The organism is Marasmitruncus massiliensis (assembly GCF_900186535.1).
Taxonomy (GTDB): Bacteria; Bacillota; Clostridia; order Oscillospirales; family Ruminococcaceae; genus Anaerotruncus; species Anaerotruncus massiliensis_A.
The window spans coordinates 57,672-115,342 of sequence record NZ_FYDE01000002.1 but is presented as its reverse complement, the minus strand read 5'-3'; the positions used below and the strand labels follow the sequence as shown (position 1 = coordinate 115,342).

At 50.4% G+C, this 57,671-nt stretch carries 40 protein-coding genes, 1 tRNA gene and 1 riboswitch; of the genes, 19 read left to right on the top strand and 22 right to left on the bottom strand.

Going from position 1 to position 57,671, the window contains the following annotated elements:
- The first annotated feature begins 59 nt into the window (after positions 1-59).
- The 6 genes from C1A10_RS00875 (at position 60) to C1A10_RS00850 (ending at position 9,379) form a co-directional block, all read left to right on the top strand.
- Entirely contained in the window at positions 60-431 is a 372-nt protein-coding gene (locus tag C1A10_RS00875; RefSeq protein WP_101908429.1) for a BlaI/MecI/CopY family transcriptional regulator, read from the top strand.
- Positions 428-2,041 carry a hypothetical protein gene (locus C1A10_RS18670; protein ID WP_242968796.1) on the top strand — a complete coding sequence of 538 codons (1,614 nt, stop codon included), beginning with the start codon at positions 428-430 and terminating at the stop codon, positions 2,039-2,041. The genes C1A10_RS00875 and C1A10_RS18670 overlap by 4 nt, the downstream gene beginning before the upstream one ends.
- 16 nt (positions 2,042-2,057) lie before the next feature.
- Positions 2,058-4,796 carry a M56 family metallopeptidase gene (locus C1A10_RS00865; protein WP_101908428.1) on the top strand — a complete coding sequence of 913 codons (2,739 nt, stop codon included), beginning with the start codon at positions 2,058-2,060 and terminating at the stop codon, positions 4,794-4,796.
- Between the two features lie 27 nt (positions 4,797-4,823).
- Positions 4,824-5,630: a hypothetical protein gene (locus C1A10_RS00860; RefSeq protein ID WP_101908427.1), complete on the top strand. Its 807-nt coding sequence runs from the start codon at positions 4,824-4,826 to the stop codon at positions 5,628-5,630.
- 29 nt (positions 5,631-5,659) lie between these two features.
- Positions 5,660-7,249 (top strand): hypothetical protein, encoded by a 1,590-nt coding sequence (locus tag C1A10_RS00855; protein ID WP_101908426.1) that lies wholly within the window; start codon positions 5,660-5,662, stop codon positions 7,247-7,249.
- Between the two features lie 534 nt (positions 7,250-7,783).
- Positions 7,784-9,379 (top strand): MBL fold metallo-hydrolase RNA specificity domain-containing protein, encoded by a 1,596-nt coding sequence (locus tag C1A10_RS00850; RefSeq protein ID WP_101908425.1) that lies wholly within the window; start codon positions 7,784-7,786, stop codon positions 9,377-9,379.
- 517 nt (positions 9,380-9,896) lie between these two features.
- Here the strand turns inward: C1A10_RS00850 and C1A10_RS00845 are convergent.
- The 7 genes from C1A10_RS00845 to C1A10_RS00815 form a co-directional block, all read right to left on the bottom strand.
- Positions 9,897-11,855: an alpha-amylase family protein gene (locus C1A10_RS00845; RefSeq protein ID WP_101908424.1), complete on the bottom strand. Its 1,959-nt coding sequence runs from the start codon at positions 11,853-11,855 to the stop codon at positions 9,897-9,899.
- Positions 11,856-11,875: 20 nt separating this feature from the next.
- Positions 11,876-13,921 (bottom strand): family 10 glycosylhydrolase, encoded by a 2,046-nt coding sequence (locus C1A10_RS00840; RefSeq protein ID WP_180950927.1) that lies wholly within the window; start codon positions 13,919-13,921, stop codon positions 11,876-11,878.
- Positions 13,922-13,946: 25 nt separating this feature from the next.
- Positions 13,947-14,843: an ABC transporter ATP-binding protein gene (locus C1A10_RS00835; RefSeq protein ID WP_207654706.1), complete on the bottom strand. Its 897-nt coding sequence runs from the start codon at positions 14,841-14,843 to the stop codon at positions 13,947-13,949.
- Positions 14,844-14,902: 59 nt separating this feature from the next.
- On the bottom strand, positions 14,903-15,883 hold the full coding sequence (locus C1A10_RS00830; RefSeq protein ID WP_101908421.1) for an ABC transporter ATP-binding protein: 981 nt from the start codon (positions 15,881-15,883) through the stop codon (positions 14,903-14,905).
- 12 nt (positions 15,884-15,895) lie between these two features.
- Positions 15,896-16,771, bottom strand: a complete 876-nt coding sequence (locus C1A10_RS00825; protein ID WP_101908420.1) for an ABC transporter permease — start codon at positions 16,769-16,771, stop codon at positions 15,896-15,898.
- Positions 16,772-16,779: 8 nt separating this feature from the next.
- Positions 16,780-17,703 carry an ABC transporter permease gene (locus C1A10_RS00820; RefSeq protein ID WP_101908419.1) on the bottom strand — a complete coding sequence of 308 codons (924 nt, stop codon included), beginning with the start codon at positions 17,701-17,703 and terminating at the stop codon, positions 16,780-16,782.
- 148 nt (positions 17,704-17,851) lie between these two features.
- Positions 17,852-19,432 carry an ABC transporter substrate-binding protein gene (locus tag C1A10_RS00815; RefSeq protein ID WP_101908418.1) on the bottom strand — a complete coding sequence of 527 codons (1,581 nt, stop codon included), beginning with the start codon at positions 19,430-19,432 and terminating at the stop codon, positions 17,852-17,854.
- 268 nt (positions 19,433-19,700) lie between these two features.
- Between C1A10_RS00815 and C1A10_RS00810 the strand changes: the two genes are divergently transcribed.
- From C1A10_RS00810 to C1A10_RS00805, 3 genes are all read left to right on the top strand, one after another.
- A complete protein-coding gene (locus C1A10_RS00810; protein WP_101908417.1) occupies positions 19,701-20,378 on the top strand; it encodes a GntR family transcriptional regulator in 678 nt (225 codons plus the stop codon).
- 649 nt (positions 20,379-21,027) lie between these two features.
- A complete protein-coding gene (locus tag C1A10_RS18170) occupies positions 21,028-21,234 on the top strand; it encodes a hypothetical protein (protein ID WP_145997675.1) in 207 nt (68 codons plus the stop codon).
- Between the two features lie 539 nt (positions 21,235-21,773).
- A complete protein-coding gene (locus C1A10_RS00805) occupies positions 21,774-22,442 on the top strand; it encodes a hypothetical protein (RefSeq protein ID WP_101908416.1) in 669 nt (222 codons plus the stop codon).
- 40 nt (positions 22,443-22,482) lie between these two features.
- Here C1A10_RS00805 and C1A10_RS00800 read toward each other — a convergent pair whose 3' ends face one another.
- Positions 22,483-23,832, bottom strand: coding sequence for an MATE family efflux transporter (locus tag C1A10_RS00800; protein ID WP_101908415.1), 1,350 nt, complete (start codon positions 23,830-23,832; stop codon positions 22,483-22,485).
- A gap of 277 nt (positions 23,833-24,109) precedes the next feature.
- On the opposite strand from C1A10_RS00800, the gene C1A10_RS00795 reads away from it, so the two are divergent.
- Both C1A10_RS00795 and ilvD read left to right on the top strand, forming a co-directional pair.
- Positions 24,110-24,811: a FadR/GntR family transcriptional regulator gene (locus tag C1A10_RS00795; protein ID WP_101908414.1), complete on the top strand. Its 702-nt coding sequence runs from the start codon at positions 24,110-24,112 to the stop codon at positions 24,809-24,811.
- Positions 24,812-25,057: 246 nt separating this feature from the next.
- On the top strand, positions 25,058-26,773 hold the full coding sequence (ilvD, locus tag C1A10_RS00790) for a dihydroxy-acid dehydratase (protein ID WP_101908413.1): 1,716 nt from the start codon (positions 25,058-25,060) through the stop codon (positions 26,771-26,773).
- Positions 26,774-26,831: 58 nt separating this feature from the next.
- On the opposite strand, the gene C1A10_RS00785 is transcribed toward ilvD, so the two are convergent.
- Together C1A10_RS00785 and C1A10_RS00780 are read right to left on the bottom strand one after the other, a co-directional pair.
- Positions 26,832-27,644 carry a YdcF family protein gene (locus C1A10_RS00785; RefSeq protein ID WP_101908412.1) on the bottom strand — a complete coding sequence of 271 codons (813 nt, stop codon included), beginning with the start codon at positions 27,642-27,644 and terminating at the stop codon, positions 26,832-26,834.
- Positions 27,645-27,652: 8 nt separating this feature from the next.
- Positions 27,653-28,642: an aldo/keto reductase gene (locus tag C1A10_RS00780; RefSeq protein WP_101908411.1), complete on the bottom strand. Its 990-nt coding sequence runs from the start codon at positions 28,640-28,642 to the stop codon at positions 27,653-27,655.
- A 203-nt stretch (positions 28,643-28,845) separates the two neighbouring features.
- On the opposite strand from C1A10_RS00780, the gene C1A10_RS00775 reads away from it, so the two are divergent.
- Positions 28,846-30,102, top strand: a complete 1,257-nt coding sequence (locus C1A10_RS00775; protein WP_101908410.1) for a hypothetical protein — start codon at positions 28,846-28,848, stop codon at positions 30,100-30,102.
- 52 nt (positions 30,103-30,154) lie between these two features.
- Here C1A10_RS00775 and C1A10_RS00770 read toward each other — a convergent pair whose 3' ends face one another.
- Positions 30,155-31,219, bottom strand: coding sequence for a hypothetical protein (locus C1A10_RS00770; protein ID WP_101908409.1), 1,065 nt, complete (start codon positions 31,217-31,219; stop codon positions 30,155-30,157).
- Positions 31,220-31,414: 195 nt separating this feature from the next.
- Between C1A10_RS00770 and C1A10_RS00765 the strand changes: the two genes are divergently transcribed.
- Positions 31,415-33,946: an AMP-binding protein gene (locus tag C1A10_RS00765; protein ID WP_101908408.1), complete on the top strand. Its 2,532-nt coding sequence runs from the start codon at positions 31,415-31,417 to the stop codon at positions 33,944-33,946.
- Between the two features lie 104 nt (positions 33,947-34,050).
- Complete coding sequence (locus C1A10_RS00760; RefSeq protein ID WP_101908407.1) at positions 34,051-34,818, top strand: GntR family transcriptional regulator; 768 nt, start codon at positions 34,051-34,053, stop codon at positions 34,816-34,818.
- A 50-nt stretch (positions 34,819-34,868) separates the two neighbouring features.
- Here the strand turns inward: C1A10_RS00760 and C1A10_RS18290 are convergent, their stop codons facing one another.
- Together C1A10_RS18290 and C1A10_RS00750 are read right to left on the bottom strand one after the other, a co-directional pair.
- Complete coding sequence (locus tag C1A10_RS18290; protein ID WP_180950926.1) at positions 34,869-35,171, bottom strand: hypothetical protein; 303 nt, start codon at positions 35,169-35,171, stop codon at positions 34,869-34,871.
- Positions 35,172-35,218: 47 nt separating this feature from the next.
- Positions 35,219-40,303, bottom strand: a complete 5,085-nt coding sequence (locus tag C1A10_RS00750) for an Ig-like domain-containing protein (RefSeq protein WP_101908405.1) — start codon at positions 40,301-40,303, stop codon at positions 35,219-35,221.
- 302 nt (positions 40,304-40,605) lie between these two features.
- Between C1A10_RS00750 and C1A10_RS00745 the strand changes: the two genes are divergently transcribed.
- Positions 40,606-41,208 carry a hypothetical protein gene (locus C1A10_RS00745; protein ID WP_101908404.1) on the top strand — a complete coding sequence of 201 codons (603 nt, stop codon included), beginning with the start codon at positions 40,606-40,608 and terminating at the stop codon, positions 41,206-41,208.
- 214 nt (positions 41,209-41,422) lie between these two features.
- Complete coding sequence (locus C1A10_RS00740) at positions 41,423-41,884, top strand: MarR family winged helix-turn-helix transcriptional regulator (protein ID WP_101908403.1); 462 nt, start codon at positions 41,423-41,425, stop codon at positions 41,882-41,884.
- Positions 41,885-41,956: 72 nt separating this feature from the next.
- Here C1A10_RS00740 and C1A10_RS00735 read toward each other — a convergent pair whose 3' ends face one another.
- Positions 41,957-42,694 carry a helix-turn-helix transcriptional regulator gene (locus C1A10_RS00735; RefSeq protein ID WP_101908402.1) on the bottom strand — a complete coding sequence of 246 codons (738 nt, stop codon included), beginning with the start codon at positions 42,692-42,694 and terminating at the stop codon, positions 41,957-41,959.
- 412 nt (positions 42,695-43,106) lie between these two features.
- On the opposite strand from C1A10_RS00735, the gene C1A10_RS00730 reads away from it, so the two are divergent.
- Complete coding sequence (locus C1A10_RS00730) at positions 43,107-44,504, top strand: tryptophanase (RefSeq protein ID WP_101908401.1); 1,398 nt, start codon at positions 43,107-43,109, stop codon at positions 44,502-44,504.
- A 122-nt stretch (positions 44,505-44,626) separates the two neighbouring features.
- Positions 44,627-45,973, top strand: coding sequence for a sodium-dependent transporter (locus C1A10_RS00725; RefSeq protein ID WP_101908400.1), 1,347 nt, complete (start codon positions 44,627-44,629; stop codon positions 45,971-45,973).
- A 56-nt stretch (positions 45,974-46,029) separates the two neighbouring features.
- Here C1A10_RS00725 and C1A10_RS00720 read toward each other — a convergent pair whose 3' ends face one another.
- Complete coding sequence (locus C1A10_RS00720) at positions 46,030-47,205, bottom strand: GGDEF domain-containing protein (RefSeq protein ID WP_101908399.1); 1,176 nt, start codon at positions 47,203-47,205, stop codon at positions 46,030-46,032.
- Between the two features lie 86 nt (positions 47,206-47,291).
- The gene (locus tag C1A10_RS00715; protein WP_101908398.1) at positions 47,292-49,940 is read right to left on the bottom strand and encodes a sensor domain-containing diguanylate cyclase; all 2,649 of its coding nucleotides are present in this window, start codon (positions 49,938-49,940) and stop codon (positions 47,292-47,294) included.
- Between the two features lie 68 nt (positions 49,941-50,008).
- Positions 50,009-50,099, bottom strand: a riboswitch (cyclic di-GMP riboswitch).
- Positions 50,100-50,403: 304 nt separating this feature from the next.
- On the opposite strand from C1A10_RS00715, the gene C1A10_RS00710 reads away from it, so the two are divergent.
- On the top strand, positions 50,404-50,622 hold the full coding sequence (locus C1A10_RS00710) for a helix-turn-helix domain-containing protein (RefSeq protein ID WP_101908397.1): 219 nt from the start codon (positions 50,404-50,406) through the stop codon (positions 50,620-50,622).
- Between the two features lie 207 nt (positions 50,623-50,829).
- Here the strand turns inward: C1A10_RS00710 and C1A10_RS00705 are convergent.
- From C1A10_RS00705 to C1A10_RS00680, 6 genes are all read right to left on the bottom strand, one after another.
- Positions 50,830-50,903 (bottom strand) — tRNA-Gly (locus tag C1A10_RS00705).
- A 121-nt stretch (positions 50,904-51,024) separates the two neighbouring features.
- On the bottom strand, positions 51,025-51,831 hold the full coding sequence (locus tag C1A10_RS00700) for an MBL fold metallo-hydrolase (protein WP_101908396.1): 807 nt from the start codon (positions 51,829-51,831) through the stop codon (positions 51,025-51,027).
- Between the two features lie 65 nt (positions 51,832-51,896).
- The gene (locus C1A10_RS00695) at positions 51,897-53,405 is read right to left on the bottom strand and encodes a 4Fe-4S dicluster domain-containing protein (protein ID WP_101908395.1); all 1,509 of its coding nucleotides are present in this window, start codon (positions 53,403-53,405) and stop codon (positions 51,897-51,899) included.
- 231 nt (positions 53,406-53,636) lie between these two features.
- Complete coding sequence (locus C1A10_RS00690) at positions 53,637-54,530, bottom strand: aldo/keto reductase (RefSeq protein ID WP_101908394.1); 894 nt, start codon at positions 54,528-54,530, stop codon at positions 53,637-53,639.
- Between the two features lie 18 nt (positions 54,531-54,548).
- A complete protein-coding gene (ade, locus tag C1A10_RS00685; RefSeq protein WP_101908393.1) occupies positions 54,549-56,237 on the bottom strand; it encodes an adenine deaminase in 1,689 nt (562 codons plus the stop codon).
- 39 nt (positions 56,238-56,276) lie between these two features.
- Complete coding sequence (locus C1A10_RS00680; RefSeq protein ID WP_101908392.1) at positions 56,277-57,521, bottom strand: DUF1015 domain-containing protein; 1,245 nt, start codon at positions 57,519-57,521, stop codon at positions 56,277-56,279.
- Between the last annotated feature and the right edge of the window lie 150 nt (positions 57,522-57,671).

Here is a 57,671-nt window from a genome sequence, read left to right as displayed (position 1 = left end):
CTATTATTGGGTTATAATGGAAATATAGACTATAGTCATCGTCTGACGGAGGGAAAATTATGAAACCAGATATCCGCCTAAACAATTCCGAACTAAAAATCATGAATATCCTATGGGAGCGCGGGGTGCTTAGCGCGAAGGAGGTGTCCTTAGAGGCCGCCGCGCGTCACAGCTGGAATAAGAACACGACCTATACCATCCTGAAAGGGTTGGTGGAGAAGGAGTATATCCGCCGCGATGAACCGAATTTTACCTGCTCGCCGCTGCTCTCGATTGACAATGTGCGCCAATGGGAAACGCGCGGTTTGATTGACCGGCTGTTCGGCGGTTCTCCGGGCACTTTTATCAGCACCTTTTTTGAGCAGGAAAACCTGACCGATGAAGAGCTTTCGGAAATCCGCAAAATGATTGACGAGGGGGAGCAGAAATGAAAAGGCTGTTTGCTGTTTTTCTGCTTTTCTCACTTTTGTGTGCCTGTGCGCAGGCCGTACACGAAGCTCCGTTTCCGGAAAGCGCACCGGATCTGTCTGTGAGTAAGGAAGAGCCCTCGGCCGTTTCTGAAACGGTGTCTTCTGCCGTGCCGAAAGAAGAAATCCCATCCGAATCTTCTTTTGTATCGCAGACGTCTTCCGCAGCGAATACCGTATCCACGCCGCTGCCCCAGGCGACTGCCCAATACGGGCTTTCATGGTGGGAAGAGGCATTTGCACTTGACAGCTTGGGAAATACGATGAAAATTGTTGAATCCGCGAGACTTTATCGCTATTCCGATCAGGTAAGTGTTACTGTAACAAGCGCGTTGAGCCCCGAGGCGGACCCGGATTCCATATCCTATTTCCCGGGCCAGAAGTTTTATAATTTTTCTTATCTGAGCGCGCTTGCGCCGGAGGAGTCGGAGGACATCGGGGAACCGCTTTCCGACCTGTCCGTACTGGAAATTGTGCTCGATTCGGACATCAAATACACCTATAAACTGTATGAGCGCGGTTTGGAGGCATCCAAACTGCCGCCCGGGCCTGGAATGGACGCGGTTGCCGGAGAGTACGGAGAAAACAAACGGCTTGCCGTCGATTCACAGGCTTATCAGACGCTTCTGTCCTCCCTGCGGGCGCGTTTAAAGGAGGGAAGGTGGTCATCTTCCTGGCTGGCGGTCATGAGAAAGTCAAACACAGAGAGGGTAACGGTCGCCTCTTCAGATGGCCGGTATTCGGCGGAATATGACCGGGAAAGCAATTGGTTTGATCTGGTCGTTTCCTCCATGCGGAGGATTTCTGTAAAACCGGAAACATGCAGGCGCGTCGCGGCGGATAAAACCCTAAAAGACGCGGCGCATGTGCAGATCGACTTTTTTAACGGCATTCAATATGACATTTGGCATGATGGGAAAACGGTTCTTGTGGTGTCGAGCGATATGGATTATGCGCTGAAATATGAAGCGGATAGCAAGTATGAACTGGAAGAACTGGACGGCATGGCGCAGGAGCGGATCAATCCGCCGACAGCCAAACCGGTCATCTACCTATATCCGCCAAAACCAGTCGATGTTTCCGTTAAAGTGCATTATAAGGGAAATTTTACTTATACCTATCCTGCCTATCGGGACGGCTGGAACGTGACAGCCTATCCGGATGGCCGCCTTGTCAACAAGGCAGACGGTAGTGAACATTACTATCTCTTCTGGGAAGGGGACGCCTTTGTAGACTGGAAGTTTGACGAAGGATTTGTCGTCCGCGGAAGCGACACGGAACAGTTTCTCGTTGAAAAGCTTTCCTATATGGGACTTTCACCGCGCGAATACAATGACTTTATTGTTTATTGGCTTCCTGAATTGCAGCAAAACGCGTACAATTTCATCACTTTCTCAACAGAACAATATGAGGCGCTTGCGCCGCTCGAAATTTCCCCTCGTCCGGACAGCATCCTCCGGGTGCATATGGTTTATAAAAAGTTGGGTCAGCCAGCGCGGATAAAACCGCAGGTGTTGGAACCATTCGAACGCAGAGGGTTCACGGTGGTAGAATGGGGCGGCAGTCGCGCGTGACATCAGGGAGGAAGCAATGAACGAATTATTTTTGCGGGTCGTCAATATGTCTTTGACCGCTTCGGTGATCGGGCTGGCAGTATTTTTGTTCCGCGCCGTTGGGAAACGTAGATTGTCTCGCTGGGTATTTTACGCGGCTTGGGGATTGGTGTTGGCACGGCTGCTACTGCCCGTTTCGGTTCCCTCGCCGATAAGTGCGTTCAACGCGATTCCCGCCGCCCACCCGCGGACAGCACAGCAAAGTGGAGAAATGGTGTTTGTTAAGGACAACGGGGCGGAGATCAACTTTCCAACGCTGCAAACGCGCCCTGCTGAGGTGTCTTCTCCCGCCTTGGAAGCAGACGAACCGGCCGTTCAGGTACCTGCCGGACAACCGGCAGCGGTCGTCGCGCCCGCCAGAATTCCTATGGTCACCATCCTGTCTACCATCTGGCTGTGTGGAATGGTGCTGCTGCTTGCTTACAGCGCGGGATGTTACTGTTATACGCTGCACAGGCTCAAAGCGGCCGAGCATATGGCTCATACGCCTGGACTGGACGCAGTATTTACAAAAGCTGGCATCATCCCTGCATGCGTTGCCCTTTACCGCAGTGGGCTATTTGACAGCCCGGTCGTCTGTGGATTGCTGCGCCCCAGGCTGGTGCTCTCCGGGCTGGTGGGAGAAGCGGATATGGCGCATGTGCTGGCGCATGAGCTGACCCACATTCGCCGCCGCGACAATCTCTGGAAAGCGCTGGCGACGCTGGCGCTTTACGTGCACTGGTTCAATCCGCTGATATGGCTTTTTTATCATTTTTATGTAATCGATATGGAGGCTTCCTGCGATGAGGCAGTCATCCGCGGGGGCTTCGACCGCAGAGAATACGCCTACTCGCTGGTTGGCATGGCTTCGAAAAACCGGAGCGCTTTTGCGGGCGGATTTCTCGCATTTGGAGAGAGCGCGCTCAAGGAGAGGGTGAAATCGATTATGCAGATCAAAAAGAATACGGTGGTCGTCTCGATTATCTGCATCGCGGTGCTTGCGGGACTGGCGATCGTGTTCCTTACCAATCCGCAGAATCCCCCGGGGGTGCTTAAATTGCTGGATTCGCTCGATTCCGGCAAGCTGACACAGGTGAAGGCGGAACTTTCGGACGGCGAAGAAACGTATCTGCCGGAGGAGCTTTTCCGGCAGGCGGTGGACGCTATTCAAATGCTTGAGCCTTTTGAGGAATCGCCGGGGGATACTGATTATGATAAAAACTGTGCGCTCCGCTTTGAAAAGGCCGACGGGAACTTGCTTACGCTGGAATATTACCGCGCCGCCCATGATACAAATGACAGGATATGGATTTGGGAAAATAACGGTGCACAGGAGAGCTTCGCTGTAAGGCCGGAGAAGGCCTCGCTTTTGATCAGCCTGATATCTGAAGCGTCTAAGTGGGCACCGGAGCAGTCAGTCAGTTCCCAGGCTACTGCTCCGGAATCCTCTTCTCAAGTCGCATCCTCTGCCCCCGCACAGCCGCCTTCCGTACCGGCCGCGCAAGCCCCCGCCGCATCGGCTTCCGAGCTGGAGATTGCCCGCACGGCGCTCAAAGGGCTGCGTCTGCAGGATGTGACGGATGTTTTTGTCGGACGGGACGCGCCGAACAGCCAACTGGGAACCGATACGCCGAAAGAGGACTGGGAAGCGATGGTATACGCCGTTCAAAACGCAAAGTTTTTACAGACCGAGGGGTACGATGTTTCTTATGAACCGGAATACGACATCGTTTTCCGCAGGGCCGGCAAACATGACCTAATCGTGACCTTCAATACGAGGAGCATCACTGTTTCGGAAGAAAGCGGCGAGCCTGTCCAGCAGCACTACCGCTATACATTTGAGCCGGATATCGACTCTTTTAAACCTCTGGCGGATTTGTGCGAACATGCCCTCGGTAATTCCGACCGTTACCTGTGGACGCAGGGCACGGTTCTGCGCCAGAACAACCCCGATTATCTGCGCATCCCCTATACGAATGTCGACTGCGTCAACCTGATCGACCGCGAAAGCCGCACGAGTATCCGGCTTGACCCGGCGACTGCCGAACGCGTGGTGCTGGCGATCAACATGGTGGACCCGCTGGAAACCAAGGTACAGCCGGAAATGAAAAATCTGCGGATGCTTCAAGTTCGTTATAAAGATGGTAAAAAAGCAGAATACTGGATGCATTCCAATGTATTCATGTATCAGGATGTCCAGCTGGGTACCGTTGACCGGGACTGGCACACAGGAATCGCCGCTCTTTATTTTAATAGTGGGTTACCGGATTCCAGAGAGATGCAGGGCGGGGAAGCAGGGCTCGTTTCAGCCGAATGGCTTGGAATGATGAATCCCTACCGCATTACCGCAATGGAGATCGGCGGGGAAGCGCAAATGCGGAAATATAGCGCGGCGGCAGGCGAAGAACAGCGTGACGTGATTTTGCAGGCGGCGCGGAAATTGCAGAAGCTTTCGGTAGATCCGCATTCGGTTTCCAGCGGCGGCAAGCAAAAAATCCTGTCGGCGACGGAGAGCCCCTCGCTGCGTATCTCGCTAGAGTTTGAAAACGGGAAGGAACAGTATACGGTCTACTTTTTTGAAGATGCCTACCTAAGAATTTCAGTGGGTTCCATTGATTATTATCTCGGATACCGGGCAGAGCCGGTGAGCGCTTATCAAGAGCTTTTGAATGAATTGCAGTTCTATTCCGTTGAGCCGAAATATAATCCCATGACCGCACCGGACCGGCCATAATCATTATCATAAAAAAGGAGAGTCATCATGAAACAGTTCAGAAAATCAGTTATGACAGCAACTGCGGCTCTTTTTACTATTGCATTGTCTCTGGGCGTATCCGCCGCCAACATCGGCAGGCCTGCCTGCCTGTATATTGATACCGCCCAGGTTGACACTGTAACCGTGATCGATCGAGAACTATATGCGGGGTACATGGTTGCGGGAGAGAACGACCGCAAAGCGGTGATTCAAGCGCTCAACGGTATCGACTATCGTCCGTCTACCAACGTTACACCCGATATGGATGGCCTGCGCCTGCTGCAAATCCGCTTTCAAAACGGCGAAAAATATGAATACTGGTGCCATAGGAATGTTCTGATGAACGGTGACACACAGCTTACCGACGGTCTGGCCTGCGCTGATCTTTATAAGGTACTCGACCGCTGCATCAAAAATAATCCCGCCAGCATAGAATGGCTAAGCTATATGAACCCCTATCGCGTAACCTCAATGGAAATCGGAGGAAGGGGCCAGGCGGCCTATCAGACAACTGCGTCGGAAGCCAGCCGCAAAACGATTCTGGATGTCTGCGGCAAGCTTCAAACGCTCGTTCCGTCCAAGGTGCGTAAAATCGGCGTGGAAGGAAAAGAAAGCTTCACCGGAAAAGGTGAGCTGTTTTACACGGTTGCCCTTGAGATGGAAAACGGCAAAAGCGACTATCTGGTAAAGCTTTTCGATAATGGCGAAATCAATATTTCCGTGGACAATATCAGTTATTCGCTGGCGTATACCAGCACGGATCAAAAGCAATTTGACATGCTGATTACAACATTGCGCGGGTATACCACATAAAGTGCGAAAGAGCCGAAGGAGGTATCGGTATGAATTATTTTTTTCGGATGGTCTGTCCACTTCTGATGGCAGTCGTTCTGTGTACCGCCTGTGTGCCAACAAGTAGGCATCCGACGCAGGAAGCGTCGGATGCCCAGCTTTCCTCTTCCGCTTTTGCTTTATCGGTACCGGAAACGGAGCCTTCGGAAGGCAATGATCTGGCAGATGCGATACAGGCATTGCGCAGCTATAATCCGAAATATACGGAAATTCACTGGGATCATCTCGAACGGGGGCAATCGCTCGCTGTAACTTATAAGCTTCTGGAAGACATTGCGGCTGTGCTCACGCAGAATCCCTGCACAGTGAGTTCTGCTCTGCCCGACGTCATTTCCTCCGAGGACTTTGTACTACTTACCCTACATACGGCGCAGGGGAGAAAGGTCAAATGGGTGCAAGCACAGTTCAGCCTGTTATCAAATGAACAGCAAAATGGAGAGTACGCCGGTAAAATGCTGGCGGAATTCCATGCCAGCACAGGCGATTTTGCCATATTTGTCTTTGAAAGATCCGCTTTTTGGCAGATCACCGATCTGCTTTCTGCCATGACCTCCCAAGTTCCGCTTTCTGTAAGTGAAAATGCGATGAAAATGCAAACGGCTGTTACGGCACAAGCAAAATACCCTGTGCTGTCCGATTGCCTGCAATTTGGGGATACGCTTTTGTGCCGATGGCATTTAGGGAATGACGGCATAGCGGAATGCCCGTTTGAAGCAATAGACGCCAAAACGGGGGAAATCCTGTATACGTATGTTTTGCAGGAATACCCAGCGCGGGTCGAAAAGATGCCCACGCAAGGTTATGATTACCGCCTCGTGCTGTCCGACCGGATTTTATATAAAGACAGTACAGACGCTTCCAAGGAGCAAATCTGGAAGCTTCCCGAGGCAGTAAAAACAAAGCTTTGGAAAGGAACTGCCGACGACCAGAGCGCGTTTGACGCCGGCCCACAGGCGGATTTGCTGGCTTACGCGGCGAGGAACGGCGTCTGGCTGGCAAAGTCCGACGGCAACGGGGAAGTGCTTGTTCTGGAGGAGATTGATATCCCTGCAGAATTGAATCCGCAGGTCGGATATCTGCATCCGGTACTGATGAACGGCGGGAAGCAGGTAGCAGCCACAATCGTCTATTGGAGCGACGGGAACGGGGACGCTGCAAGCTACGGAGTCAGTATCTATAATGTTGCGAGCAAAAAGACAACAGTGATTCCAGATATTTTCGCGTGGCTTTCCAATCCGGCCAAACCACTGAATGAGAAAACCCTGTACGCAATTGGGGGGAGCGGAATGCGCCTGATTGATGTCGAATCAGGAGAATACCGAACTGTCGATTTCGATTTTCATGAGGAAAATTCCTTTGATTACCGGACCTTTGCACGTACTCAGGACGGACGAAACGAGCAGGGGAATCGAGTCTGGAAGCTCCTGTTACGGGAAGGACAGCAAGAGGGCCGGGAACTTATAACGGCGTTCTGTGATTATTTATACGTCAGGGCAATGACACAGGACTATATCGTATGCGATTATGGACGTTCGGGCGAGGAAGGGGAAAAACACTTCTGCATTGTGCCGCAGAAGTAAAATCCGGTAATTAGAATTAAAAAAGAATGATTTGATATGTTGTATGTATTGAAGGTAAATGGCTTTTAATTTAAGCTTTTTTGTCTTTTTACTAAAATAACAATCGGTAGGAGCTATTGAAATTTCGCAGGTAAAGATTTTATTTTTTACTACAAGAGATTGCGAATGTTTATGTAATTATAGTCCCAATTGAATGAAATTATTAAATTAAAATTTGTAAAACAGAAAATATAACATAATATAAAAGCAGGGAATGACCTTGCTTTTTCCTTTTAACGACCCCCTATCAACTAAAATAATAATTACAATAAATAAAAGTTTAGCGCAATTCCGGGTAGCACAACCCGTTGCGCGGCGCGCCTGCTTGACAGAACCGCACGTACTTTATTAAAAAAATTAATGGACGAACTATTCAATTTTCTATTACACTTTTTATTTATCCACATGTACTTTTACAATGCAATTGGTTTTTTCTTGTAAGTTTTTGTATAATATGATAAAGTATAAAGAAAACGACGTTAGGAGACTCAGTGTATGGAGCTGTCTTTTTTGGGCGCTGCCCGCGAAGTAACCGGAAGCTGTCACTATTTGGAAGCCTGCGGTAAGAAAATACTGATAGACTGCGGTATGGAGCAGGGGCCCGACGAATACGAGCATCAGGACCTTCCTATGGCGCCCGGTGTGATTGATTACGTATTTCTCACCCATGCGCATATTGACCATTCGGGCAGACTGCCGCTGCTCGCAAAGCTGGGTTTCCGTGGACAGGTATTTGCCACTGATGCAACCTGCGACCTTTGTTCCATCATGCTGCGTGACAGCGCACATATTCAGGAATTTGAAGCGGAGTGGCGCAACCGCAAGGGAAAACGCGCAGGCCGTGAAGAAATTGAACCGCTTTATACAATGGCAGACGCAGAACAGGTAATTGAGCAGCTGGTTTCCTGCCGTTACAATGAGATCATCGAAATCTGCGAAGGCATTCGGATCCGGTTTGTAGACGTGGGACATCTTCTTGGGTCGGCCAGTATTGAGGTCTGGCTTGAAGAAAACGGTACTTCCCGTAAAATTGCATTTTCCGGCGATATCGGAAATATTAATCAACCTCTCATCAAAGACCCTTCATACATCAGCGAGGCCGATTATGTTGTGATGGAGTCCACCTACAGCGGAAGATTCCATCAGCGTCCGCCTGATTATTCTGCGGCTCTGGCCGAGATCATTCAAAGGACTTTCGACCGCGGCGGCAATGTGGTGATTCCATCCTTTGCTGTCGGCCGCACACAGGAAATGCTGTATTTCCTGCGGGAAGTCAAAGCATGCGGCCTTGTGAAAGGACACGATCATTTCCCGGTCTATGTCGACAGTCCACTGGCCAACGAAGCCACCACAATCTTTAACGATAACCGCATGGACTGCTTTGATGAGGAAGCAATGGAACTTGTCCGGAAGGGAATCAATCCTATCACGTTTCCCGATCTCCACATCTCCATTACCAGTGACGATTCCAAGGCGATCAACTTCACCGATACGCCAAAGGTAATTATTTCTGCGTCGGGCATGTGCGAAGCAGGACGCATTAAACACCACCTCAAGCACAATTTGTGGCGGAAAGAATCCACTGTGGTATTCGTCGGGTATCAGGCGGTGGGCACCACCGGACGCGCGCTGCTGGACGGTGCCCAGACGGTAAAGCTGTTCGGCGAAGTAATCGATGTGGAAGCTGAAATTGTTTCCTTACAGGGTGTAAGCGGACATGCCGACCAGGACGGATTGCTGCGCTGGCTTAACGCTTTCACCACCAAGCCAAAACGTGTTTTCGTTGTGCACGGCGAATCCACCGCTGCCGACACTTTTGCGAAATTGGTTCAGGAAACTTACGGCATCCCGGCCGTTGCACCCGATTTCCAGGAGCGTTATGATCTCATTTCCAACACTCTGCTGGAAAAGGGAGTCCAGCGCGAGCTGAAAAAAGCGCCTGCCGCCAAGGTATCCGGTGTTTTTGCACGTTTGCTTGCTGCGGGCCAGCGTCTGCTTAATGTCATTGAGCATAACCAGCACGGCGCTAATAAGGACCTTGCCCGATTTGCTGATCAGATCAATTCCCTGTGCGACAAATGGGACCGCTGACTTTTGAACCGATCCGGTGAAAACAAACAATGACAAATAGAGACCTCCTTGGAAGAATATGTTGTTATACGCTCATCAACTTAGTTGATGAGCTGTTTTTTTCCTATTATCGAATTACTCAAAATAGCGCTTTAAATTGCATCATCGCACACACGGTTCACTTCAACGACTTTATACAAACATTGACTATAGTACCCTCGATATACGTAAAAACAGGCTGGCACTTACTTTCGAAGTCTGCCTGTTAATATAATAATCTACCTAGCAAAGGCGATTTTAAGAGTAGCACCGCACAGAACCAGCCAATTGGGCAGCGTCTGCAAACTGGAATAAATATCCTTGGGCATATGAACTGAACACTTCAAAATAGACATGGCCGAAAAAGACCTCCTGATGCAGGATAATTACAAAAGGAGGTCTTTTGATGGGAAAACTATGGAGCAAAGATCATAAAGAAAGCACTGGCACTATGGAAAAAGGTGAAACATTTCCTGGTTCACTCCATTTTGCAAACAGGCTATATTTTAATCAGAAATGACTTATAAAGCTCCCTATTGGATGTGGAAACCATTAATCGGTCTGTATATACTGCCGGTTTTATTTTCTGTAATGTCAACTCCTCAACCGATTTGGGTTGAATTTGGGTAAATCTCACCTGAAAATTCAAAGGAATAGGAGCAAAATAGGTAATTCCGTTATAACCGGTCATATTGATAATTTGCAGCATATAGGTCGATGCATCTATTTTTGCAAAAAACATCTCTACCATTTCTGGTGCATCGGTTTCGAAGGCACGAGGAATTGGCTTTACCTTGCGCATCAAATCCAGATAAATGCGTTTAAACTCATCATATCCATGGTGATAGTAGAGTGAACCAATTTCCCATGGAAGATATATGTTGCCATTTTTATAAGCGGCCAGACTCTGGTCAGTATCCCTGTGGCCAAAGCAACGCTCCGGCGGGCCGAACCGGGCCTTTTCCACCATGGGTAAAAGCCCCTGAGAACCATTCAGCTTCATCTTGTAATAAGGCTTATCCAGATACACCCATTTCCGCTCATGAAAATCCAGAAAATCCGTTCTTGGCTCTGGCTTCAAATAAGTTCCTCTTACATCTGTGACACACTCCTCAAGCTGCGTACCAAAAAGCTCCATAAGCAGCTCCGAATCTTCAGAAAGGGAATATCGGGAGGCGATAATACTGGCAGTGGTTGTTTTAAAGGCTTCGGCTACGCATTTCTCCACTTGAGCGACACCGGGAAGCAGAATAAAATCATAATTATCAAACTCACAAATCTTACTGGCAAGCACTCCATTTTCCACAATTGTAAAAAGAATATGCTCTTCCTTAAGCATGCGGAACACGCCCCGATATTCCGCATTCCAGGTACGGCGTTCCCCGCTGCTGACCAGCATAATTTTGGTTTTCGGGTCAAAGTGCCCATAGTATTCCTCATACTTTTCGTGAAAAGCAAAGATTTCCCGCACACCCTGGAAATTTTCATAATCGGGATAATCCTCAAAATTGCCAATGATGCACCAATCCAGGCTTCCGCCCATAGCCATATTGCCATACAGCCGGATGCGGTTGAGATAATCGGATACGCCCATAAAGCGATAAGGCAAATCCACCGCATTGATGGCCACATTGGAGGATACCTTATCCTCGTAGCTGCCCTCAATAATGCCTACATTGTCGGTGCTGTTGTATATCCAGAAGGGCAAGGGGCGGTCTACCGCCGAATTGGATTCGTTGCGCACAATATCTACCCCATGGGAGATGTAGTTGCTCACAGCAATTTCCGGATTGACCGAACGGGCCAAATCACGGATTTTCTCCAAAATATCATAGACAGTTGCCTTTTTAAACTCGCAGTATTTCTGAAAAACCGGATCGGCGGGGTCTTCCTTTGTGGGTAAGGTCTCCCCGTACATTTCGGCAAACCGTTTTTTGCAGTTTTCACACTGGCAAATGCCTATATAGTTTCCGCTGTAATCTTGGGTCACATAGCCGAACATATTAAAGAATATGCCGTCCACCGGATATTTTCGGATCACCTCTTCAATAGCCTTAAGGGATAATTTCTGCTGGTATTCGCCGTTGATGCAGGTGGCTACCGTATCGTGATAGCGGATAGGCGAGCCATCCAGAGCGCGGGAATACCAGTCGTAGTGGTTGACATAGAAGCTTTCGTGGGTTTTGCTAAAATCAAAGCGAACAATAACCCGAATGCCGTTTGCATGGGCTTTTTCCACCACATTTCCAATAAAATCGCCCTTCATATAAGGATTGAGCCATTGGAACTCTTTCTGCTGGGTAGGATAAAAGGAAGTAATTCCTCCGCACCCAATTTGCAGGACATTGGCGTGAAGGCTCTTGATCCATTGAATGTGCTTATCAATATCTATTAAAGCGTCCACATCACGGATATTGTTCTGAATCATTCGAATATTGTTTTTAAGCCACCATGGCATATGTTTTCCTCCTAAGATTGTTATTGCGTTTGGATGACCACCATATTCCAGATGCTGAGCTGGTCCAGTGTCACCGTTACGCAATCCTCTACCTGTGTAAAAGATACCGCCTCCTTTTCAATTGCCGCTGTAACTGAGCTAACCTTTTTCCCATAAGGCAGGCGAATTGTAAAGGATGCATCGTGGTAAGAAACCGTGCCCACCAGTGGACGCTGGCCGATTCCATTGACAAGGTGAACCAAAAGCTTCTCACCGCTCTGATATACCGTTGCAAAAAGCCCGGCGATGTTGCGGGTCATCTCAAACTGCCTCTCCTCAATGAGATAATCCAGGCAGTTGCGCAGCAGCCAGTAATGATCCTCCATATGGTATTCTTCAATCAGCCTGCTCAGGGGAAACGCGATGGAAAGCACCTGCCCCTTACCCAGCCGATGGGTGAGCACCATGGGGATATCGGTATGCTCCACCGGCATGCTGGCCCGTTCCGGCGGGGCCCCCACCGCATCCGGCGGCGCGAAGGGCGGAACCAGGGTCAACAGAGCCTCGGCACCGAGAGGCTTCATATACAAAACCTTTTTGCGAAGCGGGATGAAGGTGACCTGTTCAAAACCCCGGCGAATGGCCGGATTATCCGTCTCAATCCGCAGATAGCTGGCCGCCAGCTTCGGGCTTTGCATTGCCCGCTCTTCCACTCCAATTAGTCCACTTAATTGGGAAAATCCAGAAACTGCGCTTTTTTCAATAATCAGCCGGCCACCATCCTGAACGTAAACCTCCAAAATTGAGATGGCATTTTCGCTCAGCGCAATTCCGTCAGGCACCACCACCACGCGGTATTCATTCATCCGGGTCCCATCAATATGGTGGATATCCATCAGATCAAACTGATACTGCATGGCCGCCATGCCATCCACCCAGCCGGCCGCTGGCCAGGAGCTGTTCCAGAGCAGAAGCACCTGTGAAAGCGGCTTGGCGTGAGCCATTTCATCTTCGCAAGCCGCAACCATTTGGTTTATTTCCCGCACGCTGGAAAGAATGCGCTTATCGGTAACTGTATCGTTAAAGCCTGTTATGGAATGCCACAGGTGAGCGTTGTTGGCAACAACCTGCGCCATCCAGAACATATACTCCGATTTGGACATACCGGTATGCCGCCAATCCATACCCGGACTGGAATGAATAATGCCGAAGGGCCGCGGCAATCCAGGAACAGCGTTGCCGATTTTCATGTTGAGCATCGGCTTATAGACTGGAGGCAGATTACCCACACCCTGGGAAAGAATATTCTGAGCCTCGGTGCAAATCAGGTCGGCGGTGGCATAGCGCTCATCCAGATTATCCACGACACCTTCCGGGTTGCGTTTGTGATCGTAGCCATAATAATATAAAATAACAGGCACATCCTGGCGGATGCTTTTGGCTGTATCGTAAATCAGCTTAACATTATCCTTCATGCAGCGGGAATGCCAGTCGGGGTTAAAATCGGCGGGATGATCCGGCAAAGCCTCACCATAAAGACTGTGGTATTTTTCCCGACAGATTTCACAATAGCAGTCGGAAGGGTGTGGCGCATTGAAAAAGATACCGTCGATGTCGTAGCCCTGCAGCACCTCTTCAATAACCGGCACAGCCAGATCCCGATTGCGATAGCCGCTGTTGATGCAGGTGGAAATGAGCAGCGACCAATCCCCCATACGGTCTTTGCCGTAGATCAGAGGCGAATCGTCTCGCTGCTTTACAAACCATTCCGGTCGGTTAAGGTAAACAACATCATCCGTTTTACTAAAATCAAAGCGGGCAATCACCTTTATATTTTTCCGGTGGCAGGCTTCCAGAATTTCCTGAAGCAGATCCCGGCCCTCAGGCAGAAATTCATTGATATGATGATATTTCACCTTACTTGGATACCAGGCATAAATGCCGCCCACATTGACGACTACAGCATTGGCGCAGTCATCCTCCAACTCCTGAGCTATTTTTTGCGGATCCATTTTTTGAGTATCCGCCACCTGCAAATTATACTGAATAATGCGCATTGGTTTTTCCCACCACAAGATATTGGGCATTGAGATTCTCCTTTGTATAAAAATATTACAGATTTCCAGCCCGCATGCACCGCACAAAATGCCCGGAGCGAATCTCCTGTAGCTCCTGGGGCTGTTGGCATTCTTCTGTAGCATAGACGCACCGAGAGGCAAAGCGGCAACCGGGCCCCGGGTCAATGGGGTTGCCCACCTCGCCGCGAAGCAGATGGCGCTCCCGGTTGCGGCGGCTGAGATCCGGCGTTGGGATGGCGGAGAGCAGCGCCATAGTATAGGGATGGAACTGCTGTTCAAAAAGATCATCGCGGGAGGCGTATTCCACCACCTGCCCCAGATACATGACGGCGATATAATTGCTGATATGCCGCACGACGCACAGATCGTGGGTAATGAACATATAGGCCAACCCCTGCTGATCCTGCAAATCCATCAGCAGGTTGATGATCTGCGCCTGAATGGATACATCCAGCGCCGAAACTGGCTCATCACACACGATGAATCTGGGGTTGACCGCCAATGTCCGGGCAAGCCCTACACGCTGCCGGCGTCCGCCGTCCAGCTCATGGGGATATGTATTATAATAGCGCTCCGGCAAGCCACACATATCCATCAGTTCTTTGATACGCAGCCGCATGGCCTCCTGCCCCTTTACAGTATGCAGCACCTTCATGGGCTCAGCAATGATATCCCCTACGGAAAGGCGGGGGTTCAGGGAGGTGAAAGGATCCTGGAAAATCATCTGCATCTCGGAGCGCATTTTCAGCATCTGGGATTTATTGTATTTTAAAATATCCTTGCCCTCAAACAGGATTTCACCGTTTGTTGCTTCCAAAAGGCGCATTATGGTGCGCCCCAGGGTGGATTTTCCGCAGCCGGATTCACCCACCACCCCCAAGGTTTCGCCTGCATTGATCTTCAGGCTCACATCATCCACAGCGTGAAGCATTCCTTTGTTCACTTTAAAATATTTTTTTAAATTTTTTGTTTCAATCAGCGGTGCTGCCACTATGCATTTCCCCCCCGGTCTTCATATAAAAAGCACTTAATTTTGTGCCCTGCTCCAAACATAGGAGGCAGCTGGACTTTGCATTTTTCCATACAGTTCGGGCATCGCTCGACGAATTTACATCCCACAGGAAGGTTGGTAGGATCCGTCATAAAGCCTGGAATGGGAATCAGCCGTTTGGCTTCTGTGGTCAGATCTGGAATGCTATTAAACAGCCCCACTGTATAAGGATGATTTCTCTTGCGGGCAAAAACCTCCTCGACAGAACCAGTTTCAATGATTTCGCCAGCGTAGACGACAGACACATTCTCGCAGAACTCGGCCACAACCCCCAAATCGTGGGTAATAAAGATCATGGAGGTATTGAATTTTTTTTGCAGTTCCTGCATCAGTTGAAGAATCTGCGCTTGAATGGTTACATCCAGAGCGGTGGTGGGCTCATCGGCCAGCAACAACTCCGGCTCGGCTACCAGAGCCATGGCTATGCCGATGCGCTGCTTCATGCCACCAGAAAACTGATGGGGATATTCGTTTTTGCGGCTTTTCTGGATTCCCACCAGTCCCAGAATGTCATCCACCCGCTGGTCCTTTTCCTCCCTACTCATTTCCGGGAAATGAAGCTCCAGCACCTCGTGAATCTGATCCCCCACTGTCAGAATGGGGTTGAGGCTGCTCATAGGGTCCTGAAAGATCATGGCGATTTTGGCACCGCGGATTTTCCGCATGTTGTGGTTATCCGCCGCCAGAATATCGGTATTATCATAATGAATATTGCCTTTGGTGATTTCTCCCACCTTGGCGGGAAGCAGTTGGAGAATGCTCAGAGCCATGGTTGTCTTGCCGGCACCCGTCTCCCCTACCAGGCCTAGGGCTTCGCCCTTTTTTAAAGTAAGATTTATGCCGTTTAAGGCGTGAACCACGGCTTCATCTGTGTTATACTGGACATGCAGATCTTTTATGGTCAACAGGCTTTCGCTCATGTCCGTACCCTCCTAATTCTTGGTCCTGGGGTCCAATGCATCCCGCAGGCCGTCCCCCACAAAATTCAGGCACATAACGGAAATGGCAATAAAAATGCCCGGAACCAATCCAAGATGCGGAAAATGGCGGATATTGGTTCTGTTTTCCGATAAAATGGTTCCCCATTCCGGTGTGGGCGAGGCAACGCCGATACCCAGAAAACCCAAGGAGGCGATTGCCAGAATGGTGGTTCCAAGCCCTAGGGTAGCGGAAACAATAACAGGTCCCATACCGTTGGGGATCAGATGCTTGAAGATAATGCGGGCGGAGCTGGTTCCGCAGCATTTCGCCGCTTCCACATACTCCTGGTTGCGCAGGGTCATAATCGAGGCGCGGACCGTACGGGCATAGTTGGGAAATTCGGCCACAGCCAGAGCGATCAGCATCTTGAAGGTGCCCTGCCCCAGAGCAGATACCACCGCCATGGAGAGCAACATACGGGGCACCGCCATAAAAATATCGCAGAACCGCATGATGATGTTATCGACCTTACCACCGAAATAGCCGGCAGCGCCACCCAGGGTAAGCCCCACCACCATAGCCGAAGCCACCACAACCAAGCCGGAAAGCAGGGAGATTCGTCCGCCATAGAGGACACGGGCAAACAGATCGCGCCCATACTGATCCGTGCCGAAGGGATGCTCGGCACACGGGGTAATAAAGCGGTTGGCCATACTCTGCTTATAAACCTGATCGTAACTGATAAACAGCGGTGCGGTCAGGCACATCAGAATCAGCAGGAGAATGGCGGCCAGGCCAACCATAGCCAGCTTATTTTTGCTGAACCGGAAGGCAATGAGCCCCAATTGACTTTTATTGGTCAGATTGCTCTTGTTTTTATATTTCATTTTTTCACCTAACCTTCTAGCTTAACGCGGGGGTCGATCAGTGCATAGGTAAGGTCCACCAAAAGGTTGACCACACCCACAAACACGGCGATTACCACAATAACGCCCATGACAACCGGTACATCGCGGATTTTCACCGCGTTGATCAGCAGGCTTGCCACCCCTGGGATGGAAAATACGCTTTCAGTGACAATGGCGCCGCTGATTATATTCGCCAGACTGGTGCCGATCCGGGTGGCCACCGGCAGCATACCGTTGCGCAGCACATGCTTGCCGATGATGCGCTGCTCGGAGGCCCCCTTGGAACGGGCGGTGCGGACATAATCCAGCTTGATAACTTCCAGCATGCTGGTACGTGTCAGCCGGACCTGGGCCGCCAGCGAACCGGTGCATAGAGTCAAAGCAGGCAATACAAAATGCTTAAGGGATTCAGCGCCGGTTGCCGGGAACCAGCCCAAGGTCAGGCAGAATATCACTTGGGCCATCAGGCCGAACCAGAAGGCGGGAATGGAGGCAAACAGCATGGCAAGAACTAGCGTTGTGTAATCAAGCATGCTGTTTTGCCGCACAGCCGCCAGTATCCCCAGCGGGATGCCCACCACCACCGAAATGGCCATGGACATCAGGCCCAAGGTGAGAGTATTTGGGAGTCGCGAGGCAAATTCGGTCAAAACATTAAAACCGTTATACCAGGAGCTGCCAAAATCCCCCTGCAAGACACCCGCCATATACTTCACATAGCGCATAAGAACAGGATCGTTCAATCCCAACTCGGCCCGCTTGGCTAAAACAGCTTCATAGGGGGCATCGGGGCCCAGAATCAAGGTGGCGGGATCACCCGGAGCAAGGCTCATAATCACATAGATAAACAGAGTGATACCGATGACAACCGGAATCAGCATCAATCCTCTTTTTGCAACATATTTCAGCATGAGACACCTCATTTCAACCCGAAGATGTATAGAAAATGTCGGCAGCGCTCCCCCAAGAAGTTCATCCCAGCACGTACCACCGGCATTTCCTATTTTTTATGAATGCTTACAAGTTTCTTCCCTGGGGCCAGTGACTTGGGGCCGGCTTTTACCAGCTCCAGTCATTGAAGAAATAGAGCCCAGTCAAGGCGCGGGGTACAACCCCTTTGAGACCACTGTTATAGGCGCAGGCATTTACTTCATAGTAAAGGCATACGGTATAGGCATTATCTGTGATCATATCGCAGGCCTGTGCATAAATCTGCTTTCTTTTCGCAGAGTCCACCTCAACGCGGCCGGCTGCAAAGAGTTCGTCTAGCTCCGGACTTGAAACACCAAGATCGTATTTTCCAGGTGCTAGAGCTTGGGAGGAGTGGAACTGATAGTAGATACCGTCGGCATCCATAACGGAAATACCGGATGCGCGGAGCTTGGCTCCAAAATTTCCTTCCTGTTCGGTGTTGGTGTATGAGGGTGCATCAACTGCGTTGACGGTGCAGTTGATTCCCAGCTCGATAAGTTGGCCCTGCAATACCTGGGCCGCATTTTCATTGCGGGTGCCGCTGACAGTCAGAATTGAAAATTCTTCCCCATTGTAACTGGACTTGGCTAGAAGCTCCTTGGCCTTTTCCAAATCATATTCAATGGTTTTATAAGTACCCGGGTCCGGGCGGCCTGAGAAGGAGGGTGCCATCTGAATATCGCCTACCGTGGCATACCCTTCATAAACGCCGATGTTGATCTCTTCCTTGTTAATGCCATATTGCAAAGCCTGTCGGAATGCTAGATCCTGGCCGGGTCCCTTGGTGCAGTTGATAAACATATAGCAGATCGAGGAAGCATCGGTTGTATCCCATTTTACTTTCTCGGTATTCAATTTGGTGAGCGCGCTGATATTAGCCTGCAGCAGCACATCAATATCGCCGTTTTCCAGAGAAATCATCTGTGTGTTGCTATCGGTCATAACGCGGTAAGTAATATTTTTTATTGGAGGCGCACCATTCCAGTATTCCTCGTTGGATTCCAGAATAATACGATCTCCGGAGGTACGGGAAATCCATTTGTATGGGCCGGTTCCCACAGGATTCTCATTGTAGGCCTCCTCACCGATCTCATCAAAAAGCTTTTTATCGGCAATGAGGGCAAAGCGTCCACACAAGGCGTTGAGGAAAGGCGCATAGGGTGCGGAAAGCTTGATGACAACGGTATTTTCGTCGATGACTTCGCAGGTTTTAAAATTGGCAAGCTGCTGCTTGCCCTGCGTGGAGGGAGCCGATGTATTCAGGGTCCAGGCAACATCCTCGGCAGTCATTTTGTTGCCGCTGTGGAAATACACATCGTCCCGCAAATACATTGTGTATTCCTTGCCATCCGCAGAAATCTCCCATTTGGTTGCCAGCAGAGGCATATGAGAACCATCCGGCGCCATTTTAATCAGGGTTTCATAAATATTATGCAGGATAGGCGCTTCATCCATGTTGGTATTCAGTGTGGAATGAAAAGGGAAGAAGCAATCCGGCTCTGAAGCGGAAGCAATGATTATAGAATCCTTTCCGGCAGCGCCGCTGCCATCTGTGTTTGTTGCAGTGCCATCTCCCGAGGTTGCATCAGAGCTGGTGCCGCCGCAGGCAGTGGTCATCACCAGCAAGCAGCATACCAATAGAATTGCTAAACAACGTCTTAGGGTCATAAGAAAGCCTCCCAGTTAATTTTGTATACATTTTATCAATTTATATAAAATGTGTAAAGCGGTAATACATCCAAATAAATTGTTTAATTTTATTCATGATTTACATAAAAATCTTTCAACGGAATAACTATTGCGTATAAATTGTAGATATGATACACTATTTACAGCCATTTTTCAAAACACAACAAATATTTTCGAAAAGTCATATTGAATACAATATGACATAATTTGCTGTTTTAAACCATTTTAAATATAAGGAGAGATTTACATGCCGTCAACTGCTGATATGGCCGCGCAGACCATTCGTGCCCGCATTATGTCCGGCGAGCTCAGGCCGGGAGAAAAACTCCGTGAGGTGGAGTTGTGCAAACAGTTGGAGATCAGTCGCACCCCCCTGCGGGAAGCTTTTCGTATTCTGCAGTCTGAGGGGTTTTTGACCTATCAATCCAACAGCGGCGTTGTGGTAGCAACCCTAAGCATGGGGTATGTGATCAAGCTGCAGGAAATCCGCTATGCATTAGAGCCGATTTCTGCCCGATACGCTGCATTGCATATTACACCCGATCAAATCCGTGAACTACGCACAATCAATGAAAAGCTGTATACGCAGGGGCAAATCGATCCTAAGGTGACTCCCGAACTGGATATCGAATTTCATACTTTAATTGCGCAATCCACCAACAATCCTGCAATATTGGAATATTTGCTGGAGCTGTATAGAAAAACCAGCATGCAAAGGCGCCTTTTACCCATCCGCCCCGACCGGCTGTCTCATACCTATAAGGAACACAACGATATTATCTACGCCCTAGAGCTTGGGGATCCCGAGCTAGCTGTCCGGTATGTATCTATTCATTTCTATGTTGGACAGCATTCTTTCAATAAAAAAGTGGATGAGTACCTCAATCAAAAGGGTGTCGACAGCGAGCATAAAACGAATGCATAAAAAGGGGATCCCCCAGCACTGTAAAAGCACTGGGAGATTCCCTTTTTTGCGTATAAAACATCCGGCAACAGGCAACTTGCTGCCTTTATAAATGCATAACCCTCGGCGGCATCTCCCACAACCACAAAGCTTCCCGCCACAACCATTCGTTCTTTTCAAAGAGGCATCCAAGATGGTCGCAGGTAATCAGAGTAACCCTGGGATCGGCATGGCACCGGATAGAGTCCCATCTGGAGGTATACTGATATTTTGACATCCTGCCGCTGTATTCAAGATTGTGCGAATTTCCAAGGTTCTGCCGAATGGAGTAAATATCCACAAATATCTTATAGAAAAATACTCAAGTTTACCAATAATAGCATTTTGTATTTCACAGATACTCATAGCTTGCCCGGGAGTTTTTGAGGAAAACCCCAGCCAGCGGCTGATTTCAGTGTCGGAAAAGTTCCTTGTTAGGGGGCAGCCCCTTCCCCTCACAAGATGCGAGTAGCCAAGGCGGAAAGCAGGTGCGTAGATGTACAGGCTTTCGTACAAAGTGTCCTCATAATCGAAAATCAGATTTTCCATATCAGTCTACTTTCATTTACTTCGGCAAATGCTCACCGAAGCCTATCCTGCGATTACAGTCACTCCGCTGGAAAGTACATACATGTGCTGGATTGACTTAGGAGCGTATGTTCCTGCGCGAGATTTACAACTAGCAGTACAAGCCAAAGCACGTCTGGCAGTAGATTACGGCAACTGGTTCTGGCCTGACAGACAAACTGACACACATATCCGCATAAACATCGCAGCTGCCCGTTCTATTATTAGCAATCAGGAAGTCAACTGGTTAATGCAATTACGCAATATCTAAAATAACTCTGTAACCGATCACGGCAAACTGTTAAAACTTACAACGACAAAGAGGCTTAAAGCGAGGAATAGCCTGTCAATAAAGAATTAAAAGGGCAGGCACCAGTAGTTCTTTGCAGTTGCAAGCCATGTCGAGGGAAGTTCGCAATTTCGGGGCACCGAAATATGGATTAAGCTGCATTCAGCAGCAGTATCTGTACGGATTGAAAAACTAGATACGTTCTGGAGACAGACAAGTCCCCGGCATACTCTGAGAGGTAGGTGGTCACCAGCTACAGATAGGAACCCGGAGTCAGGAACATATCGACGATAACTTTTATCTGTGCATAGCTAAACCTCCTATCGTAGTTTCTACTCAACGATAGGAGATCTTTTCTGTCATTTCCCACTTTCTCTGGTTTAATACATTTTACATGATTACATGACAGCCTCTGTTTTAGTTTTTGCTTATTATTTTCCATAATTTATAAAATTTTTCACTTAGCCGACACAACGGGATCGTATACTCTCTTCAGATTGATGAAATCGGAGATGAATAATATGATAAAAAAACTATTTGCCATCCTTTTGGCTGTCGCAATGCTCGGCGGATGTGCGGAAGCTGTCGCTGTTGACGCTTCTTCCTCAGAGAGTTCGTCCGCAAGTGTTGAGGAAAGTTCCAAACCCGGTAAAGAGAATGCCGAAGGCAGGAAAACTGCTAATATGGTTTTCGGAAAAGTTACCGGGATAGACGGGAATACGATCACCCTGCTGACTGTGAAAGGTGGCCCGGGTCAGAGGCCGGATAGAGAAGCCGGTCCACGGAATAGACAGCGCGGCCCATCAGATGCGTCGGAACCGGTAGACAGCCAGAGTTCGGAAGCTGATGGCTCTGCGGCTGATCAGCCGGATGAAAAGTCAAACGGCAGACCGAGCAGAGGCCAGCCGCCCGTGAGGGATACTCAGAAAGAGTTCTCAGGCGAAGAAAAAACCATCACCGTCGCCGACGGATGCAGCATTCTGATTGAAAAAGACGGTGAATCTTCTGAAGGCAGTTTATCCGATATCAAGGCGGATGATACCATCAGCGTGGAATTTGCGGAAGACGGAGAAACACCCGTAACAATCACTGTGAGAACCGGCGGCTTGCGGAAACAGGGTAATCGTCCAAACGATACAGACAATGCAACAAGCCAATCAGCAGACAGCTCCTCTAATAATTTATCATAAGAAAAACCTCCGCAGGGTGAAACCTGCGGAGGTTTTTCTGTCAGGCTTCCGGAAGCTTATCAGCCGCCCGTTTTCTCCTGTCGATAAGAAACATGGGAATTTCGTAAGCAAGCATCAGACCCCAGCCGATCAGGCAGGCGGACGCGATCCCCGCAATACCGCTCATAGGCGCAAGAATATGGGAAAATATCACCCTTGTGCCGATCTGCAGAAGCGAACTGATCAGCGTAACCGTCATCATGCCCATCCCACGGAAGTATCCTTGCAGGGCATTTGTCCAGCCGGGCATGACATAGTAAAACGCCATGCTGCGCAGATACAGCGCGCCAAGCCGGACTGCTTCTTCCCCGCCGTGCGGCAGAAACAGGTTCATGACAGCCTCCGCCCCGAAAAATACCGGCGCACAAAGCAGAGCCCAATAAAAAGTTGACATCCCATTGCCACAAAGGAACCCTTTCCAAATACGTTTTGTGTTGTTAGCGCCTTTGTTCTGTGCGAAATAGGTGGTCAATGCGCTTCCGATGCTCTGCATCGGCGTAATGGCAAGATCATCCACACGGGAAACCGCATTAAACGCGGCAATGCTGTCGACTCCGAGCGGGTTTACTGCGCCCTGTACAAATACCCGTCCCAAATAAACACAGGTCTGCTGCATAGCCGTTACCCAGCTATACTCTATGGTCGTTTTCAGCAGCCCTTTATCCAGCACAAGCTCTTCCCTCGAAATATGAAGCAGCGGAATCGAGCGGTTGATATAAATAAGGCATAAGATACTTGAAACAGCCTGAGAGAGTACCGTAGCGATGGCGGCCCCCGGTACACCCACCCCGAGAACAACCACAAACAGAATATCGAGCGCAATGTTCAGCAGACTGGACACAATTAAGAAGAGCAGCGGAGTTCTGCTGTCGCCAATGCTGCGCAGAGTATTGGAGAAAAAGTTATATAGATACGTAAAAATCATGCCCAGAAATACAATTTTAAGGTAGGAAGCCGACGTGCCGAGAATTTCTTCAGGCGTATCAATCAGTTTCAGAATCGGCTTTGCGAGCAAAAACGAAAGAACCGTCATAAAAACCGTAAACAGGATCCCCGCAAACAGAGTCGTGCTGATCTCCCGCTTTAATTTTTCCAGTTCCTGCGCACCGAAATATTGACTCATCAGCACCGATGCACCCATGCAAATACCGCCGATGAAAAAAATAGCGACATTCATGATTGGATTCGCCGCACCAACGGCCGCAATTGCATCAGTTCCCAGATAACGCCCCACAATAATACTGTCTACCGTATTATAGGTTAGCTGAAAAAGATTTCCCAAGATCATCGGAATAGAAAAACCAATTAAATGTTTTGCAATACTTCCCTCTGTCATATTATGTGCCGCCATTTTATCCGCCCCTTACCAGTCTAAAAGCCGCTTAAATCGAACAGGCGGTCCGCAGCTTTTTCTGTTTACTTAATTTTTACAATATAACCCATTATAGTGCGCAAAAAGACAATTTGCAATTCCACACTCAAAATTCTGCTAATTTAATGATATGCTTTTTGTGCAGTCTGTCTTCCCTATGATTGCATCGCAGAATCTTTTAAAAAGCCGGAATTCCTTGTAATACATTTCACAGTTCGGTATAATAAAAAAAACGCAGCCTGCGGAGGAACCATCAATGAATATTGAAGAATATCAAAAAAAGCCCCTGACCGAAAAAATCAGCGATGAAATCATCCAATACATCTCCGACCATAATTTAGAAGTAGGCGACCGGATTCCGAGCGAATACGAACTGGCCTCCATGCTTCAGGTTGGGCGCGGAACCGTGCGGGAGGCAATCCGTATGCTGATTTCCCGCAATATTCTGGTCATTCGCCGCGGCGCGGGCACTTACATTGCCAATAAATATGGCACAGCGGACGATCCTCTTGGCTTGGCTTTTATGAAGGACAAGCACAAGCTCGCGCTCGATCTGCTGGCAATCCGCTTCATGATTGAGCCCGAGATTGCCGCGCTTGCCGCTCAGAACGCAACTCCGGAAGAGACTGCCGAGCTGGAAACATTGGCCGCCGTGATGGAGTCTTTGATTCTCGAACACAAAAACCATGTCTTTAAGGATATCGAATTTCACACAAAGTTAGCACTTTGCAGCAAAAACTCCGTTGTTTCGAGTCTGATTCCAATTATTTCCGCCTCTGTGGAATTATTTGTGGACCTTACTCACCGGAAGCTTCTCGAAGAAACCATTGCCACTCACCGTGAAGTGGTGCAGGCTGTCAAAACACACAACAGCATTGCCGCTCACGACGCGATGCTGTTGCACCTGGTCTATAACCGCAGAGATATTCAGGAAATGAATTTTGATCAGCAGCCATAACCGGCGCTACCCTCCCCGCCCGCATCGCGCGGGCTTTTTTATAGATTGACAACACATCCGATGTGTATTAAGGCAATTCTATCCAATCTCAGCAAATTTGATCTTTATTTCAAATCTATCTTGCTAAATTAATAGAATTATGATACTATTTTAATCAAAGACATCATACGTGTCAAGCAAATCGCTTTTAGCCGATATCAAAGCTATCGATATTGCTGCCATTTTAAAACAATTGGAGGAACCCATATGATCAGTCAGGAAATCCGGAAAATCGCGCCGGAAATGGACCCCCTGCGCCTTGGCATGGGCTGGACGGTCGAGGATCTTGAAAAGCCCCAGATCCTCGTCGAGAGTACCTTTGGTGACAGCCACCCAGGCAGCGCCCATCTTCTGCGTTTCTGCAACAGCGCCGCTGAAGCCGTCGCGCAGGCGGGCGGAAAAGCCGCGCGCTACTTTGCCACCGATATCTGCGACGGTATGTCACAGGGGCACGACGGCATCAACTATTCCCTCGCCTCCCGCGACACGCTCTGCAATCTCATTGAGATTCACGCGAACGCGACCCCCTTTGACGCGGGCGTATTCATCGCAAGCTGCGATAAGGCAGTGCCCGCTCACCTGATGGCGATTGGACGCGTCAACATTCCCTCCATCATTGTGACGGGCGGGGTCATGCAGGCGGGGCCCGACCTGCTGACACTGGAACAGATCGGCATGTACAGTGCCATGCAGCAGCGCGGCGAAATCACCGACGAAAAGCTCACCTATTATAAGCAGCACGCCTGTCCTTCCTGCGGAGCCTGTTCCTTTATGGGCACCGCCTCGACCATGCAGGTCATGGCGGAATCGCTGGGCCTGATGCTGCCCGGAAGCGCCCTCATGCCCGCCACCTGCGAAGACCTGAACGAATTCGCGAAGCGCGCCGGCAAACAGGCGGTCACTCTGGCACGTACCGGGCTCAAACCGCGCGACATGGTAACGATGAAATCGTTTGAAAACGCCATTATGGTACACGCGGCAATCTCCGGCTCCAGCAATTCTCTGCTTCATTTGCCGGCTGCGGCACATGAATTTGGTCTGGAGATTGACGGCGATACGTTCGACCGCCTGCACCGCGGCGCGCATTATCTGCTCGACATCCGCCCGGCCGGGCGCTGGCCGGCGGAATACTTCTACTATGCGGGCGGCGTACCGCGCATCATGGAAGAAATCAAATCGATGCTCCATCTGGATGTCATGACCGTAACCGGCAAAACGCTCGGGGAAAATCTGGAAGACCTCAAACAGAACGGTTTTTATGACCGCTGCGACGAGCTGCTCGCAAAAACAGGGCTCAAGCGCACCAATATTATCCGCACCTTTGACAACCCGATTGGCACAAACGGCAGTATTGCCATCCTGCGCGGCAATCTCGCGCCCGAAGGCGCAGAGGTCAAGCATACCGCCGTCCCAAAGGAAATGTTTAAGGCGATCCTGAAAGCACGCCCGTTTGACTGCGAGGAAGACGCAATTGCCGCCGTCCTTTCCCACAACATCCAGCCCGGTGACGCAGTGTTCATCCGGTACGAAGGCCCAAAAGGCTCCGGCATGCCGGAAATGTTCTACACTACCGAAGCCATTTCTTCCGACCCGGAGCTTGGCAAATCCATCGCGCTGATCACCGACGGCCGCTTCTCCGGAGCGTCCAAAGGCCCTGCTATCGGGCACGTATCTCCCGAAGCCGCTGACGGCGGCCCCATCGCGCTGGTAGAAGAGGGCGATCTGATTGAAATTGACATCGAGAACCGGGTTCTGGCAATCGTCGGAATTGACGGAAAACGCATGAGCGAGGAAGAAGTTGCGGAAGTCCTTTCCAAGCGCAAAGCAAACTGGAAACCACACGCTCCCAAATATCCGTCCGGTGTTCTCAAAATCTTTTCCGAGCACGCCGTTTCCCCAATGAAGGGCGGCTACATGAAATAGCCTGTCATCAAATAAAACAGTCTCTCTGCTCCGTTACGGAACAGGGAGACTGTTTTTGTCAGGAAAAAAGTACGGTCTTTGCCAGTGCAAAAAATTCCCGTACCCAGTAGGACGGCAGCAGCCCCCACGGGGTTCTTGCGCTCAGCGGCGCGGGCGACAGCCCGGCACGTTTTGCATAGACTGCCGCGCGCAGCTGGTGGAAGCTGTCGGTTGCGATTGCCGCCTGTTCAGGCAGTTTGTTTTGAGAAATCACCTGTTCGGAAAACCGGATGTTTTCCTCTGTGTTGGCCGACCGGTCTTCCGTATAGATTCTGGCCGCATCAATTCCCCGGTTAACCAGTTCATTTTTCATGATCTCCGCTTCGGAATACGTTTCCGACGGACTGCGCCCTCCGGAAACGACGGCGAGCGCATCGGGATGCGCTTTCAGATATCGCTCGGCGGCATCCAGCCGATAGCCTAGCATCCGCGACGGCTTGTCTTCGACGACCTGGCACCCCAGCACGATAACTGTCCGCGTTTCCTGCCCGGCCGTCTGGAAAGCCGCCGACAGCATCAGTACCGAAATGACGGCGGCACCAAGCATGCAGGCGGAAACGCCGGCAACACCTATTACCCTTAAAGTTTTCCACCAGCGCGGTACAGGTGGGCGGCGCCTGTCCGAGACCAGTCGAAGACGTCTGCGAATGTGTGTCCCGACTTCTCGCTTCGGCGGGTCCCAAAAGAGGCAGAGCGCCGCAAGCAGCAGGCCGAACAGCAGCAGGGCGGCTACTCCTGTATGAAAGATTCCGTAAAGCAGCAAAGGCAGCAGGCCGAAAAACAAACTAACTGCCGCAACGGCAAAGCCTGCCGATTGTAAGAGTTTGCGCATGTTTCTAATCAATCTCCCAGTATCTGATCAATTGCCGACAGTTCCTCGGCAGTGAATTCCAGATTATTAAGCGCGCCGAGGTTTTCCGCAATCTGCTGGACGCGGGACGCACCGATGATTACCGATGTGGTCTGTTCTTTTTCCAGTACCCACGCAAGCGCCATTTGTGCCAGCGATTGGCCTCTTGCCTGCGCGACTTTGTCCAGTTTTTTCGCTTTTTCCACTTTTTCAGGGGTCACGCGGTGTGCGTCAAGCGAGACACTGTCCCCTCCAGCGCGGGAATCAGCGGGAATCCCATTAAAATATCTGCCGGTCAGCATCCCCTGCGCCAGCGGTGAAAATGCGATTGCACCGACGCCTTCCTCCTTTAAAACATCATAAAGCCCATTTTCCACCCAACGGTCAAACATGGAATAGCGCGGCTGATGGATGAGGCAGTGCACTCCCATTTCCCGAAGGATTCCGACCGCCCGTTTGGTCTGCTCCGCGTTATAATTGGAAAGCCCTACATACAGGCATTTCCCCTGCCGCAAGGCGGTTACGAGCGCATCCATGCTCTCCTCCATCGGCGTCTCGGGGTCGGGGCGGTGATGATAAAAGATGTCCACATATTCAAGCCCCATACGCTTCAGGCTCTGGTCCAGGCTGGAAATCATGTATTTTTTGCTTCCCCAGTCTCCGTATGGCCCCTGCCACATCGTGTATCCTGCCTTGGTGGAAATGACCATCTCATCGCGGTAAGGGTGAAGGTCCTGTTTGAGCAGCTTTCCGAAGGTCTCCTCCGCGGAACCCGCGGGCGGTCCATAGTTATTTGCAAGATCAAAATGAGTGATGCCCGCGCCGAACGCCGCACAGACCATCTCCCTGCTGATTTCATAAGGAACCTTCCCACCGAAATTCTGCCAAAGGCCTAAGGAAATCCGCGGCAGCAGCAGGCCGCTCTTTCCACAGCGCTTATACTGCATGGCCTGATATCTATCTGTTTTCGCCAAATACATCCGAATTCCTCCCAGTTTGCTGTTTTATAACTATCATACCATATTTTCCCCGAAAGGAACAGCCTTCACGCGTATCGTGCATGGCTGCGGAAATTGGCCGCATTTAGGGAAAGCCTGCCGAAAGAGGATGACAAACCGCATAAAATTGTGTATAATATGGGGAAATGAAACCGGCGGTATTCCGCTGCATGAGGTGAAGCTTTATGCCGACAATTCCAGCCGCTCCAGTCGATTATACCGGCGCCCTTTCCGATCTTTTGCCGCAGCTCATCAAAAAATATACGCTTTCCGTCGTCAGCAACTATATGGATGAGTGCAGCAGCCGGCTCGCTCCGGTGCAGGAATGCAACAGCCTCCTGCTGAATCCGGACAGCCAGGAGGGCAGTGTTGATGAAGCGCTGCAATCCGTAGTTGCCGCTACGCGCAGCTATTATGAATTCCTTTCCGGCCTTCCGGAGGATATGCGCCGTTTCCTCATTCTGATGGGCGGCATCACCAAGGAGGAAATCGACGACCTGCTGAAGGCGGAGCCGGACGTGAGCGATGAAATCAGCCGGCTTGCATCCGTTGCGCCCGCCATTCAGGCCATCCGTCCCAAGAATTACGTGATGCCGATCGACCCGATTACCAACAAGCTGGCACAGCTCAAGGAGTTTAACGAGGTGACGGTTTCGCGCCGCAAAAACCTGACCATTCAGACCGCTGTCACTATCGACTGCCCCGAACATATGAAGATCGACGGGAACTTCCACCTGACGAACTATGATAAAAGCATTATCAACGGCGTCGTCTCCATCCTCGAAAGCGGCAACTCCAGCTTCACGGTGCCGATGCTTTATCATGCAATGACCGGTAAGGAAAACCCTACGGTTGACGACGGCCTTGTGGAGGATATCAAAGCCAAGCTGGATACCATGCGCCGCCTGTCGATCAATATCGACCTGACCGAAGAAATCAAGGCACATATGATTCAAAAAAATATGGTGGGCGAAAACGAAGTGGAGTCCTTCACCATTGACGGATACCTTCTGCCGCTCAATAAATATACCGGCGTGGTCAACGGCAAGCGCAGCGAGATGTATCAGATCATCGATACCCCTCCCCTGCACAGCTACGCCAAAATGAAAAATCAGATTTCCACCGTCTCCATCGACCTGCTGAAAGCGCCGCTGAACAACAACGCAACCACCATCCCGCTGAAAACCTATCTGCTGGGCCGCATTGAGGCAATGAAAAACCAGAACAATAAGATTATGCGCGATAAAATTCTCTATGAATCAGTCTATCGGGAATTAGGCGACATCGACTCGGACAAAAAACGAAAAAAACGTATCCGCGACTATACCGAAATCATTCTGACGCATTTCGTCAATATGAAATACATCACCAGATATGAGGTCATCAAGGAGGGGCGCACCATCAACGGCGTGCGCATCTACTGGGAAGGCAAAAAGATCTGAACATAAAAACGGCGTCCGGAATACTCCGGACGCCGTTTTGCATACTTATGCGTCAGATTCTTACTCTTACGTCAGAAATAATATAGGTGGTAAGGGTGCGCGTTTTGATCTCAAAAGTGTCATCGTCTTCATTATAGGTGAAACTGCTTGTAGCATTCACAAGTGCGCCCTTGGAATTGAGCGCGTAAATATAAACATCCTCGGGATCGACATCCTCATCAAACGGATTGTTCAGCGCGAGCGTCGCGCGGCTGGATGAGTCGATCGTTGCAGGAGAGAATGCGCGGATGACAGCGTCGGTGTTTCTGAATTTGGCAAGCAGCGCAGAGGTCCATTTGGTGGACAGCTTCGCATAGAATTTGTCGGGGTCGTCGTTCGCCTTGAAGGTCAGCGTCGCAAAGGTATCGCTGCCCTCAAACACAATTTCATTATTGGAATTGGCGTCCGGCTTCACGACAACGCCCTTTTCCCCTACGGTAACGGTGGCGTCTCCGCTGTCGCTGTCATTCGCCATATAAAAGCTGACCTTCAGGTTTAGCTTATCATTCGGATTGATCTTATTTGAATCTGCTTTATTTCCAAAGAATACCGTTTGAGTATCTGCGTATTTGATTCCATTCATTGCTTTTCTCGCGGTAAACGAAGCGGTTAGTTCCACTTTAAACTCATCTATAGAGGTGGTATCCTTGAGCGCAATTTCCAGATAGGTGTTGCGGGCATTCGCCGCATAGGTTTTAAAGGTGTTTGCATCCGCTTTATTAATAGCCGCCGCGCCCGCCGGGACGTAGTAGTTGGTGCCGGTACCGGAAAGCAGTTTCTTTTCCACCAGCTTGACCGAGCTGACATATTTGCCGTTCGTCGTTTTGCGCACAGACAGCTTGAACGCTTTAGAATCATTCAGCAGTTTGGCGGCCTCGGGGGGAATCAGATAATAAATTTTCTGGTTAGGCGCGATAGTGTCCCCGGCTGCGGCAACCTGTTTGCCGTTTTCATTGATCGGCAGACCGGTCAGCGCGGTAATGTTGCTGGTCTGGGTGTTGACCGAGGCGGCAAACGCGGTCACCTGAACGCCAAGTGCCAGAACGGCCGCCATCGCCGCGGCAATTAGTTTTTTCATAGTTTTGTTCTCCCTTTCCTGAAATCTTCATTTTATAAGTGTCTAGAATTTGGAAGTTTATTTCACCTTCATTATACATTTTTTATAATTAAAATAAAACCGTATTTCTCAGATACCTGACAAAAAAATTGACTGCGGCTTTCTTTTTCAGTATACTATTCCATATATGTGTATTTTGGAATGGGAGAGACTGTCATGAAAATCGCTTTTTCCACACTCGGTTGCCCGGATTTTGCTTGGAAAGATATCTACGCCATGGCAAAGGACCTCGGTTTCAACGGGATTGAAGTCCGCGGCATCGGAAGCTGGCTCCATGCCTATGATGCGCCGCCCTTTTCCCCCGCCCATCTTCCTGAAACGATGGAGAAGCTTGCTTCGCTGCGACTGGAAATCCCCTGCCTGTCCACCGGCTGCTGCCTGAACGATACCGCACACACAGAAGAAACCCACCGGGAAATCATCCGGCATATCCAGCTTGCCGCACAGCTGGGAACCCCGTTTGTCCGCATTCTGGCAGACTGCCGCCCCGAGCCAAGCGGCGAAGTTGACACCGAAGCGGTTGTCCGCGAACTGCGCCGGTGCATCCCGCTGGCGGAAGAAAAAGGCGTCACGCTGCTGGTGGAAACCAACGGCATCTACTCGGATACAGCACGCCTGCGCGACCTGCTCAATGAAATCGCCAGCGATTCGGTCGCGGCATTGTGGGACCTGCACCATCCCTACCGCTTCGCACACGAGACGCCGGGACAGACCATCCAGAATCTGGGCGCTTATATTAAGTACGTCCACATTAAGGATTCGGTGGAAACCAAAAACGGCATTGAATACCGGATGCTCGGAGAAGGCGACCTGCCGATTGACGAGATGATGCAGGCGCTGCGTTCCATCGATTACAGCGGCTATGTTTCGCTGGAATGGGTGAAACGCTGGGCCAAAGACCTTCTCGACGCCGGGATCGTATTCCCCCATTTTGTCAACTATATGGAGCGTTTCGCGGAAGCGGGAACGCTCAGCCGGAAGCTGTTCTCCAACGCAACGAATACCGGGAGCTATATCTGGGAAAAGGACAGCCTGATTGATCTGACCTTCAGCCAGCTCCTTGACCGGGTAGTGGAGGAGTTCCCTCACCAGTATGCATTCCGTTACACACAGCTTGATTATACCAGAACCTATTTTGAGTTTCGAAACGATGTCGATACCTTTGCCCGCGCGCTGATTGCGATGGGAGTAAAGCAGGGCGACCATGTGGCTGTTTGGGCGACTAACGTTCCTCAATGGTACATCGCGTTCTGGGCCGCTACGAAAATCGGCGCGGTGCTTGTCACCGTCAACACCGCCTATAAAATTCACGAGGCGGAATACCTGCTGCGCCAGTCGGATACCCATACACTGGTGATGGTGGACGGATTCAAGGATTCCGACTATGTGGGAATCATACGGGAGCTCTGCCCGGAACTGGAAACCTCCGAAACCGGCAAGCCTCTGCACCTGAAACGGCTGCCGTTCCTGCGTAATATCATCACCGTGGAATCCCGCCAGAAGGGCTGCCTCACCTGGGACGACGCCTTGGCGTTGGCCGAAAAAGTACCGGTCGAGGCGGTCTATATGCGTGCTGCGTTGGTGAGCCGTCACGACGTCTGCAACATGCAGTACACCTCCGGAACCACCGGCTTCCCGAAGGGTGTCATGCTCACCCACTACAACATCATCAACAACGGTAAGAACATCGGCGACTGCATGGATCTGTCGACTGCCGACCGCATGATGATTCATGTGCCGATGTTCCATTGCTTCGGCATGGTGCTCGCGATGACCGCATCGGTAACGCACGGCGTTACAATGTGCCCGATGCCTTATTTCTCCCCCCGTAAATCGCTCGACTGCATTAACCGTGAAAAAATCACCTGCTTCCATGGCGTACCGACCATGTTTATTGCCATGCTGGAGCACGAGGACTTCGCCAAAACGGATTTCTCCCATATGCGTACCGGAATCATGGCCGGAAGCCCCTGCCCGGTCAAGGTGATGCAGGATGTTGTCGACAACATGCATATGACCCAGATTTCCATTGTATACGGGCAGACCGAGGCTTCCCCCGGCTGCACACAAAGCCGCGTGGACGACCCGCTGGATGTGCGTGTGAACACCGTGGGCCGTGCGTTGCCGGGCGTCCAGTGTAAAATTGTCGACCCGGCCACCGGCGAAGACCTGCCGGACAACGTGGACGGGGAGTTTGTCGCCCGCGGGTACAATATCATGAAGGGCTACTATAAAATGCCGGAGGCAACAGCCGCCGCCATTGATGAACAGGGCTGGCTGCATACCGGCGACCTTGCCCGCCGCACACCGGATGGCAACTACAAAATTACCGGACGCATCAAGGATATGATCATCCGCGGCGGCGAAAACATCTATCCCAAGGAGATTGAGGACTTCATCTACACCCATCCCAAGGTGAAGGATGTGCAGGTCATCGGCGTCCCTGACCAGCAATACGGGGAAGAAATCATGGCTTGCGTGATTCCAAAGGAAAATGCGGACCTGACTGAGCGGGAACTGCACGACTATATTGTCACTCACATCGCCAAACATAAGACGCCGCGTTATATCACCTTTGTTGACAGTTTCCCGATGAATGCGGCGGGTAAAATTCTGAAATATAAGATGCGTGAACAGGCAGTCGAGCAGCTGAATCTGCAGGCGGCGGACAGTGTCATCACTGCCTGACGGCATCCGCTTGACAAATCCGTCCAACCTGCTATAGTTGTGACAGTTCCGCAGCATAGATACCGTGCCTTTTGTGCACGGATTCAGAAAGTGGGGTGCGTTTTTTGGATGATTTCCGCCTGAATGAAATGCCGCTTTCAGAAAAGGCAAAAGTCCAAATCCGCAAATATATCAATACTATGGATTTGGAGCACAGCAACAAGCTTCCAAGCGAGGAAATTCTCGCCGATATCATCGGGGTGAGCCGCATCACAATCCGCAGCGCGCTCAACGACCTGGCCTCCGAAGGAGTCATCTTCCGCAGGCAGGGCAAGGGGACGTTTGTCAATGTGGATTCGCTGAGCATCAAGGTGAAGTTTAACCCCATTTCCGAGTTCACCACGATGATCCGGGACAGTGGGTATACCCCAAGCGTCCGCCTGCTGGACATGAAGATCATTCCGCAGGATAAGGAAATCGCGGAAAGCCTGCTGCTTGAAGAGGGCGACGAGCTTGTGGTTGCGGAGAAAATGTTTCTTGCCGACCATAAGATGTGTGCGTACTGCGCGGATTATTTTTCCCTCGCTTCTGTCGGCGGAAAGCAGAATCTTTCCGAAATGGCACGTTTTGAAAATTCGATTTTCGCCTACATGTTTTATCAGTCCGCACGTAAAATCGTCTGGGACAAGGTGGAAATCAGCGCGGAAATCGGTAAACGCATCCCGAACCTCAGCAAATATGCAGATATACAGGAGCTTGGCGACAAGGCGTTTCTCTATCTAAAGGGCGTCAATTACGACACCAACGACAAGCCCGCCATGTACGCGCAGGAGTACATCGACCCAGATATCATCAAATTCAGCATGATCCGGCAGCGGGATATTCACTACTGAATTGTAAAATACAGCGACCCGGTATTCATTTTAGAATACCGGGTCGCTGCTCATTTGTAATTGATTAGTCTCCAGCTGATAAATAAGAAAACCGTAATATCCAAACAAATAAACAGGATTCGAGTTGTGAGCGGTTTTGCTTTCCAATCAATCTTATAATTGATAAGAACACCCGCAACCGCTCCAAAAAATCCGGAGGACAAAAAAGTCTGATAAAGAAATTGATTGTAAAAGAAGATCGTATTCACAAACATAGCGCCTACATAGAGCCATCCTAAAGTACGGACAACGCTCACAAAAGACTGATTGTTTATCAATCTTTTCATCTTTACACCTTCAACACGTTTGGTCAAGCGGCGCCCGCCGAAAACACAGTGGGCGCCGCTTGAAGTTGTCAAATTTATTCAGCGCCCTGAATGCTCAGCGTTGTGCGTTCCGATTTCGCAGAGATTCCCGCTTCGTTGGGTGTCACATAAGCGCTTTCGGCGACAAATTCACCGGGGAGCACGCAGCTTACATAGTACGTCAGGGTATAGACATTGGGGTCTTCCGCTTCTCCCCCGGTCATCACACGGGGGTTCTTCATCGCATAAGCGTCCCTGTCCCCGGAGTCCGCCGCAGACCCCGGCAGCTTGGAGTTATCACGATAGACATAACCGCGCACCGTCTGTCCGTCGTTTTCCACCATGCCCCAGCACCAGTCATACCACACATTGCTTCTGCCGGAGGCGGGCATATACCGCATGCCGGACGGGATAAAGTCCGTGATCTGGTAACAGCCGGACGGGGCGTCGTCCGAGAAGGTCACCTTCAAATCCACGCGGACCTTGCCGCTGGTTTTGAACTTTCCGTCCGCGGGCGTATAGGTCTTGGAAATGGTCAGCTTGCTGGTGGACGGGACATCCAGGTCGCCCGCGTAAACGGTATGGCGTACCGCGGCGGAAAGGCCGCCCGAAAGAATCTTGAATTGGGCATTTCTGAATGTCTCGGCGCTCAGGCTGAGCACTTTGACACCATTTCCATCCAGTGTTTCCTCTTTTGTTTCACCATTGACAACATAGCTGAACTTTCCGGGTTTTTCTCCCTCCGGCAGCGTGAACTTTTCCAGATAGGTCAGCATTTCGAGGTTGGTAAGCGTCGTATAGCTGGCGGAGCGGTCATTATCCTGTGCATTCAGATAGTTCATCAACGCATCGGCATCCGGGTTGCTGGTGATGGAAGTCAGCATCAGCGCTGCCGCGGTATTCTCCAGCCGCTCGTCATTGGTCGCGCCGGTCACATATTTGAGGTCGGTTTCCGTTACAACCGCGCTCGACTCCTTGAGCGCGCTGTAAACCGCCTCCGCGCTGGTAAAGTCGCCCAGCTGCGCCAAACCGCTGCCCAGATAAAGCTTCTGCGCCGTTGTAAGATCCGCATTTTCTTTGAGCATTCTGGTGATGTCCAGCAGTACAGGAGATTTTGCGGCGGCAAGGCCGGTATAAGCCATCACACGGTCATTTGGAGTAGAGGCCGCGTCGGCCAGCACCTTTTGCAGGAACGTAACCGCCTGCCCCTTGTTGATCAGTTCCGGTGCGGCAATGAGCATCTTTGCGGTCACCGAAGCGTCGCTCTCGCCAACCGGCAGCAGCTTCACGCCGCTTTCCCCGTCCATCTGCTGGATGTTATCCAAACGGGCGTCCTTGCGGACGGTGATCTGCTCGTTTTCCGGCAGCAGCTCGTTATAAAGCACCTGCGCGCGGTACGCGGCGGCAAGCACTTCCGTGCGGGCGCCGCTCTGGTTGCTCAGACGGTGAAGGCCATCCATAAACGCGGCCATCCGCTTGTCATAGATGCTCAGTTTGACAGGGTAAGTAACGCTGGAAATCGTCTGCAATTGGTCAAGCGGGACTGTATCAATCTGGGAAACGGTCATTTCCTGTTTTACCACAGAGAACGGCACCTGCACGGCGTCGCTGTTCCCACTGCATGTTCCTTCCAGACGCAGGGTATACGCGCCTTCGTCATACTTGCCGAGGTTGAACGCCGTGCGTTCAACCGCCTTTCCGGACGCGGTCTTCTGATCCACCTGTTTGCCGTCCGCGTCAAAGACGGTCGCCGTATAGTCTACGGAATCCTCTGTTTTGATTGCGGTGCCAACGCCGCCCACGGAAAATGCCACATCGTCCCCTACGAGATAGGTATCGGTAAAGAGAGGACGCAGATAAAACGGTAATGTCGCAACGGTATTCGCGGTGGTATCACCCGCCTTGAGGTCCTGCGTGACTCCTGCCGCAGTAATACGCCAGGACGTTACATTATCGGGCAGCGTGAATTCTACCTCCGCTTTGCCGCTTTCATCCACCGCGACAGTCTGGAACAGCGCCGTATCCACAAAGTCTTCCCGCAGCGGGCCGCTGTCGCCTCCGCCACCGCCTTTTCCTCCGGTAGCCAAAGAGTCCCTTTCCAGGTTATATTCCTTATAGGAAACGGACCGAACGAGGTTTGGATAAAAAACATCCTGATAAATCTGTCCCGCAAGGTCTACCTTCTGCTGTGCGAGCTGGAACACGGCTTCATCTACAACTCCCACGCAGATGCTGGCCGCCACAGGCTTGCCAGTCACCTTATCTGTAACGGACACTAGAATTTTTGCCGTTTCTCCCGGACGATAACTGTCGTGCTCCGCTTTTGCGTCGATGTTCAGCACTTTGCTGTCATAATTATAGGAAACATCATAATCATTGATCTGGTAAACATGTCGCCCATCAAAGTATGCACCCGTAAAGCGGACATTCGGCAGGAATTCTTCCGACATCGTGAAGGTGAGCTCATCATCCCGGGTGACGGTGTTCCGGAGCATCTTACTTTGCAACGCGCTGCACAGCATGCTTCCCTTGTTTTCAACCTTCACGCCGTTTTTATAAAGCCCCAGCAAAATCGGCTCATCCATCGCGGCGCGGCCGAAGCTTCTGCTGCTGATGAAATCTATGTTCGTGTTGTCCTGTCCGGCGGATTCATCGACAAATGCATAGGAGCTGACTTCGTCAAACTCTGTGGGAAGGCTGTACAGCCGGCCCGGGTAGCCTTTGGCGTTTACATATCCCACAATTCCGCCGCTGAATTGTGCTTCATACCAGTAGTACACATTTTCGTCGTTTGCGTAGGGCACATCATTGAAAACGGCTTTCCCGCCGGAAGTATAGCCGTTGAGGACTTGTTCCACCGATTCACGCTGCTCCGTCTTGTAACGCTGCACCGTTTTCTTATTGACAGAGTCGTAGAAACTGCCGATAGGCGTCTGAATAAATTCTGTCTTATGTACCAGCACCGCGACCGGCAGATCGGCCGGCGCGCCTTTAAGCCGTTCATATTCGGACGGAATGACCATCGGCCGGACTTCCCCCGCCTGCCCTACTTTGGACACATCCAGCTGCGCGGTTTCCACAGTCAGGGTTTTGCCGTCCCTGTCTGCCGTCACCTGCGCCGCTACCCTGGACGGCAGCGCATAGAAGGAGCCGGAAGTGTTGATGTAAACATCTTCCTCCTGCGCATTGCTCACATCATAGTAGATTCGCTGCGGGGACCAGCTGTACATGCCGCTCTGGTCGCGGTAGACCGATGTGTCCATCATGCCGGTAGCCGTTGCTTTTCCGGACGCGTCAAGCGTTATTTCCTTGTCCTGCCCAGATGGGCCAAATGTCATTCCGTAACCGCTCAGACGCAGTTTCCCTCCAGAAACCGGCGTCCCGTCAAAGAAGTTCGCCGCAATCTCAAAGCGCACGGTTTCGTTATAATAATAAACGTCTTTATCGGTTTTTACCTCAATCAGATAAGCAGGCTTCGTATAGTCACCGATTTCAAAGTTTTTCGTGGTATAGACGCCGTCTTTCCCATCGGTAATCCGGAAACTATACCAGTCTTTTCTGACACCGGTAATCTTCATCTCTCCCGAGAAGGTTCCGTCCGCACCGACGCTGACTTTCATCAGATACAGATCAGATACCGGCCAATCGGTGCCAAGCGACGCATAAACGACCTCCGGCGTCGTACTGGTTACCGTGCGCGGTTTCACCGTTCCCCAGAAACGGATGGTATCGTTCGGCTGATAAATTTCGCGGTCGGTATAGAGCGCAGTATAAAAATGCTGATTGAGCGGAGTTTTTTCCTCCTGTTTGGAGAGAGAAAGTTCCTCCACATAGGCCGGCTTCCCGTCCCGTAAAACCTGGAGCTGGGCGTTCTCCACTTCGCCGGTGAGGAGGCGCGCGGTACCGTCATCCTGCGTGGTCGCCTCCAGCTTATTTCCGGTTTTTTTGTCAATCAGGTTAATTGTCAGACCGGAAAGCGCACCGCCCGATGACGGGTCATTGACCCAGACAAGCGTATCGCCATTTACGGACTGGGTATAGACCGACAGATTACGGATCTGAACCAGCTTCTGCACAAACTGGTCCGTTCCTTCGGCATCCTTGCCGGAAATGGTGACAATATAATAGCCCTCTCCCATATTTTCCGGTAAAACCGCATAGGAGGAAGTCCATGCATTCTCTCCCTGATGCAGCAGCTCGCCGTGGTAATTCACAACCTCCTGCAGGCCGCTGGTATCCACGATGTAATCGCTGAGCACACCATAGCGCTCCGCATAGTATTTTTCCCGTTCATTCAGCACTTTAATGTATGCGTCGGCGTCAGGGAACTGATACATTTTTACGTCAAATTCCACACCCGTTACATCGCTGCCGGAAGAGACTTCAACCGCCAGCGTGTCACCGGGCAGGAAGGTTTCTGAAAACTCCCCCGCAAGACGCAGCCTAGTATAATCCCATTTATCCTGTTCCGGGCTGGAAGTTTCAAAGGAAAACGTGTAGTCTTCCTGAAGCGCCGTTCCGTTCGGGGCGGGTAGCCCGGCTTTGAGGGTCACCCGGTAGATACTGTTCTCCGCCAGCGGCGCAGCCGGGATAAAGGTCGCCGTATAATCGCTTGTTTCAAAGGTTCCAGCTACAGCGGGAAGAACTTCAAAGTAATCCTCGATATTCACCCCTGCCGCGTTGAATGTAAACTCTATTCCGGTTTTTGGATCCACATAGTTGCTTTGATCCGCCGGATAGACACTGCTGACAAGCAGGTCGCTTTTGGTCTGGAATGCAAAGGACTGCACCACATTTTTCGCATCGCTGAGAACGCGGAAGGTATAAACCGTATTGGCCTTCAGCGGCTCGGAGGGCTTCAACATCCAGTTTTTCCCCGATCCTTCCATTGAAAAATCCAGTTCAGGTTCCACGCTGAGCATCGCGGCCAGCTGCTCCTTTTTCACACGGTAACCGCTCGTCAGCTGAAAAGTGCTGTCCGGGTCTACCCCCTGCTCTGTCTGTGAAACAGCCGTCATCGAAATCGATGCCGGCAGTTCGTCACCTACGGGACGGGACAGCAATGCGGAAGCCCCCGCCGCGGCAAGAAAGACCACCGCGACAATGGCAAGCACCAGGCTGTTTGTTGTTGTACGTTTCATTGGTTTCCCTCCATATAATAATCACGTCAATCTATCACAATGTTCTGTATACTATAAGTGAAGATAAAGGGAAAAATTCCTGCGTTATCAGTATAACATATTTCGACAGAAAAAAATCAACCCTTCGGCGTGCTTTGCGCTCTGACTTGTCTGCGCGATTGTGCGATTATGATCCATATTTATGAAATACCCGTCTATATTCAGTAAATATCACGAATTTACAAATTGGTCATTTAAGTGCGTTGAATTTGCCTGAAATTTAAGGTATAGTATACGAAATTATTATTAACTGGGGGTATTCGATGTATCGGAAACTATCGGGTTTTCTTCTTTCTCTGGTTTGCGTCTGCGGGTTGGCAGCCACCGTATCCGCGGCGTCCGGACCGGCTGTCACGGCAGAATCGTCCGCCACGGCAATTACGAAAATTTATGAGTATCAGCCGCTTGCATCGGGCAGAAGCGGGCCGGTTTCCTCCGACGCACTTGTGTGCACCGTTACGGAACGTGTCTATGATGCGAAAGGGAATTTTTACCTGCTGGAAGACAGCTCCCCCCTGCATGATTCCAGTCTGTTCAGCGGCAATATTAATGTAACGGCGGGCGCGGGAGTCATACGCTCGATTACACCGGTCGCTGACCCGGAAGATCATGCGCGTTCCGCTTTTCGCATCGCTTTGACCAAAGAGTATTCCGGTCAGCCGGAGGTTATTGCATTTACGAACGCCTATACAGCCAAAAAAGATACCGTTTTAACGGTGAAACCTGTCCGGGGCGGCGCATCAGTGGACCTTCCTGTCAAAAAAGGCGCCAAGATCGTCTCGAATTGCAAGCTGGTTTTGAATGCAGACACAATCTCTGTCACAAATTATACCGAAGCACGCCTGAAAACGAGACTTCAGCAATAAAAAGCAGACTGCAAAATCTTATATGAGCGGGACTGCGTTTGTATAAGATGAGAGCGGAAAGGAACCTTTCCGCTTATTTACACTTCCTCTTAAAGTGACTCTGTCAGAAGCGAAACAAACGAATCATTTACAAATAAATCTAATTATGTAAAATATTTCCGAACATTGACTTTGCCAGGAAATTTTCATACAATAATAATAAGGAAGTGGTAAAATGCAGCAAGTAGACCAGTATTCTTTTCTCGTTGAATTAATGGATCTGATCCCACATCTTTATCGACTGCTGTTCCAGTCCGTTCAAAGACCTGAGGTGTCTTCTTTACCCGCCACCCAACTCCGCGCCCTTTTTATCCTGACCAGAAACGGCACACAAAGCATGTCCGCACTTGCCGAGGCGCTCTCAATACCCCGCCAGCAACTTACCAAGGTAGTGCATGCATTAGTTGAAAAGCGCCTTGTTCGGCGTAAAATAAATCCGACTAACCGCAGGATGATTATGATCGAGGTTTCTCCAAAAGGCGAAAAGCTGATGAAAGCGATCCTTGAGAGCAATGCCGAACAGTGCCTATCTTATTTCCAAGCCCTTACGCCTGAGCAGTTACACACCTTACAGGAAGCCATGGAAATTGTGCGCAGCATATCGATTTCTGCCTGTTCAGAGCAGGAACCATCCTGAATTGCTACATATCGGACCAGGAAAGAGACCGCCGCCGGTTTTCGGCAGCGGTCTCTGTTTATTTTATCCGTATCATTCGCTGTTTCTTTCCTGCCCATCTTCCACAGAGGATCCTTTTGCGTCCTCCCTGCGGAGTTTGCTCAGATAGCGATAGATACTGGCGGACGAGCTGTGCAGCTCCTTTGCGACATATCCAACCGCGCCTTTAAGCAGGAACACCCCTTTTTCATCCAGCAGTTTCACAATCCGCAATTTTTCTTCCTGTGTCAGCCGGTCGGCGGGAACTCCATCCTCCAGTACAGCCTCCTGAATGGTGCTGTCGGTAATTGCGGCAATCGAATTGGGGTATTGCTCCTGTTCCTCATTGTGGAGCTTCTCCGTTTCCAGCAGATCGCCGCGTACAACAATGTTCTGCTCCACAAACGCATCCGGATGGCACAGCTGAAACAGCTTGGTACTCAGCTCCTGAAAGCGGCTGTCATCAAAATTGATGCAGAGCAGACCCACAAGTTTCCCCGCATCATCCTTAATATACATGGTAGAGGATCGAAGCACTTTATTACCGTTTGTAACCCCGCTGTAATTGATTTTAAAATCTTCCTCCAGATAACTTTTGTCGGCAATTGTTTTCAGCGCCATACTGGTCAGCGGCGCGCCAACCGTGCGCCCGCTGATATAGCCGTTTGCAATTGCGGCAACAGAGCTGGATTTTTCACTGATATCATGCAGCGCAATCTCATAATCCGGGCCGAGCACCTGCGTCAAAAATTGGACAAGCTTGGTATATTGCCTCAAGAGAACTCTGTTCATAATTCACCATCCGCGTTTGCTTGAAAATTTTGCCGGACGACGCCGGCTTTTCTTTATCATAACATAGAAACCATGCAGGGACAATAAAAAAATTATCACTATAATAAAAAATTAGAATAATTTATCCCTTTATTGCATACTTTGTTATTGTAACAATTATATTTTATTGCATTAATAACAATTTTATGCTTTATTTTGTGTGATATTACATAATAACAATAATTTGTTTATAATTTTAGTGATAATTTCATTACTTTTTCTTGACAATATTTTATAACGATGATAATATTATCTCAAATGAGACAGTCAGCGCGCGACATTCTCACAAAATGCAAATAAACTGAACATGCCATGAATACTGTCCGCTAGTCGAAATGATGACCGGGGTATTCAACTAAGGAGGAAATGTATCATGGCAATCAAATATACCCCTGAACCCTTCCGGATTAAAATGGTAGAAACCATCAAAATGACCACCCGCGAGGAACGGGAGCAGAAAATCGCGGCAGCACATTACAACCTGTTCAACCTGAGAGGCGAAGATGTTTACATCGACCTGCTGACCGACTCCGGCACAAACGCCATGAGTCAGGAGCAATGGGCAGGCGTCATGCGCGGAGATGAAGCCTACGCCGGCGCTTCCAGCTATTTTAAGCTGGTGGAGACCGCACAGGAAATCTTCGGTTATGATTACATACAGCCTGTCCATCAGGGCCGCGCAGCCGAAAAAGTGCTCTTCCCATCCTTTTTGCACAAGGGGCAGTTCGCGATCTCCAACATGTTTTTCGATACCACCCGCGCTCATGTGGAACTTGCAGGTGCGCGCGCAATCGACTGCGTGGTGGAAGAAGCCAAAGACCCGTCCAAACGGTGCAAATTCAAGGGTAATATGGACGTCGTGAAACTGGAACAGCTGATCCAGGAGCATGGTGCCGAAAATATCGGCCTGGTGGTCATGACAATCACCAACAATTCCGCAGGCGGCCAGCCGGTCTCCATGCAGAACATGAAAGATGTTTCCGAAATCTGCAAAAAATATGGGATTCCACTGGATATCGACGCCGCGCGCTATGCCGAAAACGCCTATTTTGTCAAACGTGACGAAGAGACCTGCAAGGACATGTCCATTATGGAAATCATCCACAAGATGTTTTCTTACGCGGACATGTTTACAATGTCGGCCAAAAAAGATACAATTGTCAACATGGGCGGCCTGATCGGCATTAAAGACCAGACCAAAAATGCCGACCTGATTATGAAGATCAAGGCAAACTGCATCAGCTTTGAAGGCTTCATTACCTACGGCGGCCTTGCGGGACGCGACCTTGAGGCACTTGCAATCGGTCTGCGGGAAGGGCTTGACGAAAGCTATCTGAAATACCGCATCGGTCAGATGGAATACCTTGCTTCCCTGCTCGACGATGCCGGTATCGCCTATCAGTCCCCGGTGGGCGGACATGGCGTATTTGTGGACGCGAAAGCAATGTTCCCGCAGATCCCCTATTATGAATTCCCCGGTCAGGTATTGGGCGTCGAGCTCTATAAGGAAGCCGGAATCCGCGCCTGTGACATCGGTTCTTACATGCTCGGAAACGATCCGGACACCGGCAAGCAGCTCCACGCAGACTTTGAATTTACCCGCCTTGCGGTTCCCCGCCGCGTGTATACACAGGCCCATTTTGATATCATGGCGGATGCCCTGATTGCCATTCAGAAGAGGGCGCACGAAATCAAGCATGGTTACAAAATTACCTGGGAGCCTCCGATTCTTCGCCACTTCCAGGCATCCCTCGCACCCATAGAAAAATAATCCCCGCACAGAAAGCAGGAACGTATCTGCGCCCCAAATGCTGCATTGAACTGAACAAGTCCATCGCGCATTTGGGGCGCAGTCTGTTTCAGGTATCAGTTTTGAATGAGAGGTGAATTGATATGGCAAAGACAGAACACAGCAAGAATCCCGATGTCAAATCCCGCGACACATTTTCCACCAAATGGGGCTTCATTCTCGCCTGTATCGGTTCGGCAGTAGGTATGGGCAATGTCTGGCTGTTTCCCTATCGCGTTGGCCAGTTTGGCGGCGCCGCTTTCCTGATCCCATATTTCCTCTTTGTAGTTATCATCGGCTTCACCGGAGTTGTCGGCGAAATGTCATTTGGCCGGGCAATGCGTACAGGCCCGTTAGGGGCTTTCCGCAAAGCGTTTGAACAGGGCGGCAAAAACGGTAAGATCGGTGAAGCAATCGGCGTGATACCGGTCCTGGGCTCTCTGGCGCTTGCCATCGGCTATTCTGTAGTAATTGGATGGATTATCCGTTTTCTGGTAGGTTCCCTTACCGGCTCCGCATTCCATAATACCGACAGCGGCGCCTATTTCGGTTCCATTGCCGGGTCATTCGGCAGCGTTAGCTGGCAGCTCATTGGTTTGGCATTGTGCTTCATCGTCATGGTCGCCGGTGTCTCCTCCGGAATTGAAAAAATCAACAAGGTCATGATGCCGCTGTTTTTCCTGATGTTTATTGCTCTCGGCATCCGTGTTGCTACTCTGCCCGGCGCTATTGAAGGTTACCGTTTCATGTTTGTGCCCAAATGGGACGCTCTTGCGCAGCCAAAGACGTGGGTATTCGCGCTCGGGCAGGCGTTCTTCTCGCTGTCACTTGCGGGCAACGGAACCCTGGTATACGGCTCCTACCTGAAAGATTCCGAAGATGTGATCAGCAGCGCGAAAAACGTCGCCTTGTTTGACACAATCGCCGCAATGCTGGCCGCGCTGGTCATTCTTCCTGCCGTCTTTGTCTATCAGCTGGACCCGGCGTCCGGCCCCCCGCTGATGTTTATCACCATGCCGGAAGTTTTCAAGCAGATGCCGATGGGCTATTTCTTCATGATCATATTCTTCCTGGCTGTCCTGTTTGCCGGGCTCACCTCTTTGGTAAACCTGTTTGAAGCGCCTATCGAAACCCTGCAGGCAAAATTCGGATTTTCCCGCAGCAAAGCCGTTCTGTCGATTGCAGCCGTTTCCGCGATCATCGGTGTCTGCATTGAAGGCATCGTCGGCGGCTGGATGGACGTGGTTTCCATTTATGTCTGCCCGTTGGGCGCATTGCTTGCCGGAATCCTGTTTTTCTGGATCTGCGGGCCCAAGTTTACACGTGAAGCCGCCCAAAAGGGGCGCCAAAAACCGATTGGAGCTTGGTTTGAGCCGATGAGCAGATTCGTGTTCTGCGGTCTTACCCTTGCTGTGTTTGTACTTGGAATCTTCTACGGCGGAATCGGATAATTATTGCTAAAACCCCGGAATTCCTTTTCATGAAAGGAATTCCGGGGTTTTTTATTTTAGCTTCCGCATTTCTCCATCTTTTTATTTTCATACATTTTTTTATCCGCAAGATCAAACAGTTCATCAAAACTTACCGGATCGTCCGTGTTTGTCTTTTCCATTCCGATTGCGATATCAATTTTTGGAATATGACGTTCATTATAATGTTCCACAGCATTCAGAATCTGGCGGTAAATCCTGTCCGCCTGCTCACCTGTGGTATTGCACAGCAACACCAGAAATTCGTCGCCGCCGATGCGGTAAACCTCCTCCAGCCCGGAAAGCACACTTCTCAGCACCGAAGCGCCCGCCTGAATCAGCTTGTCCCCCACAAGATGCCCCAGCCGGTCATTCGTCTGCTTGAGATTGTTCAGATCCAAACAAATGCAGGCAGCGGGGCAGCGGCTTTTCCAATCCCTTTCCAACTCCAGTTTTCTTTCCTCAAAAGCGGTCCGGTTTTTCAACCCAGTCATGGTATCAACATAAGCCAAGCGGTAATAAAGCTGCTGCACCTCCAGCTGGCTGCTTTTCAAATCAAGCTGTGTCCGCAGCAGTCTTTCATCCTTCCGATAATCATTCGCCATTTTCAGTTGCTTGATAAGCTGCGCGACAACCATATACACAGCTAAAACAATCACACAGAAAAAAAGCACAGTCGGAATATATTCCGGCCGTTCCGAGAGCGGCACCGGGTAACCTGCAAGCAGGTAAAACATGATATAGAAAAAGGCCGATGCAAGGGCAAGGCTGTTCCAGCCTGACTTTAAAGAACGCTGCACCCGCAGATAGGGGGTCCTGATATGAAATACCAGTGTGTAAAGCAGCGCGTGGCCTCCCACCATGCAAAACACATATAAAAGGAACACACCTGAAACAGCAAAAGCCGCCTGTGCAATAAAATATACCACCAGCACAAAGATATCAACCGTGCAAAAAGTAAAGAGGAACGGCCAGCCCCCGCTTTTTGACAGAACCCTCATCATCAGCAGCGACGGCAGAGTCATCGTAACCGCGGTTGCCACGGCGACAGGAACGCCCGACATCATTGCGTAGCCAAAAAAGCCCGAGAGCACCAGGCAACCTCCCATTCCGACTGCAAGTGATCTGCGCATATCATACCTCAAATCGGTCAGCAGAAGATACAGAATGGCTGAACTGAGGCAAGCGACAATGTTCACAATGGTCTCAGGCATTTTGGCAACCTTCTTTACCAAATGATATTGTCTTATTATAGCACAGAAATCGTAAGAGTTCCACGATATTAGACATGTTTTTCCTTTTAATTTGCCGTTGTTGCCGCCGACATGGAGTCATCATAGAAACAGCAACAGTTCTTTCCAGTTCGTTTGACATAATAAAGCGCCTCGTCTGCTTTTTGATAGAGCTGCTCAAAGGTGGATCCGTGCTCCGGAGCAAATGCGATTCCGATGCTGGAGGATATTACACATTCCGGTTTTTCCTCCAGATGGATTTTACGCAGCGATTCAACAAGTTCTTTCGCTTTCGCGACGATGTGCTCCTTTGATCGGGCTCCTTTCATAAAAACTGCAAATTCATCTCCGCCCAGGCGGGCCATAAAATCAGTAGCACGGAAAACTTCTCTGATTGTCGCTGAAACCTGTCTGAGCATGGCATCACCGGATAAATGCCCGTAACTGTCATTGATATTTTTAAAGTTATCCAAGTCGATAATCAGGAATCCATGCCCGCCGTGACTGAGTTCCTCGGTTTTTAAGAAGTCGGTAATCAGCTTTTCTGCGGTAACACGATTGTAAAGTCCCGTAAGAGGGTCCCGCTCAGATTGATATTTCAGCGCCAGCTCCTTGCGCTTTTGCTCATCAATATCCCTGACATAAGAAAATGCTTTGATATCGCCGGTTTCAGGATCCTTAAGAAGATTTGTCCGGTTGGACACCCAAAGTTTATTTCCGTTTGCATCTACATTGCGATATTCAAAGGCCAAAGAATTTTCCCCATTCTGATAACAGCGCATCAAATTTTTCAGGCTGAAATTTTGCAGAACCAGTTCCTGTTCTTTTGGATAGACACACTTTGCCACAATCAGTGGAAGCGCTTCGGAAAACCGTTCCGGAAGCTGTATCTGTCTCCGTTCCACCTTTCCCCCAAGTTCTACGGAAAACCTGTCCTGCGTCACGTTGATTTCAAAAATAGACCGCACATCGGCCAGCATGGCCGCACGGTACTGTTTTTCCTTCGCGTAGCGCAGTTCAGCCTCTTTATTTTCTGTTACATCCTCCAGCATGCCAATCGCACGGACAGGTTTTCCATAATCATTAAAGATATTCGTAAGCGTTACACGGTTCCAGGCAGTTTTGCCGTTCGCCCGCTGCATCTGGATCAAGCAACCAGAAGCCTTTGCACCCGCCCTTATCTTATTCAGCGCTTCCTCCAGTTCCGCGGCGGACTCCGGATTTAATGTGTTGTTCCAAATGCTGATATCTTCCATTACAGATGGCAATCCATAAATAGAGCGGGTTTTGGTGACAAACGAAATCTGGCTCTGTGCAAGGTCATACTCGAAAATAACATTGGAGGTATGCGCCATGGAAATCCTGAACCGTTCATTGCTCAGCTGCAGCTCCTGCTGGATTTTTTTCAAATTCGTTACATCCATACAGACACAGTAAAAGAAAGGGCTCCCCTGTTCGTCTTTCGTTAAAGTACACTTGTCCAGCACCCAGACCAGTTCCCCGCGCCCGGTCATTATGCGGTATTCCAGTTCGATCACATCGCCGATTTTCGGGTTTTCAAGTTTTTGCATCACCTTTGGGAGATCCAGTGCGTAAATGGTTTGATAAAAGCTGTTTTGAAACTTCTGCCTGATTTCTTCTCTGGAATAGCCGAACATGCGGATAAAACCGTCACTAAGATAGAGAAACTCACCTTTTTCATCCGGGCTGCATTTCTGCACTCCGCCGGGGAGCGCGTTTGTTAGAAAATCAAGGCGCCGGTTCACATGAATCAGCATATCTCTGGATTTTCTTGCGTAATAGACAATCCCCGCCACCAATATAAAAAAGCAGGTGAAAATCTCCAGGATTAAAGTCACGCCCATCTGGTTGACCGGTTCAATATCGACCGCTATGGTAGACGCCGATATCGTGTGCAGCGTATACCAGTCGTTGACCCCGACCGGCGTATAACAGGCAATCTGTTTTTCTCCATCTAAATAATACTCAACAAAGCCGTTCCCGCCGTTCAGCACCTGCGCGTGAAATTCCTGATAACCGGAGCTTCCGGTAAATTCTACGCGGCTGAAGGTATCCCAGACGTTTCCATACCGCTCAAAATGGCCCTTTGCGTTTTCGGAGTTGAGAACGATACTTCCGTTTTGCTGAAAGATCAAAGAGCCCACCTGTCCGCGAAAATTGGCGATTTCGGCGGTTGTATATAAGCTTTCCATATTATAAAGGCCGCACAAAACACCAGCGACTGTCCCATTCTGGTAAATTGGCGCATAAGCAATAAAAGCATTGGACATGCCGGTTTCTCCTGCGGCCGCCCTCTTAAAATAGTCGCGTTGCGATAAATCTACAATATTTCCGGACGATGCGTAACCCTTTCCATCCGGCAGTACAACCCTCAGCCCGTAAAATCCTCCCGTTTCGGCAAGCTGGCCGAGCAGCGCAAGAGAATTTTGCGAGCGTAAATCATGAAACCCCGCGAAATAGCCGGTGGCTCCCGCGAGGTAACTGATGGCATCATGAATTTTCAGCCTGACTGAATTGGCGGTCTGGAGCGCAATTTCGTTCAGCTGTTCCTTACTCTGCTCCTGTGAATATTTTTCCGTCTGTTTGGTAAACCTCCAAAAAGACAGCAGCACTAAAGCAAGCACCATCAGCACCCCGAAATATTGTATCAAAAGGGTATTCCGCCCGCCGTCTTCCCTTGAACGATTTGGTTTCAACAATTATCCCCCCTTGCACAAAAGTTGAAAGGATTATCAGCCCAATGTGCAGAGGTTTCGAATCTCATATTTGCAACCGGCTGTCCTGCTATCATCTGCGGATAGTTTAGACCCTTGATTTTGCGTCACCGGATTTCTCCGGTTTTGCCAATTATTTTATATAAAATACGCTATATTCTTGCAAAAGAGCTTACAAAATAAGCTCTTGTTTCGTAAATGTTTTTGTAGAATATTTCGTTTTTATCATAAGCGATAGCCAAGCAGTTGTCAATTTATATTTGATCGCGGAATAATTTTCCAGATATTTTTTTAGAATACAGACTCAAACTTTAATATTCCGGCATAAATTTTCATTTATTTTAGCTTTTAGATAGTACTTATAAGTACTACCATAGTAATCTTACCATGTACACATGCTAAAGTCAATAGTACGGAAAAGTACTACGAAAAGAGGTGTGCCCGTGTGTTTTTTCCACGGCTGAAAGATTTAAGAAGCGATAAAGATCTCCTGCAAAAGGATATTGCCAGACTTCTGAACACAAGCCAAACCGTTTATTCCAGGTATGAAAGAGGATTCCAGACAATACCCGTCGAGCATTTAGTCGTTTTAGCTGATTTTTACCGTACCTCCACCGATTATATTTTAGGACGAACAAACAACCCGATCCCGTATAAAGAATAATATAGTACATAGAAGGCGGTTCCCGACCGGGAACCGCCTTCTATGCACTATATGCGCCATTCGATTTACGCACGGAAGGGCAGGTATCAGACAGCATTGCATAATAAGCGGAAAAAATACAATAAACCCTGTTACGGGTATTATTGTGTATATCTAAGGCAAAAGGACCTGAATCAAAGATTCAAGTCCTTTTATTTTTGTCCCAGTTGGAGCAGGTAACGGGAATCGGACCCGCGTTGTCTGCTTGGGAAGCAGAAGTGTTACCATTGCACCATACCTGCGTAACGATGAACATTATATACTAAATATCAGGTTCTGTCAACAGAATTTGCGGCATATTTGAAAGGAGACTGAAAACTCTGGAAAGACTTGAAGTCAAAATGCGGTTACACAGGTCAAATATCACCAGGTAAGTTCCATCCCGACGCCCACCTCCCGGACAGGGATGGCCTGATGGATGCGCGCTTTGGCAGCAAAGGAAACACAATGGCAGGGATATAATTCAGCAACGCGGTTTTTCTGAAAATACGCAATTGTCTGCGCAAGCCGAAAGTCGTCTTCAAACAGATGGAACCCGCCGATAACGCCGCGGATACGGCTGTCCTTACAGACTGACTTCGCATATTCAATGATGTTGCAGATTCCGCTGTGCGAACAGCCGGTAATCAGGCACAGCCCTTCCCTGCTTTGATAGACGAGCGCTGTATCGTCGAGGACGTAATCGTCCTCCAATCGACCGTCCAGTCTGCGCTTCCCAATTGGGGAACGCTTCTCGAATTCATTTGAGGATGGAACTTCCCCGAGAAAGGTCAGCCGCTCGGTCAGCTTTACAGGCCTTGCCGACAGCTCCAGCCGGCATTTTTCCCGTATCTGCTCCGCCGAGAGCGGCGAACCGATGGGCTCGCCGCTCTCGGTTTTTTCTTCAAACGCATCCGGATGCGCCAGAACTGCCAGACCGTTGCCCCGGTAAATTTTCAGCAGGTGAGGAAATCCGCCGGTATGGTCATTGTGTCCGTGGGAAAACACGACCGTAGAAACAGTGTTGAGGTCCAGCCCAAGTTTTCGCGCATTCTTAAGAAATAAGCCGGAATAGCCGGTATCAAACAGAATCCGCTGCCCGCCATCCTCAATGAAATAGCAGACGGCAGGCTCACCGCAGTAATACCGGTCAATGAAGGTGTTGTTGTCCGCCAGCACCGTAAGCTTCATGCAATTCCCTCCGAAATACGGCAGACCATATCAAACGAGAGAGTTGCTGATATGGCCTGTTTTATTTAATCGTTGAGTAGGCTAAGCGTGATTTCATACTTGGAATCAAGCGCGTTTTTATCTTTTGCCTGGTTTTTATATTTGCCAACCGCAGCGGTAGATTTTGATACCGGCTGCAAAGTGCCCGCGCCGGCTACACAGCCACCCGGACAGGCCATTCCCTCCAGCAGATAACCGTCGTATTTTCCTGCTTTCGCCAGCGTAAGCAGTTTTTTGCAGTCCTGAAGACCCTGCGCACAGGCAATTTTCACCTCGCGCTCCGGGTCGATGCGTTTGATGGCATCCGCCACAGCCTGCGCCACGCCGCCGCTGACGGCGAACCCCCGCCCGGCGGCGGTCGCTTCCTCCAGTGGGGTTTCCTCAGTGATTTCGTCAAATTTGACGCCCTTCGCCTCAAACATCCCCATCAGTTCCTCAAATGTCAGCACAAAGTCCACATCGCTGCGGATCGTGCGACGGCTTGCTTCAAGCTTTTTCGCCGCGCAGGGGCCGATGAACGCGATCTTACAGTCCCTATGCTCCTTTTTTTGCAGGCGCGCGGTCAGCACCATCGGCGTGAGCGCCATGGAAATATAAGGGGCAAGCTCCGGGAACAGTTTCTTAGCCATAACCGACCATGATGGACAGCAGGAGGTTGCCATAAACGGCTGGTTCGCGGGCACTTCGCGCATAAAGTCCTTCGCCTCTTCGATGGTGCAAAGGTCCGCGCCGACCGCTACCTCGACCACGCTGTCAAACCCGAGCCGTTTCATGGCGGCGGTAAACTTTTCGGGGGTCATGGCGGGGCCGAACTGCCCGATAAACGCGGGCGCCACAATCGCGATTACGCGGGCATTATCGCGCATGGCATGAATCAACTGAAAAACCTGGCCTTTATCCGAAATTGCGCCGAACGGGCAGTTTACCAGGCACATCCCGCAGGAAACGCACTTGTCATAGTCGATCGTGGCGATCCCCTGTTCGTCGCTGCGGATTGCGTCCATCCCGCAGGCTTTCGCGCAGGGGCGCTCCAGTTTGAGGATAGCGCCATAGGGGCAGGCCTCCTTGCAGCGCCCGCACTTTACGCATTTGGACTGGTCGATGACCGACTTTCCGTGGATGATCGAAACCGCGTTCTTAGGGCAAACCTCCTTGCAGGGGTGCGCCAGACAGCCCTGACAGGCGTCTGAAACATGGAACTGCTTATCAGGGCAGGCGTTGCAGGCAAACTTGATAATATTGACCAGAGGCGGGTCGTAATATTTCTCATCAATTGCACTCTCATCGATTCCCATTGAAACCGGTGCATGTTCATCCATCGGACGAAGCGGCAAACCGATGGCAAGGCGCAAACGCTCGCCGACAATCGCCCGCTCCAAAAAGATGGATTCCCGGTAGGTAGCGACCTCTCCGGGCACGATCTTATAGGGCAGCGCCTCTATGCGTGAATAGTCCCCGCCCTCATAGGCAAGGCGCGCCACTTCGGTAAACACTTTCCTTCTGATATCGGTTACAGAAGATACAATTCCCCTCATGCGATACTCCTTTTTCACAATTCATCATAATCTAACATCTTATTATTTCTGATTTCATTGTCCTTGTCAATTCATTCGCTATCTTTCACAAATATTTATCGTTATTTTCATCATACTTCACAGTTTACCTGTCTTTTGCGCATAGGATTATACGATTTCATTCCATGCACAGCACAGCAAAAAGCGGCAGGAAACCAACAGCGAAATTGGTTTCCTGCCGCGAAATCATATTTAAACAATGTCAAGATGCATTTTCCTATCAGGCGGTGGGAATGCCGCGTCCAGCTTTGCCAGGTCCCCCTGATCCAGAGGATACAGGACGGCGGCGGCATTCTGCTGCACATGCGCGGGTTTACCCGCTTTGGGGATTGCGATAATGTCAGGATGGCTCAACACAAATGACAACAGCACCTGCTCAGACGTGATATCGTATTTTTCAGAAATTTCCCGCACGGCAGGATGTTCCAGAAGTCCCTTGCGCAGCCTTCCTCCCTGTGCCAACGGACAATATGCCATCACCGGTATCTTGTGCGTACGCATCCATGGCAGGAGGCTGAATTCGATCCCGCGGGAGCCAAGATGATACAGCACCTGGTTCACCGCGCAGTTCTGCCCGCCGGGTGTCCTCCAGAGATCTTCCATATCGGCGGTATCAAAATTGGAAACGCCCCAGCGCTTGATTTTTCCCTGCCGGATCAGTTCCTCCATACAGCTCACCGTCTCTTCCAGCGGCACCCTGCCGCGCCAGTGAAGCAGGTAAAGGTCCAGCGTCTGCACTTTCATTCTTCGCAGGGAATCCTCACAGCTATGAAAAATCCTGCGTCGGTCCGCGTTATGCGGATAAACTTTGGAAACAAGGAACAGTTTCTCTCTCGGAAAAGAGCGGATTGCCTCCCCTACGGTGCGCTCGGCTGCGCCGTCGCCATACATTTCCGCCGTGTCCAGCAGGGTCATCCCAAGGCCGATTCCCATTTTCAGGGCTTCCAGCTCATTTTTATGGCGACCCGTCAATTCTCCCATATACCATGTGCCCTGCCCCAGCTGAGGCACCATGGTCCCGTCCGGGAGCCGGACTTTTTTGGCTTCACATGCCTTCCGTATTTCCGCTATACCGCCTTCTGTCATCGTAACCGCCCTTTCTGTCTACTTCACAAATTCAAATTTCGTAACGTCAAATACACCCATATCGGTAATCCGGATTTCCGGAATTACCGGAAGCGCCATAAAGGAAAGCGTGATAAACGGGTCAATTCCTTCCCGTACGCCTGCCTGCCGCGCGGTTTCGATCATTTTGTCAAGGTCCCGGATTAAAGTTTGGGCAGAGTCGCTGCTCATCAGCCCGCAGACCGGCAGGGCAAGCGTTCCCTTCACATCTTCGTCCGCAACGATTGTATAGCCGCCCTGCACCCGCGCCAATTCGCGGGCCGCGGCCGCCATGTCGGCATCGTTGTCGCCGACGACGATCAGGTTATGGGAATCGTGCGCCACGGTGGTCGCAACGGCCCCATGTGTCAGCCCGTAACCGGAAATCAATCCGACACCGATCATCCCTGTCGCGTGATGCCGTTCCACAACCGCGATCTTCCGCAGCGCGCCGGAAGCAATCTGCTCCTCGACGTTCTGCGCGCTGACTGATGATTTTTTTGTGGAAATCTGCCCCGGAATAATCTGGATAACGGGATATTTCTCCCTGTCGGGCAGGGAAAAGCTGGTTTTTTCCAGCGGCGCAAGATTGACTGTATGCAGAATGCCAGCCCCGGCAGTTACACCTTTTCTCGGCGTTGCATGCTCGGTGTAAGCTTTCCCGTCTTTGTAGACCTCATCGACAGAGAGTGCTTTCAAGTCGTTCAAAATGACAAGATCCGCACGATAGCCGGGCGCGACCGCGCCCACATCCCGCAGACCGTAAATGCGCGCGGCGTTGATGGTCGCCATCTGGATTGCCGCAACAGGGCGCATGCCCAATTCTATCGCCAGTTTAATATTATGCAGAATGGTACCTTCCCGCCGGATATCCGAAAGATGCTTATCGTCGGTGCAGAAGGCCATATTCATCGTATCAATCCCATTCGCGATCACGCCGGAAAGGATATCCCGCAGATTTTTGCTGGCGCTTCCCTCCCGCACCAGTACGGCCATTCCCGCCCGCAATTTTTCCAGCGCTTCCCCATAGGTAACACTTTCATGGTCGGTATGAATTCCGGCGGCAGCATAAGCCTGCAAGGCGTTTCCGGTGATGCCGGGGGCGTGCCCGTCAACCACGCGGCCGTCAAACAGTTCCAGCTTTGCCATCACTTCCGGGTCGCGCCCTGAAACGCCGGGATAGTTCATCATCTCACCCAGCCCGAGCACACGCGGATGGGAAAGAAACGGCGCCATCTTATCCGCTGTGAAAGCCGCGCCCGCATGTTCAAACGGCGTCGCGGGCACGCAGGAAGGAAGCTGCACATAATAGTTTATCGGCAGATCTTCCGAGGAGTCAAGCATGAACTGCACACCCTCCCCGCCGGCAACATTGGTAATTTCATGGGGATCGGTGATGACAGTGGTAACGCCCCACTTCAGTTCCTCAATGCAGTATGCCGGGGGCGTTACCATGGAACTTTCCACATGGCAGTGCGCATTGATAAACCCGGGAGCGACATACTTGCCGTCAAGGTCGACGTTGGATTTTCCGGAGTATTTGCCGACGCCGGAAATAACCCCCCGGGTGATCGCGATATCCGCGGACACAATTTCACCTGTGAATACATTGATGACTTTGCCGTTCTGCAGCACAAGGTCGGGACGCGTTTCGCCCAGAGCCGTTTGAATGAGCCAATCCTTTTTCAAGTGCGCTTCCTCCTTCACATCAAAATCACAAATTCATGATCACCGGATTGCCCTGCATTCCAGATAATACCGTTTTTCACAGGCGTGCCCCATCGAAAACGTTTTACGCGGCAGCGCGCCGTCCGCAATCACCGTCGGAAACAGCTCGGATTTTTGCATAGCCGGCAGCAGGAATCCGACTGCACGCTCCCTGTTGGCAAGCTGCACGGTCACCTCTTCGCCGTGAATGTAATCAACCTCGCCGCCGAAACGGTTCAGATACTCATCGATAAATTTTTGCAGCGTTCCGACAGCAAGCTGGCTCGAGGGGTTCTCCACAAACAGCTGTTCCCGCTTCCCGCCGGTCACAACCTCAAACGACTGCCGGCCGCCGGTCTTCGAAATATGGTAAAAGGATGCCAGCTCTTTCAGCACATGCGCGGGGTCGACATCGAACAGCACCCGGTGGATCGGTTCAAACTGCATGGCATCGTCGTGGATATTCACCAGTTCCACCAGCGCCCACCGTGCCGGATGGCGTTCCCACTCCGCCTGCGGGAGTGTCGTCCTGAGCTGTTCGTAACAGGCCTTGGCAGTTGCAAGCGAATGGTTTCCGTCGCCCACCGCGAACAGCAGCGGGGCCTCGCTTGCCATGGAGAGCCGTTCGGCCAGCTTTGCAAGCGCCGCGTCCACTTTTTGTGCGGCCGCACCGTTCACCTGCCAGCCGCTGATATTCCCGCCATGCTCCATCAAAGTGAAGTGATACACCTGTCTGAGCGTCTTTCTCTCCTGCGCCAGCGGCTCAATCACGGTTTTTTCGGGGTCGTCAATGAGAATCATAATATGCGGGGTCTCCAGAGGCGCATTTTCACGGACACGGATGCGCGGCGGCAGGCGGCTTTCCACCGTTCCCTCGGTGGGACGCACAGGAGAAGCCAAGCCTTTCCCGTACTCATACGCCATCAGGTCAATTCTGCCAACCAGCCCGCGGCGCACCTTACCCGGCATAAGGGTGCGTTCCAGATAAAGATAGCTGTCCGGCAGGCAGTCAAAAATCCCCTCATCCAGATACTGCCGCATGCTTTGATTAATCCGGCCAATCCGCGCCTGTACATCGGGCGCGCCGAGAAACACCTCCGATAAAATCATATGATACGTGGACGGCGTATTTCCAACCGTTTGTTCCACGCGGTTCCAATATTCCGGTTCCGAGGTATACTGGTCACAGGCCACAACACTCCACTTTTGCATATCTACTCCGTGCGGAAGCAAAATATCCGCCGGACAAAAAACAGTCCTGTTCATAAAAATTCCCGCCTTGCTGCTGATTCATTAGTATGATTATACAACAATCGGCTGAGAATGGCTAGCGTTTCTTGCCGTTTTATCATAAATCGCGGAAATTTATACCTGTATTGAGGGAAATGGTCTTGTAAATCTGTATACCACATCTAT

Bases quoted from the DNA above. Each gene is read 5' to 3' on its own strand.
- C1A10_RS00695 (WP_101908395.1), bottom strand. From the start codon at position 53,405: ATGAGGGGAATTGTATCTTCTGTAACCGATATCAGAAGGAAAGTGTTT.
- C1A10_RS00780 (WP_101908411.1), bottom strand. From the start codon at position 28,642: ATGTATTTGGCGAAAACAGATAGATATCAGGCCATGCAGTATAAGCGC.
- C1A10_RS00785 (WP_101908412.1), bottom strand. From the start codon at position 27,644: ATGCGCAAACTCTTACAATCGGCAGGCTTTGCCGTTGCGGCAGTTAGT.
- C1A10_RS00860 (WP_101908427.1), top strand. From the start codon at position 4,824: ATGAAACAGTTCAGAAAATCAGTTATGACAGCAACTGCGGCTCTTTTT.
- C1A10_RS00875 (WP_101908429.1), top strand. From the start codon at position 60: ATGAAACCAGATATCCGCCTAAACAATTCCGAACTAAAAATCATGAAT.
- C1A10_RS00840 (WP_180950927.1), bottom strand. From the start codon at position 13,921: ATGCCCAATATCTTGTGGTGGGAAAAACCAATGCGCATTATTCAGTAT.
- C1A10_RS00845 (WP_101908424.1), bottom strand. From the start codon at position 11,855: ATGCCATGGTGGCTTAAAAACAATATTCGAATGATTCAGAACAATATC.
- C1A10_RS00700 (WP_101908396.1), bottom strand. From the start codon at position 51,831: ATGAAGCTTACGGTGCTGGCGGACAACAACACCTTCATTGACCGGTAT.
- C1A10_RS00730 (WP_101908401.1), top strand. From the start codon at position 43,107: ATGGCAATCAAATATACCCCTGAACCCTTCCGGATTAAAATGGTAGAA.
- C1A10_RS18170 (WP_145997675.1), top strand. From the start codon at position 21,028: ATGTGCTGGATTGACTTAGGAGCGTATGTTCCTGCGCGAGATTTACAA.
- C1A10_RS00805 (WP_101908416.1), top strand. From the start codon at position 21,774: ATGATAAAAAAACTATTTGCCATCCTTTTGGCTGTCGCAATGCTCGGC.
- C1A10_RS00865 (WP_101908428.1), top strand. From the start codon at position 2,058: ATGAACGAATTATTTTTGCGGGTCGTCAATATGTCTTTGACCGCTTCG.
- C1A10_RS00740 (WP_101908403.1), top strand. From the start codon at position 41,423: ATGCAGCAAGTAGACCAGTATTCTTTTCTCGTTGAATTAATGGATCTG.
- C1A10_RS00830 (WP_101908421.1), bottom strand. From the start codon at position 15,883: ATGAGCGAAAGCCTGTTGACCATAAAAGATCTGCATGTCCAGTATAAC.
- C1A10_RS18670 (WP_242968796.1), top strand. From the start codon at position 428: ATGAAAAGGCTGTTTGCTGTTTTTCTGCTTTTCTCACTTTTGTGTGCC.
- C1A10_RS00690 (WP_101908394.1), bottom strand. From the start codon at position 54,530: ATGACAGAAGGCGGTATAGCGGAAATACGGAAGGCATGTGAAGCCAAA.
- C1A10_RS00745 (WP_101908404.1), top strand. From the start codon at position 40,606: ATGTATCGGAAACTATCGGGTTTTCTTCTTTCTCTGGTTTGCGTCTGC.
- C1A10_RS00855 (WP_101908426.1), top strand. From the start codon at position 5,660: ATGAATTATTTTTTTCGGATGGTCTGTCCACTTCTGATGGCAGTCGTT.
- C1A10_RS00820 (WP_101908419.1), bottom strand. From the start codon at position 17,703: ATGCTGAAATATGTTGCAAAAAGAGGATTGATGCTGATTCCGGTTGTC.
- C1A10_RS00720 (WP_101908399.1), bottom strand. From the start codon at position 47,205: ATGCCTGAGACCATTGTGAACATTGTCGCTTGCCTCAGTTCAGCCATT.
- C1A10_RS00770 (WP_101908409.1), bottom strand. From the start codon at position 31,219: ATGAAAAAACTAATTGCCGCGGCGATGGCGGCCGTTCTGGCACTTGGC.
- C1A10_RS00725 (WP_101908400.1), top strand. From the start codon at position 44,627: ATGGCAAAGACAGAACACAGCAAGAATCCCGATGTCAAATCCCGCGAC.
- C1A10_RS00775 (WP_101908410.1), top strand. From the start codon at position 28,846: ATGCCGACAATTCCAGCCGCTCCAGTCGATTATACCGGCGCCCTTTCC.
- C1A10_RS00835 (WP_207654706.1), bottom strand. From the start codon at position 14,843: ATGCTTCACGCTGTGGATGATGTGAGCCTGAAGATCAATGCAGGCGAA.
- C1A10_RS00850 (WP_101908425.1), top strand. From the start codon at position 7,784: ATGGAGCTGTCTTTTTTGGGCGCTGCCCGCGAAGTAACCGGAAGCTGT.
- C1A10_RS00800 (WP_101908415.1), bottom strand. From the start codon at position 23,832: ATGGCGGCACATAATATGACAGAGGGAAGTATTGCAAAACATTTAATT.
- C1A10_RS00795 (WP_101908414.1), top strand. From the start codon at position 24,110: ATGAATATTGAAGAATATCAAAAAAAGCCCCTGACCGAAAAAATCAGC.
- ilvD (WP_101908413.1), top strand. From the start codon at position 25,058: ATGATCAGTCAGGAAATCCGGAAAATCGCGCCGGAAATGGACCCCCTG.
- C1A10_RS00750 (WP_101908405.1), bottom strand. From the start codon at position 40,303: ATGAAACGTACAACAACAAACAGCCTGGTGCTTGCCATTGTCGCGGTG.
- C1A10_RS00815 (WP_101908418.1), bottom strand. From the start codon at position 19,432: ATGACCCTAAGACGTTGTTTAGCAATTCTATTGGTATGCTGCTTGCTG.
- C1A10_RS00680 (WP_101908392.1), bottom strand. From the start codon at position 57,521: ATGAACAGGACTGTTTTTTGTCCGGCGGATATTTTGCTTCCGCACGGA.
- C1A10_RS00765 (WP_101908408.1), top strand. From the start codon at position 31,415: ATGAAAATCGCTTTTTCCACACTCGGTTGCCCGGATTTTGCTTGGAAA.
- C1A10_RS00825 (WP_101908420.1), bottom strand. From the start codon at position 16,771: ATGAAATATAAAAACAAGAGCAATCTGACCAATAAAAGTCAATTGGGG.
- C1A10_RS00810 (WP_101908417.1), top strand. From the start codon at position 19,701: ATGCCGTCAACTGCTGATATGGCCGCGCAGACCATTCGTGCCCGCATT.
- C1A10_RS00735 (WP_101908402.1), bottom strand. From the start codon at position 42,694: ATGAACAGAGTTCTCTTGAGGCAATATACCAAGCTTGTCCAATTTTTG.